We start from the raw sequence: 57671 nt of genomic DNA, 5'->3' as shown, positions 1-57671 counted from the left end.
ATGCAAATGCAATTTTCGATAATTATACTTCGATGAATTCTTTTTCGCTAATTCTGGGTGCCGTTTATTTTGCATTTCAAATTTATGGTGATTTTTCAGGATATTCAGATATCGCATTAGGGGTTTCAAAATTATTTGGTTTAGATTTATTGCGAAACTTTAATTATCCTTATTTTTCAAGAGACATAGCCGAGTTTTGGCGTCGTTGGCATATTTCACTTTCATCCTGGTTTCGTGATTACTTGTATATTCCGTTAGGTGGAAGCAAAGGAGGGACGTGGATGAAAATTAGAAATACTTTTATCATTTTTGTAGTCAGCGGATTTTGGCATGGAGCCAATTGGACTTATGTCATTTGGGGATTCATAAATGCTGTTTACTTTTTGCCGTTACTTTTGTCAAATAGTAACCGAAACAATATGAATGCAATTCAGCTCCAGTTTAATTTTAATTCGGTTAAAGTACTACTCAGTATTTTATACACGTTTGCATTGACTTGTATTGCCTGGGTGTTTTTTAGAGCAAAAACAATTACAGATGCTGTTTTGTATTTGAAACGAATTTTTGTCAATAAAGAATTCAAAGTTCAGTTTTTAGTCAATGACCGAAACAATTACGAATTGCTAATAATGATTCTGTTATTTGTTTTAATTGAATGGAATTGTCGTGAAAAGACAGAACCGCTTTCAGGAAAAAGAAGTTTGTTAAAATTAAGTTTTGCAATTGCTGCGATAATGGCTTTTGGGACTTTTTCAGATTATAAAGAATTTATCTATTTTCAATTCTAATGAAAAAGTTTTTAATACATACAGTCAAAATCCTTTTAATTACTGCTTTAGTCGCTATTGCTTTAGACGGACTTTATACGTATATTTTTTTTCAATCTAAAAATAGAGGCAAAATAGAAACGGTTTTTAATTCTCATGCACAAAAATATGATGTTGTAATTTTAGGTTCATCCCGGGCAAATAATCATTTTGTGTCGCAAATGTTTGAAGATAAAGGATTGAAAACGTTTAATTACGGAATGAGCGGCGGGCATTTATTTGAGGCATCTTTAATGTTGAAATTAATGATCGAAAGAAAATATGAAATTAAAAACATAATTCTGGAAGCCGATTTAAATCTTTCTAACGACAAAGAATCGGAAGGAGTTTCAGCTAAATTTTTGCCATACATTCACAATTCAGATGTTATAAAAAAGCAATTTGAATCGCAGGAAAATTTCAATGAATTATATTATATTCCGTTTTACAGATATATAAAGTATGATTCAAAAATTGGATTTCGCGAAACTTATAAGATTGTAAGAAAGGAAACCACTAATACTTTGGACAATTTAGGATATTACCCTTTGCAAAAGCATAAAAATGGCAATATGAAAAATAATATTGTCAATTTGAATCCGCTTCAGCATAACAAATATTACGAAGAAATTAAAAATATCTGCAAGGCCAATAACATTAATTTTATTGCTGTAATGACACCAATGTGTGAAAATGTAGTTGGAATGGATTATTTTGAAAAAGTAAAAAAAGCATATCCGGAAATTCATAATTATGAAAATGTTGTAGTTGAAAATAAATACTTTTCATCTTGTGGACATATGACAGATCAGGGAGCTAAAATTTTCACTGCCAGAATTATAAATGATTTTTTTAACTAGGCATATTAGAATTATCGTATGAAGGATTTCCTGTTTTTTATATTCAAGATTTGTCTAGTATTTTTATTAGTGGCAGTTTCATTGGACTTCTTATATACAGCAGTTTATTTGCAACCAAATAATAGACGAAAAGTTAGTTACTTATATACATCACCTCCTAAAAAAATGGATGTTGTGATATTAGGATCTTCAAGAGCCGAAAATCATTTAATCTCAAAAATGTTTGAAGAAAAAGGCTTAACTACATTTAATTTTGGAATGCAGGGATCAAGATTTTTTGAGTCAGACTTGATTCTAAAATTACTTCTTGAAAAAAAAAATAGTATAAAAAATGTTATAGTTGAGGTAGACTTAAACTTAAGATCTGAATTAAACAAATATTCAGAATCTAATTCTTTAAAGTTTATGCCTTATTTGTATGATTCAGAAAGTATTCAAAACCAATTTAAAAACTTGTCTGAATACAAATTCGAATACTATGTGCCTTTTTACAGATACATGAAATACGAAACAAAAATTGGCTTTAGAGAAGTTTTTTTGACAGTGCTTGGGAAAAGAGGAAATGAAATTGATAATGAAGGATTTCGCGCTTTGTCTGGAAATGCAAAAAAAATGAAAGCTAATCTTTCTAAATCGGTTCCGCGCAGAAATATTTATTATGAGGATATAAAAGAATTGTGCAAAAAAAATAATATAAATCTTATTGCAATAATGACTCCTATGTGTGAAAATACAAAAGGAATAGATTATTTTGAAAAGGTAAAAAAAATATATCCGGAAATTCATAATTATGAAAATGTTGTCAAAGAAGATAAATATTTTTACTCTTGCGGACATATGAACGGTGAAGGTGCAAAGAAATTTACTGCAACAATTTTAAAGGATTTCTTCGAAAAATAAAATATGAAAATAGCTTTTTTAACCCCAGAATATCCCCACGCTGAAACTGGCACTTCAGGCGGTCTTGGCACTAGTATTAAAAATCTGGCTATTGGTCTTTTGGAGCAAAATGTTCACGTTAGAGTATTAGTTTACGGGCAAAAAAAGGATGCTATTTTTTATGATAACGGAATCTTGGTTCAGCAAATTGAAAATGTCAAATTCAAAAGTTTGTCTTGGTGGTTAACCAGAAAAAAACTGGAACGCATAATAAATGAATTGCATTCTGAAAATGAAATTGATTTAATAGAAGCAGCAGACTGGACTGGAATTACTTCTTTCATAAAGCCTGATAAATGCCCTATTATAATACGCCTGCATGGATCAGATACTTATTTTTGTCACTTAGATAATCGTCCTGTAAAGTGGATTAATAAATTTCATGAAAAAAGAGCTTTGCAAAACGCAGACAGACTTTTATCTGTAAGTCAGTACACGGCTGATACAACCAATCATATTTTTGGTTTAAACAAAAAATTTGAAATTATTCCAAATCTCATTGATTCACAATTGTTTAAAAAAGAGGAATTACATAAAATTACCAATCAGGATATTTTATACTTTGGAAGTCTTATTCGAAAAAAAGGACTTTTAGAATTACCACTGATTTTTAATATCGTTGTAGAGCAAAATCCTGACGCAAAATTAATCTTAATTGGCAAGGATGTTTCCGATATTATAACAGGAAACCCTTCAACATGGAAAATCATGCAAGAACTTTTTACAGAGAAAGCATTAAAAAATGTTGAATATCTTGGAAGCGTACCTTATGAGGAAATAAAGCAAAAAATTGAGCAATCAAAAATATGTGTTTTTCCCTCTTTTGCTGAAGCTTTTCCTGTTTCCTGGTTAGAAGCTATGGCAATGGAAAAACCAATAGTAGCATCAAATATTGGCTGGGCAAATGAAATGATTGACGATGGGAAAAATGGCTTTTTAGTTAATCCAAAAGATCATACGTTATATGCATCTAGAATAACGGAGTTTTTGAAGGATGAGAATTTATGTTTAATAACAGGAAAAGAGGCAAGAAAAAAAGTTGAAACTTTTTTTGAAAAAGGAGTTTTGGCTAAAAGAAATATTGAATTTTATAAAACGATACTATCCTCACTATGATAATAATATATCATAATTATAATAAGGCCGTAAAAGTTGTTACGGAGATTAATGACGTTTTGCCTTTTAATGATAAAGGTACTATCGCATCGGTTTTGATTGATGTTGCCCTAAAAAATCCAGAGTCAAAAATAGTTTGGTGCGATCAAAATTTTGAAAAACTGTTGAATCTTGAAGGTTTAAATGAATCTCTTCATCATAAGAAAATAATGCTGAGCTACAATCCTGATGTTTCTGATTTTATCGGTAAGGGAATTGGTTATGTTGATGGGGCTGTATTTATTAAGGTGAATAAAAAAGAAACTTACCCAACATGGCAAATGAGTGGCACAGTTGGTGTTATTCAAGCTGAAATTTTATGTAAGATATCGGATAACATTAAACCGGATTCAAATTTTGATTATTTTTTAAATTCGATTGCCAAATTATATCAGCCATTAGGGCTTTTATGTTACTCTGAGCCTTCGCTGATAAAAAACAATTTGCAAACTGGAAAAACAAGCGCAAATAAGTTTTTATTGTTCAGATTTGTGAAACAACATTATAGAGCGCGTTGGACTGTTTTACTATTTTTTAATTTGATGTTTTATGAAAAACAAGTGGCTTTATTGCCATTTATTTTTAGCTTTTTTTATCGTAAAAGAAAAATAAAAACCAATTTAATTGAAAATATTGATGTTCAGTCAAGTAGAAAAGTGCTTGATACTGGAACAATCGACGTAATTATTCCAACTATTGGCAGAAAAGAGTATTTATTGAATGTTTTGAAAGACTTGTCAGTTCAGACTCATTTGCCTAAAAAGGTGATTATAGTCGAACAAAATCCATATCCAGATAGCTTTTCTGAGCTGGATTATTTAGCTGATAGAGAATGGCCTTTCTTTATCAAACACATTTTTACTCATCAGGCTGGCGCATGCAATGCGAGAAATTTGGCCTTGGCCGAAGTTGAAAGTGAATGGGTTTTTTTAAATGATGACGATAATGAGTTTAGCAAAGATCTGATAGAACATACACTTGCAAATTGTGTTAAATACGGAACTGTAGTTGCAAGTAACTCTTATTTAACATCAAATGATGTAAAAACAATGAATCATGTATATCAGGCTCCTTTCTTTGGTTCAGGAAATAGTTTCATAAAAAGTAAGTTACTTGAAAAAGTTTCTTTCAGAATGGGATTTGAGTTTGGTTATGGAGAAGATAATGATTTCGGAATGCAATTGCGTAATGCCGGATTTGATGTTCTATATTTTCCAAATCCCGAAATTTTGCATCTAAAAGCACCAATAGGAGGCTTCAGAACAAAACCAGATTTAATTTGGAACAAAGATGCTGTAAAACCAAAACCGTCACCAACAATATCGCTTTTTAAATTATTGCATGAAACAAAAGAGCAGCATAAAGGTTACAAGACTATTTTGTTCTTTAAAGCTTATCGAAAACAACCCGTTAAAAATCCGTTGAAATACTTTTTTAAGTTTCAAAGGGAATGGGAAAAAAGTATTTACTGGGCAGATAAATTAAAAAACAAATGATGACGTTTTCCTTAATTATTTGCACCTATATGCGTCCTGAACCATTGTTGAAATTATTGCAATCGGTACAAATTCAGCGTTTTTATCCAGATGAAATTTTAATTATTGATGGATCTTCAAATAATGAAACCAAAATTATTTTAGAAGAAAATCAATTCGAAAACTTAAAATATTTTTTAGTTGATGATGCCAATCGAGGTCTTACAAAACAAAGAAATTTTGGTATTAAAAATGTAAATGAAAACAGCGATATTATTTGTTTTTTAGATGATGATACTGTTTTAGAACCAAATTATTTTGAGAAAATAATAGAAACTTATAGCATGTTTCCGGAAGCTCTTGGAGTTGGAGGTTATATTTTCAATGAAGTGAAATGGGAAAAAACATCTGAAAATTATACTCCTAAAATTAATGAATTTTATTTTGATGGATGGAAACGCATCGATGGAAGCCGTTTTGTTCTTCGAAAAAAACTAAATTTAGACAGTGATTGCCCGCCCGGTTTTTCTCCAAATTTTTCACACGGAAGAAGCGTAGGGTTTTTACCTCCAAGCAATAAAATATACAAGGTTGAGCAATTAATGGGAGGAGTTTCTTCTTTTAGAAAATCAGTTTTTGATAAAATGGTCTTTTCAACTTATTTTGAAGGATATGGTTTATATGAAGATGCAGATTTTACGATAAGAGTTTCTAAAATTGGAGATTTATATTTAAATACAGAAGCAAAATTAGGTCATTATCATGCCTCTTCCGGACGTCCGAATCAGTATAAATATGGAAAAATGGTCGTAAGAAATGGCTGGTATGTATGGAGAGTAAAAAATCCGGATCCAAATTTTAATGATCGCTTAAAATGGAACGCCATAACTATTTTGTTAACCGTAATCAGATTTACTAATTCATTGACAAGCAACAATAAAAAAGAAGCTTTTACAGAAGCACTTGGGAGAACAGTAGGCTGGTGGAGTTTATTATTTGATAAACCAAAAACCGAAAATTGAAAACAAAACAATAATGCTATGAATGTATTTCAGTTAATAGTTTCAGATTATAAAAAGTATCGAAAATATGGCGGTCATTTTTTTAGCATCGTTTTTTTAACACAAGGTTTTTGGGCTATTTTCCAGTTTAGAATCGCAAATCTGATTCACAATAAAGTAAAATGGAAACTGTTTAGGTTTCCTTTATTGGTTTTAATTTTGCTATGGCAAAAAAGCATCGAAATTTGTACAGGTATTTCAATTCCTTACGCTGCAAAAATTGGACATTCTTTTTACATTGGACATTTTGGAGGAATTATTATAAATTCAAATGTGATAATTGGAGACAATTGCAATATTTCACAAGGAGTTACGATTGGAGTTTCTGGAATTAATGAAAATAGAGGAACCCCTGTTTTAGGAGATGAAGTATATATTGGGGCAAATTCGGTTATTGCAGGTAAAATTATTTTAGGAAATAATGTTGTTGTAGGAGCATGTTCAATGGTGAAAGATTCATTTCCTGATAATTCAATCGTCTTAGGAGTTCCGGCAGTATTAATTTCCCAAAAAGGTTCAAAAGGTTATATTTAATGAAATTATTAGTTGTTACAAACGCTCCCATTATTTACAAAAATGGAAAAGCATTCGCATATGGCCCTTATGTGAATGAATTAATAGTTTGGGCAAAATATGCTGAAGTCGTTTTTTGCTGTCCTGTTTGGGAGTCAGATAATGGACTTCTTATTTCAGAAATTCCTTTTAAGATTTCAGGTCATTATAAGTTGCGTGATAATAATCTTAAATCATTCAAAGAGATTGTAAAAACATTCTTTTTTAGTTTTGTGAATATGTTTATCCTTTTAAAGGCAATGTATAATGCAGATCATATTCATTTGCGTTGCCCTGGAAATATAGGTTTGCTAGGATGTATTATGCAGGTTTTTTTTCCAAATAAAAAGAAAACTGCAAAATATGCTGGCAATTGGGATCCGGAGAGTAAACAGCCATTGTCTTATCGTTTACAAAAATGGATTCTTAATAATTCTTTTCTAACTCGTAATATTCAAGTTTTGGTTTATGGAAGTTGGAAAAATCAATCCAAAAATATAAAATCATTTTTTACGGCAACTTATTCTGAAATCGAAAAACAAACCGTTATTAAGGATAATATAGATGAAGTAGCGAAATTTATTTTTGTAGGTAGTTTAGTTGTTGGGAAAAATCCGCTTTATGCTATTAAATTAGTACAAATGTTAAATGAAAGTGGGATAAAAGCAAATTTGGATTTGTATGGAAATGGCACTGAAAAAAATAATCTGGAAATTTATATCAAAGAAAATAAATTAGAAGAGTTTGTTTTTTTGCGTGGAAATCAAGAAAAAGATGTGGTTTCAAAAGCATATCAAAAAAGTCATTTTGTACTATTGGCATCAAAAAGTGAAGGCTGGCCAAAAGCAATCGCTGAAGGAATGTTCTGGGGTTGTGTTCCAGTTGCTACAAAAATATCTTGCGTTCCGTTTATGCTTGATGAGGGAAATCGCGGTGTTTTTCTTGAAATGAGTTTAGAAAAAGATTCGACTCAGCTAAAGGCAATTATTGCAAACAAAGATATTTTTGCAAAGAAGAGCAAACTGGCAGAGGATTGGTCCAGAACTTATACAACTGACTTTTTTGAAAAAGAAATTAAAAATTTACTTTAATGAGAATTGTTCAACTAATTGATTCTTTAGAAGCCGGCGGAGCGGAGCGCATGGCAGTCAATTATGCTAATGCATTGTCAAAAGAAATTGAATTTTCAGGTTTAATTACAACCCGAAAAGAAGGTTTGCTTATAAACCAAATTGATGAAAAAGTTACGTACTTATTTTTAAACAAGAAGAAAAAAATAGATTTAAAAGCAATTTTTGCAGCGAGATCATATATTAAAAAAAATGCAGTCGAGGTTATTCACGCACATAGCTCTTCATTTTTTTTAGCCGTTCTGGTTAAATGTATTTTTCCTAAAATCAAAATCGTTTGGCATGATCATTATGGCATTTCGCAGAATCTGGCTGAACGAAAAAACATAGGATTGAAAATAGGCTCATTCTTTTTTGAAGGAAGCATTGCGGTTAATTCGGCTTTAAAAAATTGGGCAGAATACTATTTAAAGATCAAAAATGTTGTCTATTTTCCTAATTTCATCGATGATATTATTAATTCACAAAAAGAGTTTTTACTAAAAGGAAAAGACAATAAAAGGATTATCTGTGTAGCTAATCTACGTCCGCAAAAAAATCATGAATTATTGATTAAAACGGCGCATTTAATTAAAGAAAAATATCCAGATTGGACTTTTCATTTTTTTGGAAAAGATTTTCAAGACAGCCATTCTGAAAAAATCAAGAATTTGATCAACGAATTAAAATTAGAAAAGTCTGTTTTTCTCTATGGAACAGTTGATAATGTAGCTTCTGTTTTAAAACAGTGTGAAATTGCAGTTTTGCCCTCTTTATCAGAGGGACTTCCACTCGCGATTTTGGAATACGGATTGCATAAAAAAGCAGTTGTAGCTACAAATGTTGGTCAGATTTCTGAAATTATTAATTCAGTGAAAGAAGGTCTTTTGGTCGATTCAAATAATCTAAGCCAATTTGAAGAGTCACTGCTGAGATTAATTGAGAATGAAGATGAGCGCTTTCAGATGGGGCAAGCTTTACATCATGTTGTTGAATCAAGATATTCTCAAAAATCAATTATCAAAGTTTATTTACAATGGTTAAATTCTTTAACTAATTTTACTCCTGAAATTCCAGCATAAATATTTTAATGAAAAACAAAACCATCACATATAATTATCTTATTTTATTTCATTTGCTTATTGCTCTGGCAGTTTTTGTTTTGCCGGCTCTTTCGAAACTTTATGCACTTGTAATACCAATAGTTGGAATTTATTTGGTGAATAAAACAAAAAACCGAAATAATGAAGTATTGCTGGTGTGTGCATATTTGGTGGGCGTAGAGGTTTTTTTGCGTATGACAGGTGGGAATTTTAATAATGAATATGTAAAATTTAATCTTGTTTTTTTCATGTTATTAGGCATGATTTATAGCAGTTTTTCACCATCCTCTTTTATTTATTGGTTTTTCTTGATTTTACTTATTCCTTGTATTTTGATTACAGCTTCAGTAGATCAAGTTAATATTGATGTTAAAAAGCTATTATTTTTTAATCTTTCGGGGCCAGTTTGTTTAGGAATTTGTTCTATATATATGTACTCTAGGCGGATTCAATTTTCTCAATTGCAGAATATTCTTTCTGTAATGGGATTGCCGATTTTGACTACGACAGCTTATTTATTTTTATACACACCGAGCGTGAGAGATGTAGTAACAAGCACAGGTTCTAATTTTGAAACATCGGGAGGATTTGGGCCAAATCAGGTATCGACAATTTTAGGTTTGGGAATTTTTATTTTTTTTACGCAGCTTGTGTTGTCCTCCAAATCAATAAAAGATATTATTTTGAATGGATGTATACTTGCCTTTATTAGTTATCGAGGAGTTGTAACTTTTTCTAGAGGAGGGATTATAACTGGAGTTGTCATGATTGTTTGTCTTCTATTTTTTTTGTATCAATTTTCAAATGCAAAAGGGAAGACAAAATTTGGTTTTGTACTTATTTTAACAAGTTTAATGGGTGTTGGCGTTTGGACTTATAGTTCTATTCAAACAAGAGGGCTAATTGATAAACGTTATGCAAATAAAGATGCTTTAGGCAGAGTGAAGAAAAGTGCATTGAGCGGACGAGAAGGAATTATGGATTCTGAAATAAACCTCTTTTTAGATAATCCTATATTGGGAGTTGGGGCCGGAATGGGGAAAGAACTTCGAAAAGAATCAGGTGATGAAGTTGCCTCACATAATGAAATTACCCGAATGTTGGCAGAACATGGTATGTTTGGTATTTTTGGACTTTTGATACTATTTATAACACCATTAATTCTATTTATAAATAACAGACAACATCTTTATTGTTTGTCGTTTTACCTCTTTTGGTTATTAACTATAAATCACGCCGCAATGAGAATCGCCGCACCAGCATTTGTTTATGCTTTGTCATTGCTTTCAGTACATATAATATCGCCTCAAAAAGCTGAAAAATCAGAGGGTTAAATTATAATTTTTATAATACATTTGCGTTGAAGAAAAAGTCCCCAACTTTAAAACTTACAACTTACTATGGCACGAAAAAAAATGCATTTCGAGATTTCGGAACGGAAAATATTATTGCGCTTTTTTGATGCTGCTTTTTTGATGACCGGTTTGTACCTACTACACTTTCTTTTTGACAACCGGTATTACATTTTGGATTTGGCTTATTTTTATAGACCAATTTTGCTGATTGCTTATATCTTTATTTTTGGAGTAATCTTTGAAATGTATAATCTTCAGGTCTCAAGCAATCAGGTTCAAATTGTTCGCAGTGTTGTTTTAACAGCAACAGCTTCAGTAATATTATACTTATTTACACCTGTTTTATCGCCAGAACTTCCAAAAAAACGTTTGGTGATTCTGGTTTTCTATTTTGTAATTCTTAGCATATTATTGGTATGGCGTTTTTTTTACGCTTTTTTTTTAGCCTCGCACCGTTTTTCTCAAAGTGTGGTTTTAATATGCGGTAAAGATCAGGTCGAAGGATTGGTTTCAGGTCTTGAAAATGTTGATCCTCATTATAATATAATTGGTTTTGTGAATTCTGATTCGGTTACAGAGCAAAGTAATGAGTTTAATTATGTCAAGGAAATCAAAAAACAGGATTTAGAGGATTTTGTGATGCATCACAATGTTTCTGAGATTGTCATCGCAGCCCAAAAAACGGATGGAATTACACCTGATCTGTACCAGCAGCTTCTTCATTTGTTAGAATCTGGAAATATCATAAAAGAATATACCCATGTATATGAAAGTAAAACACAGCGTATTCCTGTACACTACATAGAACGAGATTTTTATCGTTTTTTTCCATTTAGTCGCAGTAATAGCAACAAGTTGTATTTGATTTTAATTCGTTTAATAGAGTTTGCTCTTTCGGTTATTGGTTTAGTATTTTGCGTTCTGTTTATTCCTGTAATTTTTATTGGAAATTTAGTTGCCAATAAAGGGAGCTTGTTTTATACACAGGAGCGTGTAGGTAAAAATGGCGTTGTTTTTAAAATTTACAAGTTCAGAACAATGATTGAAAACACAGATGTCAATGGACCATTTGCTCAATTAAATGATAAAAGAATTACCCCATTTGGTAAATTCATGCGTAAATCAAGATTAGATGAATTACCGCAGTTTTTTAATATTTTGATTGGCGATATGGGTGTTATAGGACCTAGACCTGAACGTCCTTATTTTGTTGCTGAAATTGCTAAAATAATGCCTTTTTATGAAACACGTCACGTTATTAAGCCTGGTTTGACAGGATGGGCTCAGGTAAATTATTCATACGGTGAATCTATTGACGAGAGTTTGATAAAGCTTCAGTATGATTTATATTATATAAAACATCGAAGTGTTTTTCTGGATTTAAGCATTACTTTCAAAACCATTACAACCGTTTTATTCTATCGAGGACAATAGTTTTTAGATAATAATTGGAATGCGTTTTTTGTTTCTTAGAGCAACTCTAATCAAAACAAATCCGCTTGTAATAATCATTGGAAAAACAATAAAAAAGTGCGCTTTGTTGATTAAAAACAAAGTGTAAATCAGTAAAAACATCAGATGTAAAACGGCAAAACGATACGTCCATCTTTTGTTTTTTAGAATTGAGAAAACAATCAAAATCAACAATAGCGGACTAAATAAAAGCACATTGTAATTCATCGCCAATTCGTGGTGAAAAGAATAAAATCCAACGGCAACAAAAAAGACGCCCATTAAAGATAAAATCAAAAGGAAAATTTTGTCAATTATTTTATTTTTTGCCAAAATGACAAAGGCCAATATAATAAGATAAGTGTAAACATTATTCCACCATGATGTTGGTGTTTCTTTTTCAAAACTTAAAAGTGTTTGGCTTTCTTTTGCCAGAGGATGATTCTGAAAAGTAGTTTTAGCTAAACTGTTTTTTAATTCAAAAGGTAAAAATATTTTAGTTCCGAGTTGATCTACTTTGGTTCCAAAAATAATGCTGGTTCCTAATTTATCATAAAAATGCCCATCAAAATAGGGAAATAGAATAGAGCGGTACGTAATATCAGTATCGCCTTTTTTAGTGATTATATTTTGGTTTAATGATTTATTGATTACATCAACAACCATAGATGTACAGTTTTTATCAATAAATTTATAAGTATAATAGCGATCTTCTGATGACAAAGTAGTATTTAAGTTGTCAAAAAGCGTTTGTTTTAAGTTTTGTGGAATAATTAATTCTTGTTCAAAAACACTTCTTTTCTCATAATTGTATTCATTTATGAAATCAATAAAAGAATGAACAATGACGAAATACTGTAAATCTCCTTTTGCAAATTTGGCAACAAAATTCGGTGTTCTAAAATCAAAAGCGCCATAATTATAAACAACATCAATGTTGTTTACCGGATCGGCAACACGAATGGCGGTATGGCCAAAATAAGAATACGTTTCATTTCCTAAACCGCAGGTAATCACACTTATTCGGGCATCTTTTGATAAAGGCAAATTTTGACTGAAACCAATAAAACTCAATAATAATAGTAAACAAAAAAGTGTTTTTTTGAAAATGACATTTTTCATAATTTAAAATTTTTAAGAAGTTTAATGGTTTTGTAAATATTATCTAAAGATACCTAAATCTACTTTTAGAGAAAAAATATTAGAATATAGTGCAGCACTTTGGTTTCCTAGATCAGTCAAGGCATAATCAACCTGAATTCCTTTGTATTTGAAACCAAGCCCAATATTTGGTTGAAAATTTACTTTTTCAGTATTGTCCAATTGCATTACATTTTGAAAGTTTCCAGCTCCGGCTCTTAAGAAAACAAGATCAGTATAACCAAATTCAAAACCAATTGCTGGATCAATACTTACAGCTTTTGAAGAAATAATATCGTTTGTCTGCTCAAATCGCATATTCAAATTTACAGCAGTCAAAAGGCTGTAATCATTATGGAAATCAAATTTTCTTGAAACGCCTAATTGTGCTTTTGGCAAAGTAATTTCGGTACTTTCGGGCAATTCGTTGTTTTCTCCTGGAATTGCATTGGCGATTTTGGCATATTCTTCTTCGTCGATATTCCAAATATTGTAAGTGGTCGTAATGTCGCGAAGCATTAATCCGAATTTCCAATCGTTGCGTTCAAATTGTAAACCGACATCAAAACCAAAACCCCACGAATTGGCAAATTTCCCAATAATTCGTCGAATCACTTTTGCATTTACGCCATATTGAAAACCTTCTACAGGCAGTTTTCGGGCATATGAAAATGTGAAGCCATAATCAGCAGTCGAAAACAAGTTGATTCGGTTATAATCTATATTCCCTTCGCTGTCTATCAATTGGGTAGTGTCCATGATATCATCAACACCAAAACGAATCATCGAAATTCCCCAGGCACTTCGGTCATCAATCGGACTTGCGTATCCAATAAAATCGTACTGTGCAATATTGGCGAAATAATTCGCATGCATTAGTGAAATTTGATGATCTTCAAGATTGGTCAAACCTGCTGGATTCCAGTAAACGGCGTTGACATCGTTTGTTGAAGCAACAACGGCGCTCGACATTCCTAATGCCGCGGCGTCAACACCAATATTCATAAACTCGTTCGAATATTTCCGAACGGTTTGTGCATACTGTGCAGCAAAATTCCAAAATAATAAAAACGTAAAAAGTTTCTTCAACGGTTATTTATTTGCAGACTGAGACCTGTTTTTAATTTTCACCAAAAATAGAATATTTTACTCAGCTAATTTCTGTCCTTCTGATAAATATCGAAAAGATATAATTTCAAACTTTATTTTTAACGGACTTGTTTTCTTTTTGGTATAAGTAATTTGTAACAAATTGTGAAAATTATTTATGCAAATCATGTCGATGTCATTTTATTTTATCCGAAATTTGTTCCTTACCATTATCAAAATTTATAAAGATGAATATTAAAAAACACATTCCTAATTTAATCACCTTAATAAACCTTTTCTGTGGCTGCGTAGCCGTTGTTTTTATTTCTGAAGCTAAATATGAAATGGCTTTTTATATGGTTTGTCTAGGAATCTTTTTTGATTTTTTTGATGGTTTTTTTGCCAGATTATTTAAAGTTTCAAGTCCGCTTGGTCTACAGTTGGATTCTTTGGCAGATATGGTTACTAGCGGTGTTGCGCCAGGTTATGTAATGTACACGATGTTTGCCAATAGCGGCCATCAATTAGGAACAAACGAATTTATTCCTCTTTTGGGATTCATCATTACTTTGGGTTCTTGTTATCGTTTGGCTAATTTTAATATTGATACACGTCAGACCGATTCATTTATTGGATTGCCAACGCCTGCAAATGCACTTTTTATAATTAGTTTGAAAGTAGTTCTGGATATTTATGCAGGTTCATCACTTTTATTGCTGGAAATTTTAACCAATGAGTGGATTTTATTAGCAATTACTTTGTGTAGCGCTTATATTTTAAATGCTGAAATTCCGCTTTTTGCTTTAAAAATTAAAAAATTTACTTTTAAGGATAATGTATTGCAGATTGTATTTTTAGCAATTTCTCTGGTTTTACTTTTATTGCTTCAATTTGGTGCTATTCCTGTTATCATTGCTTTTTATGTATTGCTGTCAATCATAAACAATATGTTTCTGAAAAAGTAGTTGTATCCGAATGGCAAGAAAAACAACTTATCGTAAAACTTATGCAAGAAAACCGGCTGGAAGATCTTTTTTCAGTAAGTTAATCCGTTTTATCGTGTTTGCTTTTTTAGCAGTGCTTTTCATTGGCACAATTTACCATTATCGAGCCGGATTGGCTTATTATCTCGGATTCAGATCAGGTAAGGTTTTAGATGAAAATGAGGTAGATAAACATCTTTCTGATGTTCGAAATATTAGAGTTCTCGAAAATCACAAAGGAAAAGTTGTCGGATTTGATGTGTCTGAATTCCAAGGAAAAGTCGATTGGGAAGAAGTTGAAATTTTAGACGAAAAATATCCTGTCAAGTTTGTTTTTATACGTGCAACTGCTGGAAATGATTATGTGGACAGACAATTTAAAAGAAATTGGGAAGGAGCAAAAGAAAATAAAATCATGAGAGGCGCCTATCATTATTACCGTCCAAATGAAAATTCAATCGAACAAGCTAATCTTTTTATTAAAACCGTAAAATTGCAAAAAGGTGATCTCCCACCAGTTTTAGATATTGAAAAATTACCAAAAAATCAGCCTTTGGACAGTTTAAAAAAAGGTTTGAAACGTTGGCTAGCTAAAGTGGAGAAACATTATCAGGTTCGGCCAATAATTTATTCAGGTGAAAGATATTATTCAGATTTTCTAAAAGAGGAGTTTGGTGAATATTTATTCTGGATTGCCAATTACAATTTCTACAGAGAAAAAATTGAAGATGATTGGCTGTTTTGGCAGTTTACAGAAAAAGCTTCTTTGCCGGGAATCAAGCACAGAGTTGATGTTAATATTTACAACGGCGATTTAGAGCAATTACAGTTTATTACAGTAGAATAGTTTTTTCAAAACTTATATCTATTTCGATAGAACTAAAATTAAAATTATTACAAAAGGCAATAGAAGCATTACAGAATAAGGATTAGCAAAATTTATAGTAAGACCCATCCATTCGATCCTTTTTGGAGGCATTAACCGTTTGTCTTTCGGGTTATAATAAAAGCAGCCCAAATACCAATTTTTTGGATCTTTGTGCCAATTGTCGTAATCTTCCTGAGTTGGTTTTTCTGATTTCATTTGAGATTTTTATTAAAAAAAAATGGTAAAAAGTAATTAACATTTTACTTTTTACCATTCACATATAACTTTCTAAAATTCAAGTTTCTTTTTACGAAGTTCGAAGTTTTGTCCAAGATAAACACGGCGAACCATTTCATCTTCTACCAATTCTTCGGGAACTCCGGCTTTTAGAATTCCTCCTTCAAACATTAAGTATGTTTTATCAGTAATTGCTAAAGTTTCCTGAACGTTGTGATCGGTGATCAAAATTCCGATGTTTTTATTTTTTAATTGCGCTACAATTCGCTGAATGTCTTCAACCGCAACTGGGTCAACTCCAGCGAAAGGCTCATCCAATAAGATAAATTTAGGATCAGTTGCTAGTGCACGTGCAATTTCAGTACGACGACGTTCACCTCCAGAAAGTAAATCGCCTCGGTTGGTACGAATATGTTCTAAGCTGAATTCTTCAATTAAACTTTCCATTTTAGCAATTTGTGCTTCTTTAGAAAGTTTAGTCAATTGCAGTACGCTTAGAATATTATCTTCAATACTTAATTTTCTAAAAACAGAAGCTTCTTGTGCCAAATAACCAATTCCTTGCTGAGCACGTTTGTACATCGGATAATCGGTAATATTCAAATCATCAAGATAAATATTCCCTTGATTTGGTTTTACCAATCCAACAATCATATAGAAAGAAGTGGTTTTTCCAGCACCATTCGGACCTAAAAGTCCCACAATTTCTCCTTGATTTACTTCAACAGAAATTCCTTTTACAACACTTCGCCCTTTGTATGTTTTGATTAAATTATCGGCTCTTAGCTTCATTTTTTAATTAGATAATTAGATAATTTGAAAATGAGATAATTGAAAAACTAACTCAATTTTTAATTTTAAAATTTGTTTGAAGAGGCAAATTAAAAGCAAAATAATCAATCAGATAAATGAATTAACAAATTATTGCATTTTCAAAATCAGATATTTACGTTTTTAAGGTAATTATCTAATTATCTAATTGACACATTTTCTAATTATTTCCCCGCTTCTTCAAGTGCTTCCCAGAATTCGTAAGCTCTTCTTAAATGCGGAATTACAATTGTTCCCCCAACAAGAGTTGCGATTCCCATTGCTTCCATCATTTCTTCTTTAGAAATGCCTTCTTTGTAGCTGGTTTCTAAATGGTATTTTACGCAGTCGTCACAACGCAAAACGGCTGATGCAACTAAGCCTAAAAGCTCTTTTGTTTTTACGTCAAGTGCTCCTGGAGCGTATGCGTTTGTGTCAAGGTTAAAAATTCGCTTTACAATTTTGTTGTTGTCAGCTAGTAATTTTTCGTTCATTTTAGAACGATAGTCGTTAAATTCTTGTACGATATCAGACATTTTCTTTCATTTTATTTCTATAAACAATCTTTGAAATAAGGATACTCACTTCATAGATAATCAACATCGGAATTGCCACAATAGTTTGGCTTACTACATCCGGTGGTGTTACGATTGCGGCAATAATCAAAATGATTACTACTGCATATTTCCAGTATTTTCTTAAGAAAGTTGGGGTTACTAATCCTAACTTGGTTAAGAAATAAATTGCAATTGGAAGTTCAAAAAAGATTGCACTTCCGAGAATACTCGTTTTGACCATTCCCATATAAGATTCTAGTGTAAATTGGTTTTTTACAACATCACTCACCGAGAAAGTGGCAACGAAATTTACCGACATCGGAATTACCACAAAATACCCAAACAATACGCCTAAAAAGAAAAGTAACGACGAAACAAAAATGAAAACTTTTGCATTTTTTCTTTCTTTCTCATATAAAGCCGGACTGATAAATTTCCAGATTTCCCATAAAATATAAGGAAAACTCAATATGAAACCTGCCAGAAGACACATCCATACAAAGATATTTACTTGCCCTTCCATTTCGGTATTCTGAATAATGAAATTCAGTTCAGTGATACAAATGCTGTCTGCAAATCCCAATGAATGTGATAAGTCACAAAACCAAACATACGTAAAGAATGTTGGTCTAATTGGACCTAAAATAATTTGATCAAATAAATAATCACTAATAAAATAAGTAACAAATGCCATAATACATATTGCAATTGTACTTCTAACCAATAACCATCTAAGTTCTTCAAGATGATCTAAAAATGACATCTCGCCAAGGTTTTTCTTTGCCATTATACGATTCCTTCTTTTAAAATGTCATGTAAATGTAATACTCCTTTATATTCGCCATTGTCGGCAACGATTAGCTGTGTGATAGAAAAATCTTCTAGAATATTCAAAGCATCAACAGCCATTGTTTCTGATGAAACTAATTTTGGGTTTTTGGACATAATATCCCTTGCTGTTAAGTTTGCAATAGTATCTACGTCATTTAGCATTCTTCGGATGTCTCCATCTGTAATAATTCCGATAATTTTATTGTCTTCAATAACGGCAGTAACGCCTAATCTTTTCTCTGAAATTTCAAAAATAGCTTTTTTGATTGAGGTCTCAGGTGTAACCATTGGTTTTAATGAATGCTCAATCATGTCTTTTACCTTAAGCAATAATTTTTTGCCTAAAGCGCCTCCCGGATGATAAACTGCAAAATCTTCAGGTTTAAAATCACGCATTTCCATCAAACATACTGCTAATGCATCCCCCATAACAAGTTGAGCTGTAGTGCTGTTTGTTGGTGCAAGATTTATTGGGCAAGCTTCCATTTCAACGGTTGTGTTGAGAACAAAATCTGAACCTTTTGCCAGAAATGAAGTTATGTTTCCTGTTATTGCAATTAAAGTATTTCCGAAGCGTTTTAATAAAGGAACCAAGACCTTAATTTCAGGACTGTTTCCGCTTTTTGAAATACAGATTATAATATCGTCATTCTGAATCATTCCTAAGTCGCCATGAATGGCTTCTGAGGCATGCAAAAACATCGATGGAGTTCCGGTAGAGTTAAAAGTAGCAACCATTTTTTGCGCGATAATGGCGCTTTTTCCGATTCCTGTAACGATCAAACGGCCTTTGCATTCATAAATACGCTGTGCCGCTTCGTAGAAATTTTCGTCAAGAAAATCAATTAATTTTGTAATTGCCTCACTTTCAGATAGTATGGTTTTTTTGGCGATTGCCAATATATTTTCTTTTGAGATCAAAACAGAATATTTAAAATTTGTATGTATAAAAGAAAGTTGTATCTTTATGTGTTGCAAATTTATACAAAAATATCCATTAAAATAAAGAATGAATTCAAACGAAATTGAAATACACAAGGAATTAAAGAAGTATTTCGGCTTTAGCCAATTTAAGGGCTTGCAGGAGCAAGTCGTTACGAGTATTTTAGGTAAAGAGAATACTTTTGTAATTATGCCTACGGGCGGTGGAAAGTCTCTTTGTTATCAATTACCCGCTTTAATTCAGGACGGAACAGCAATTGTTGTTTCTCCTTTAATTGCTTTGATGAAAAACCAGGTTGATGCGATTCGAAGCCTTTCTTCAGAAAATGGAATTGCGCATGTGCTCAATTCTTCTCTCACAAAAACAGAAATTGCCCAAGTTAAAAAGGATATTAGTTCAGGCCTGACGAAGCTTTTGTATGTTGCGCCCGAATCTTTGACCAAAGAAGAATATGTTGCTTTTTTACAAAGTGTGCCAATTTCTTTTGTCGCAATTGATGAAGCGCATTGTATTTCAGAATGGGGACATGATTTTAGGCCGGAATACAGGAATCTTAGAAATATAATCAAACAATTAGGGAAAGTGCCAATTATTGGACTTACCGCAACTGCAACCCCAAAAGTTCAGGAAGATATTCTGAAAAACCTTGATATGTCTGATGCAAATACTTTTAAAGCATCATTCAACAGACCGAACTTATTTTATGAAGTTCGCACGAAAACGAAAAATATTGAGTCGGATATTATTCGATTTATCAAACAACATAAAGGCAAATCGGGAATTATTTACTGCTTAAGCCGTAAAAAAGTAGAATCGATTGCCGAAGTTTTACAAGTTAACGGAATCAGTGCAGTTCCCTATCACGCAGGTTTAGATGCAAAAACACGCGCCAAACATCAGGATATGTTTTTGATGGAAGATGTGGATGTCGTTGTAGCAACAATCGCCTTCGGAATGGGAATTGATAAGCCAGATGTTCGTTTTGTAATTCACCACGATATTCCAAAATCGCTTGAAAGTTACTACCAAGAAACCGGACGTGCGGGACGTGATGGAGGAGAAGGACATTGCCTTGCTTATTACTCTTATAAAGATGTAGAAAAGCTGGAGAAATTCATGTCTGGAAAACCAGTTGCTGAACAGGAAATTGGTTTTGCTCTTTTACAGGAAGTTGTGGCTTACGCCGAAACTTCAATGTCGCGCAGAAAGTTTCTTCTTCATTATTTCGGAGAAGAATTTGATAGCGAAACCGGAGAAGGCGCAGATATGGACGACAACGTTCGAAATCCAAAACATAAAGTTGAAGCCAAAGAGCAAGTCGTTAAATTACTTGAAATTGTTCGCGACACCAAACATATTTATAAGTCAAAGGAAATTGTGTTTACTTTAATTGGACGCATAAATGCAGTAATTAAAGCACATAAAACGGATGCGCAGACTTTCTTCGGTTCAGGCTCTGATCATGACGAAAAATATTGGATGGCGTTGCTGAGACAAGTTTTGGTTTCGGGATATTTATCAAAAGATATTGAAACTTATGGTGTTATAAAAATTACGAAAGCTGGTTTAGATTTTATCAAAAAACCAGTTTCATTTATGATGTCTGAAGATCATGAATATAGCGAGGCTGATGATGAAGCAATTGTAACAGCAGGAAAATCATCAGGAACAGCTGATGAAGTTTTGATGGGAATGCTTCGTGAACTTCGTAAAAAAGTAGCCAAAAAATTAGGTGTTCCTCCTTTTGTTGTTTTTCAAGATCCTTCTCTTGAGGATATGGCTTTAAAATATCCAATTTCCTTAACTGAATTGTATAATATTCATGGGGTTGGAGAAGGAAAAGCCAAAAAATATGGCGGAGAATTTGTAGCATTAATCAGCCGATATGTTGAGGATAATGATATTATTCGTCCGGACGATTTGGTTGTAAAATCGACAGGAGTTAACTCAGCTAACAAATTGTATATTATTCAGAATATTGATAGAAAGCTTCCTTTAAGTGATATTGCTTCTGCAAAAGGACTGACAATGGATGCTTTAATCAAAGAAATGGAGCAAATCGTATATTCTGGTACAAAACTGAATATTAAATATTGGGTTGATGATATGCTGGATGATGATCAACAGGAAGAAATTCATGATTACTTCATGGAATCAGAATCGGATAAAATCGAAGATGCACTAAAAGAATTTGACGGCGATTACGATATTGATGAATTGCGTTTAATGCGTATAAAGTTTATCAGCGAGGTCGCTAATTAAATTCCAATATTTTAAATTCCAAAAAGAATAGAATATTAAAAAATATAAATTCCAAATTCCAAGCAATCTAAAGCATTGGAATTTGGAATTTTTTTATTGGAATTTCAAAATTTGGAATTTTACTCAGAATAAACTTCCCCACGATGCGGTTTCAAAGCATCTCTTACCTTAATCATATTTTCATCGGTTACGACCATAAAAGCGATGGCGTACATATCATCGATGATTTTAAACCCTGTAATATTTAAAGGAAGCTTTTCAATAGCAATATATTCTTTTAAATGAATTTCATGATGTTCGGCAGTTTTTGCAGAAGCCGGGCCTCGGAAATCCCAAATCAATTTTATTTTTCTAGACATTTTTTTTAAGGTGCAAAGGTTCAGAGTTGCAAAGGTACAAAGTCTTTTTTAAAGGTTCTAAGGTTCTGAGATACTAAGGTTCTGAGTTTTTTTCTGTAGAGACGCACTGTAGTGCGTGTAACGTATTGTGTATACTCGTTGCGTAGACGCACTGCGGTGCGTCTCTACCATATGCTTTGTGATGAAAATCTACAAAATCAGTTTAGATCTGTGTCAATCTGCTTGCATATTTTGTGGTAAATATAAAATCTCATTTTAAAATGTTATTTTTGCATCTTCTTTTCATAGAAAGAAAAGCTAATAAATAAGATACAATGCCAAGAGAACTTTTACTTCAGGTAACTCCAGAAACTGCTGCAAACGAAGTGTTGCTTAAAGATTATTTGTCTAAACAAATTAAGGTTTCTCAAAACGAAATTCAGCATATTTCCATTTTAAAACGTTCGATTGATGCGCGACAAAAAGCGATTAAAATCAATTTAAAAGTTATTATATATTTAAAAGGAGAACCTTTTCAGGAAACTAAAATTGAGCTTCCTTCATATAAAGATGTTTCTTCTGCTCAAGAAGTTATTGTTGTGGGTGCAGGTCCAGCCGGACTTTTTGCAGCTTTGCAATTAATAGAATTAGGCTTAAAGCCAATAGTAATCGAACGAGGAAAAGACGTTCGAGGACGCCGACGCGATTTGAAAGCAATCAACCGTGAACATATCGTTAACGAAGATTCTAATTATTGTTTTGGAGAAGGCGGAGCCGGAACTTATTCTGACGGAAAATTATATACGCGTTCCAAAAAACGTGGTGATGTAACTAGAATTTTAGAACTTTTAGTTGCTTTTGGAGCTTCAGAAGATATTTTGGTTGAAGCGCATCCTCATATTGGAACTAATAAGTTGCCAAAAATTATTGAAGATATTCGAAATAAAATCATCGAATTTGGCGGTCAGGTTTTGTTTGATACCTGGGTTATTGATATTTTGGTGAAGAATAATGAAGTTGAAGGAATCGTAACTCAAAACGGAGATAAAATTCTGGCTAACAAATTGATTTTAGCAACCGGACATTCGGCGCGAGATATTTTTGAATTATTAGATAAGAAGAAGATTTTTATTGAAGCGAAACCTTTTGCTTTAGGAGTTCGTGCAGAACATTCGCAAGAGTTAATCGACAGCATTCAATATAGTTGTGATTATCGTGGTGATTATTTGCCACCAGCGCCATATTCGATTGTAAAGCAGGTTAATGGTCGTGGAATGTATTCGTTTTGTATGTGTCCCGGTGGTGTAATTGCACCTTGTGCTACAAGTCCGGGCGAGGTTGTTACCAATGGATGGTCACCGTCAAAACGAGATCAGGCAACCGCAAATTCCGGAATTGTAATAGAGTTGAAATTGGAAGATTTTAAACCTTTTGCAAAATTTGGTGCTTTAGCTGGAATGGAGTTTCAAAAAAGTATTGAACAAAAAGCATGGCATTTGGCTGGAGAAACTCAAAAAGTTCCGGCACAAAGAATGATCGATTTTACACAAAATAAAGTTTCAGCAGATATTCCAAAAACTTCCTATGTTCCTGGAACAACTTCGGTTGAAATGGGACAGGTTTTTCCTGGATTTTTGTCTCAGATTTTACGCGAAGGCTTTAAGGAATTTGGAAAATCAATGCGAGGTTATTTAACCAATGAAGCGATTTTGCACGCACCAGAAAGCCGAACTTCATCGCCAGTGAGAATTCCGAGAGATCCGATGACTTTAGAACATTTGCAGATAAAAGGATTATATCCGTGTGGAGAAGGTGCGGGTTATGCAGGTGGGATTATCTCTGCAGCAATTGATGGAGAAAAATGTGCTTTGATGATTGCTGAAGCTCTGAAATAAAAAGGTTAGTGTTATAAAAAATAATCGCCAAGAATTCACGAATTTCATTTTAAATAATTCGTGAATTCGTGGCGAAAAAAATTACGGAATCAAAATTATTTTTCCGGTACTTTTTCTGCTTTCCAGATAATCGTGTGCTAGTTTTCCTTCTGATAATTTAAAAGAAGTTGGTTCGGAAAGTTTGATTTTTCCTTCGGTAATCCAATTGAATAATTGAGTGGCGCGTTTAATTCTTTCTTCTTTAGAATTTAAATAGCTCCATAAATCGCCTCCGGTTAAAGTTTTTGAGCCATCCATTAACATTCTTGGGTCTACAAATTCGGGATCGCCACCTGCCATTCCGAAGAAAACAACTTGTCCGCATTCTTTTGTGACTTCGAAACTTTCTTTTAAAGTGCTTCCGATACTGTCATAAACGACATCAACACCTTTCGAAACAATTTCGAAAACCTGTGATTTCCAATCGTCATTATAAAGAAAAACATGATCTGCACCTTGCTCAAAACCAACTTTTGCTTTTTCTGCAGATGAAGTCAAGCCAATTACATTTGCTCCTAAAAGTTTGCTGATTTGGGTCAGAATTTGTCCAACTCCGCCGGCAACGGCATGAATTAATACCGTTTCGCTTTTTTGAGTTTTATGACTATCAGTTGCTAAATAATGCGCTGTTAAACCTTGTAATAAAACAGAAGCTGCGGTTTCAAAAGAAACGGCTTCGGGCAAAGGCAAAACGTGATTGATGTTTACTGCAACAAGTTCAGCATTTGCGAAAGGAGCATCGGCGAAAGCCACACGGTCGCCAACTTTATATTCAGGATGATTATTTGCATCAACAACAATTCCGGCGCCTTCGTAACCGGCAATAAAAGGCGGATTTCCTTTTAAGTGATAATTTCCTTTTCGTCTGTAAACATCGGCAAAATTTAATCCGATGGCTTTCATTTCGACTAAAATTTCATCGCTTTTTAGTTGTGGTGCAGGAATTTCGATATATTCTAAAACATCTGAATCTCCGAATTTAGAGAAGGTAAGTGCTTTCATTTTTAAAATAAATTTAGAAATACAAAGTAAGTGAAAATTGAAGCTTGTTTACGACGTTTGTTATTTTGATTTTAAGTGAAATTTAAAAGCATTTTTTTAACACAATAGCCACCATAAAGTAAGGTAGTTGAGTTTTCCGTCTTTAAAATAAAATAGAAAGCAATCGTCACTCTTATTATCTAAATAAAACCTAAATCGTACTTCGTTGGGGTAATCCGTTTTTTCCATTTCTGTATTTGGAAACTTACTCATAAATTCTTTTACTGTTGTGTCTTTGTTTAATGTAATATTGTGTGAAATAATTTTAAATGAATTATTGCCGACAAATCCAGTATCAAATAATACAATGTGATTATTGGTCGCAAACTGAATATTTTGGCTGAATATCGTTGTTATTTCTCCATTGAATGTATTAAATGTTCCCGATTTGTTATTCTTTTTACCATATGTTTTAATCATCCATTTTTCGTCTAACCATTCAAACGGACTGCCACATTCCCAAAGCTGTGTGGATATAGAATCAACTTGAGTATAAATTGATTCAAATTCATCTTTTGTTAATATTACTTTATGATCATTAATTAAGACGTTTTCTTTTCCAAGAAATTTCGAATCATAAATTGATTTATCTTTTAGTTTTTCTTTTGGTTCTATTGATGTATTGACTTCATGTTTGGTTTCAATAATTTTTTTGGACTCGTTTGCTTTTTCATTACGACTGTTACAGGCTATTAATATTGTAAAAAAGAATAAAAGTAAAAGGCTTTTAGTTTTCATTTATGGTGTCTTTTTGGATTTTTGCAATTTTGTTTCGGGTTGATAGATATCTGAAATACAACACAAGTAGTTCAAATTGTCTATAATGGTTTTTCTAAGCTAGTTTTTCCTCTTTTTGCAAGTAATTTCTTTTATCCTTGAAAATCGCCACAGTCGTGTTCCTCAAATTTATCCAGCATTTTTTGTGTGGTATAGAATTTTGAAATTCTCAGATTTTTAATTTTTATACTGTCGCCAGTGATTTTTAATTCGTAAACTGGGGCTTTGTCTATTTTCGTTAATATAAAATTATTTTGTTTTGTTTTAAATTCTATTAAATCATCAGACCCCGAAAATTCAGTAATTTCAAACTCCTGTGTTGTTTTGTCATCACAAACATTGGTTATTTTGAAGCGTTTTTCAGATATCGATACAATTGCCAAGTCGCACGCATAACAATTACCTGTAAATTCGATTCCATATTTTTTAAATACATCTTTACTTTTGGGATTCAGAATATCTATTGGAAAAAGTTGATCCAAATCTCCAGTATTCTTTTTTCTACTATCGACAACTGGTTCTGTAATAGTTTTTTTGGTTTTTGTGATGGTATCTTTTTCAGCAGCATTTTCAATTTTTTGATTAACGTTTTGATTGCATCCTGAAAAAATAAAGGCAAGTAAAATCAATTTTAAAAAGGTCTTCATGTTTTATTTTCTATTTTGAAAGTGTAGGTTTTAAAGTTTTGAATGTATTATCTGCCAGATTATATTTTAGGAAACTTCATCTCATTGAAAGTACTTTTTTGTTTGGCTAAAGCTTCAACATCTTGCCATTTTCTTGGAGATTCTGCTGAAAGATTTTCATATGAATCTTTTTTGATCAAAATATCATCTTCGATACGAACGCCAATATTCCACCATTTTTTATCACATTTGCTGTTTGCGGAAATGTAGATTCCCGGCTCAACAGTAAGAATCATATTTTCTTTTAAATTGCCCATATAATCTCCTTTGTCGTGAACATCTAAGCCAAGAAAATGTGAACAGCCATGCGGATAATATATTCTTGCGTCTTTTGGGTCGGTAATAATTCCTAGTTTGATTAATCCAGCAGCAACTATTTCTCTAGATTTTTTGTTTAAATCCTGAATTGGAGTTCCTTCTTTGCAAAGTTTAAAAACTTCTTCCTGTGCTTCATAAACAATTTGATAAATGGCTTTTTGTTCTTCAGTGAATTTTCCGTTTGCCGGAATTGTTCTGGTAACATCTGCTGAATAGCCGTGATATTCGGATCCAACATCCATTAATAATAATTGGTTATCAATTTTTGTTGAATTGTTTTCGCCATAATGCAAAATACATCCGTTTGCTCCAGCGCCCACAATTGGCGGATAACCTTCGTCTTCTGCACCGTATTTTCTGTGAACGTAAGCGTGAATTCCGTCAGCTTCATTTTCGCTCATGTCCGGACCAACTGCTTTCATTACTTCATTGTGTGCAATGCAGGAAAGTTTAACCGTTTTGCGCATTAAATCAAGTTCTTCTGGAGTTTTTATTTGGCGTAATGAATTTGTAATTGTGGTAAATAAATCGGTTGAAGCTTTATTTTCTTGTGTAATTGAAGCTTTGGATTTAAAAATCTGAATTAAGCCAAAAAGATCAAATCCGCTGTTGTCATTGTTTAAATCCGTTGGGATTTTATCGTAAATTATGTTGTTGAATTTTTCGAAATCAACTTTAAAAGCATTAAAATCTTTTCCGTTGTAAACGGTTGAAAATCCTAATTTTGATTTTGCTCCTTCAACTCCTAAACGTCTTCCTGTCCACATTTCGCGATTGGCGTTTCTTTCTCTCACAAAAAGAACTTCGTTGTATTTTTCAGTTCCTTGTGGTTCTTTAAAAATCAATAAAACACCATCAGCTTCTTTATAACCGGATAAGTAATACATATCGGGATTTGCGTGATAATTGTAATTGACGTCTTTTGAGAAAACTCTTTCCGGATATGAAAAAATTACGGCTACGGAATTAGCGGGCATTAGAGCTCTAAAAGCTTCGCGGCGTCCTTTGTGAAACTCTTTTGAAAGGTAATCCGTTGGAAGATTTTCCTGCGAATGAATTTGGCTGATTGTAAGTAAGAATACGAAGAATACGAATAATTGCTTCATTTTGTGGTTTTTTATTGATGATTTTTAGTTTTTTGATAACTGCAAATTACAAAAAAAATGTAATCACAAATTGTAATTTAAATGTTTGATTAATATTGTTTTAAACAAAATGATGTAACTTAGAGATTAGAAAATTACAGTTTGTCGGGAAATTTAAACTTTAATAAATCGTGTAACTGGGCACGAATATTGAGAAAGGAATTTATAGAATAATTTTAATCTTCAAAAAACAATTATATTAATCTTCAAAACACATTTTTTTATGAAAAAATACACACTCGTAGCCGTTTCAGTTTTAATGATATTGTTAACTTCCTGCAAGGCATCAAAAGACGCTTCAGGCGGAGGGAATTTATTTGATACAACTTGGGAATTAGAATATATATCTGGGCCAAGAATCGCTTTTGAAGGTTTGTATCCGAATAAAAAACCGCAGATTACTTTTGATCAAAAAGAAGCAAAAGTTTTTGGAAACAATGGATGTAACGGATACAGTGCGCCTTATACTTTAAGCGGAAAATCGTTGACTTTTGGAGAACCAGGACCAAGCACGTTAATGTTTTGTGATGGAGGAGGCGAACAGCAATTTTTACAGCAAATGAAAAAAATCACAAGCTATTCTATTGATAAAGATGGAAAATTAAACTTAATTCAAGGTGATGTACCAATGATGCGATTTAAAAAAGTGGCTAAATAAATTTAGTATTCTAGCTTAGATAAAAAAAGGGAAATGAATTAATCATTTCCCTTTTTTATTGTTATTTCTTTTTGAGTTTGTCTTTAAAGACTTTCTCGAACTTTTCTATTTTTGGCTGAATAACCATTTTACAGTACGGCTGATTTTTATTGTTTGCGTAATAGTTTTGATGGTAATCTTCAGCTTTATAAAATGCTTTAAAAGGCTCTACTTTTGTTACAATCGGATTGCTGTAGGCTTTTGCTTTGTTTAATTCGGCAATAATGCTTTGTGCGGCTTTTTTTTGCTCTTCGTTTTTATAAAAAATAACAGAACGATATTGTGTTCCGACATCTGCACCTTGGCGATTTAAAGTGGTTGGATCATGAACGGTAAAAAAGACTTTGAAGATTTCATTAATATCAGTTACGTTTTTATCGTACGTAATTTGAACCACTTCAGCGTGACCAGTTTCTCCAGTGCAAACTTCTTCATAAGTAGGATTTGGGACATTTCCACCCGAAAATCCGGAAACAACAGATTTTACTCCGTCCAAATTTTCATAAACAGCTTCAACGCACCAGTAACAGCCTCCGCCCAATGTAATTGTTTCTAAATTGGAGGATTTTTTATTTTGTGAAAATCCGTTTAGCGATAAAGCAAATAAACAGATTAAAAGTAAATTTTTCATAATTGGATTATTTGTTATCAGGAATAAAATCAAGAGCAATCGAATTCATGCAATAGCGTTTTCCGGTTGGTTCAGGGCCGTCGTCAAATAAATGTCCAAGATGTCCGCCACAACGTCCACAAAGCGCTTCGATTCTTTCCATTCCTAATGAATTGTCATTTTTATAAACCACGCTTGTTTTGTTGTCTTGTTCAAAAAAGCTTGGCCATCCGCAACTGCTCGAAAATTTAGCAGTCGATCTAAAAAGTTTGTTGCCACAGGAAGCACAGTAATAAGTGCCTTTTTCATCTGTATTCCAATATTTTCCTGTAAAAGGTCTTTCGGTGTCAGCTTCGCGCATTACGGCATAAACATCTTCAGGTAAAACCTTTTTCCATTCGGCATTGCTAACATTTAATTTTGTGGTATCTGTGTTTGAATAATAAGGATTTCCTGGTTTTTCAATTTTGTTTTCCATTGAAGTTATTTTTGCAGGTTGTTTTTTTGTGTTTTGTCCACATGCTTGAAGAATAAAAAGTGGCAGTACAAAGCAAAGGCTGAAAATTAAGTTTTTAGATTTCATAGTTTTTTGGTGCATTAATCTGATGTTCAAAGATACGGTGGGATTCTGTTTCGAAATGTCAGCTAGATTACAATTCAGTTTTTTTTAAGTATGTTTTAACTTTTCGTTATTTACGTAAAAACGACTGGAGCAGTTTTTGTATCTTATTTTTAAAGGATTTTTGTTTCGATAATGAATGTAGTATTTTGGTAGTCAGAATTTTATGAAAACATCAAAGTAGTTAAACTTTTCACAATGTCTGCTAGGATTTTATAGCCATTTCTTTTTTCGTATTTTTGTTAATTCAATACGCCATATGACAGAAGAAAACGTAATATTAGTTAACCAAAACGACGAGCAGATTGGCTTGATGCCAAAATTAGAAGCACATGAAAAAGCGCTTTTGCACCGAGCATTTTCAGTTTTTATATTAAATAATAAAAATGAAATTATGCTGCAGCAAAGAGCATATCATAAATACCATTCCCCTTTACTTTGGACGAATACGTGTTGCAGCCACCAGCGTGAAGGTGAGAGTAACATTGAAGCGGGAAGCAGAAGGTTGTATGAAGAAATGGGATTTAAAGCCGAATTAAAAGAGCTTTTTCATTTTATTTATAAAGCGCCTTTTGATAATGGCTTGACAGAACATGAGTTAGATCATGTAATGATTGGCTATTATGATGATGAACCGAACATTAATCCAGAAGAAGTTGAAGCATGGAAATGGATGAGTATTGAAGATGTTAAAGCTGATATTGAAAAACAGCCCGAAATTTATACTGTTTGGTTTAAGATAATTTTTGATGAATTTGACCATTATCTTGAAGACCATAAATTATAACCAAAACTAACCAAAAGCCTAAATGAGAGTAACCATATCAAGAAAAGCACATTTTAATGCTGCACATCGATTATACAGGAAAGATTGGACATCGGAAAAAAACAATGCTGTTTTTGGAAAATGCAATAATCCCAATTTTCATGGTCACAATTATGGTTTGACGGTTAGTGTTACAGGAAAAATTGACCCGGAAACTGGTTTTGTTTTAGATGTGAAAGTATTAGCGGATATTATACTTGAAGAAGTTGAAATTCCGTTTGATCACAAAAACCTGAATCTGGATGTCCCGGAATTTCAGGATTTGAATCCAACTGCTGAAAACATTGCAGTTGTGATATGGAATAAAATTAGAAAAAGAATTCAGCCTGATTTCGACTTGGAAATCGTTCTGAATGAAACGGACCGCAATTTTGTAACTTATAAAGGAGAATAATACATGTCATTAAAAATAGGAGATATAGTTCCGAATTTTACTGCAAAAGATAGTCACGGAGAACTTTTTGAAAGCCAGAGCGTTTTAGGAAGAAAGCCACTCGTGATTTATTTTTACCCTAAAGATAATACGCCGGGCTGCACTACTGAAGCTTGCAGTTTCCGCGATCAATACGAAGATTTTAAGGATTTAGGAGCCGAAGTTATTGGTATAAGTAGTGATAGTGTAAAATCGCATCACAAATTTGCAAATAAACATAAGTTGCCTTTTATTTTACTTTCAGATCAGGATAAAAGATTAAGACAACTGTTTGGTGTTCGCAATAATTTATTTGGCCTTCTTCCGGGAAGAGTCACTTATATTGTGGACAAAAATGGTGTTATTATTTTGATTTTTGATAGTATGAATGCTGCGAAACATATTCCGAAAGCATTGGAAACTATTAAAGAATTAGTATTATAAATTAAGAAAATAGTATTAGATCAATATCTAAATAATAAAGATATTGGCCTCGAAAAAAAATATATGAGTACAGAATTATATCCATTACAATTTGAGCCCATTTTAAAAGAAAGAATTTGGGGTGGGGAAAAACTGAAAACAGTTTTAAATAAACCTATTGTTTCTAAAATTACAGGCGAAAGTTGGGAATTGTCAACTGTTCAGGGAGATGTTAGTGTAGTTTCAAATGGTGAGTTGAAAGGAAAATCATTAATGGAACTTATTGATGAAACTCCAAATGAAATTTTAGGAAGCAAAGTTTATAATCGTTTTGGAAAACAGTTTCCATTGCTTTTTAAATATTTAGATGCGCGTGAAGATCTTTCAATTCAGGTTCATCCGAATGATAAATTGGCAAAAGAACGTCATAATTCTTTTGGAAAAACAGAAATGTGGTATGTAATGCAGGCCGATTCTGATTCAAGAATTATCGTTGGTTTCAAAGAAGATTCTAGTAAAGAAGAATATTTGAAACATTTGCATGATAATACACTAGTTTCGATTTTAGATGATGTAAAAGCAAAACCTGGAGATGTTTTCTTTTTAGAAACAGGAACAGTTCATGCAATTGGAGCCGGATTGGTTGTTGCTGAAATTCAGCAAACATCTGACATCACATATCGTTTGTATGATTTTGACCGTATAGATGCGCAGGGAAATAAACGAGAACTTCACGTGGATTTGGCTCTAGATGCAATCAATTACAATAAAGTTGATACACAAAAGAAATATGAAACAAAGTCAAATACTTCAAATACAGTTGTTGATTGTCCTTACTTTACAACTAATTTTATTCCGTTAGATAATAAAATCGAGGTTTCTAAATCTGGTGAAACTTTTACAGTTTATATGTGTATCGAAGGAAGTTTTGAAATTGAATATAATGGCTTTAAACATACTTATAAAAAAGGAGATACTGTTTTAGTTCCCGCTGCGATAAATGCATTTATTTTGAGTGGAAAAGCTTCAATTTTAGAAATTTACATTTCATAGCACTTAATCTAAAGATTATGTGTACTTTTGCAAACGCAAATTAAAATTATAATAAAAATGGCAAACGTTAAAAATTTAAAGAAAGACATCAATTTCGTATTAGGAGATATTATTGAGGCAGTTTACTTGTTTGAGATGTCAACAACAGGAAATCCTACTCCAGAAACGAATGCTTTAGTTGATGAAGCTATCGCTGCATTTGATACTTTGATCACAAAAGTGAACGCAAAGAACGTTGAAAATAAAAAAGCGCATTTCAAGCAAATAAATGTAGAATTGGAACAAGTTGCTAATCAATTGATTGCTAAAATCAACGAATTGTAAGCAAAAAAAAGTATAAAAAAGGGCAAATTTATTTTGGAAAAACGAAAAACCGCTTTATATTTGCACCCGTAATGAGGCCGATGTAGCTCAGCTGGCTAGAGCAGCTGATTTGTAATCAGCAGGTCGTGGGTTCGAGTCCCTCTATCGGCTCAACGAAAAACCATCACAGAAATGTGATGGTTTTTTTAAATTATAGAGAGAGGTGTGAAATTATTTTTGGAAATTAAAAAAACAATTTTATCTTTGCACCCGTTAAAAAGGCCGATGTAGCTCAGCTGGCTAGAGCAGCTGATTTGTAATCAGCAGGTCGTGGGTTCGAGTCCCTCTATCGGCTCAAAAACCATCACAGAAATGTGGTGGTTTTTTTTTGCCCGAATTCTAAGTTTTCAAGTTTTAGGTTGGATTTTTTTAAACAATATTTTTCTTATGTTTGTTTCTTAACCAAAAACCTAATCATAATGGAAGAAACCTCAGTATTTGAAAAATTCGAGCTGCATCTCGATCAATCTGCAAAAGATTTTTTAAAAGAAATAGCAAAGTGGGCTTACTTTTTGTCAATTCTTGGATTTATAGGAGTTGTACTTTTTGTTGTAATTGCAATTTTTGCCGGCGCCATTTTTGCTTCTATGGGAAGTACAATGGCAGGAGTTGGAATTTTTGCAGGTTCTTTTGGGGCTATTATGAGCTTCTTTTATTTATTAATAGCGGGAGTTTATTTCTTTCCAGTTTATTATTTGTTCAGATTTGGTTCGAATGCAAAAAGAGCTTTTAGAGAAAATGATTCTGAAGCATTGACATCTTCTTTGGGATATTTAAAATCGCATTATAAATTTATTGGTATTTTGATGGTTTCGATGTTGGTCTTGTATGCATTGATTTTTATGTTTGCTATTTTAGGGTCTTTGTTAGGGAGATAATTTTAAATAGCATTATTTTTAAAACACCGAGTTATTAGTATAAAAAAACGTCCTGAATTTCAGGACGTTTTTTTATTTTTTATTCTGCAGCTACCGGAGCTTTTTGTTCTTGCTTTTTTATATTAGCAACATATTTAGTTAACTTCTTTCCGTAAAGTGACTGCGCTACTTTTGGTGTCATCGATTTCTGAATCGTATCTAAGAATTTTACATTGATATCATAAATCTCTGCTAAAGCAATATAAGGCGCAATTTCGTGATCTTTGTTGTTAAGAGCGAAGTTTGTAGCGAAAAGATATTTTCTTTTAGTATTTGAGTCTTCTTTTGTGTTAATGCTGTCTAATGCTTTTTGGTCGTTTCTTTTCATTGCTTTAAATCTTGGTTCTACCAAAGCCAGACTTTCATCATTGAAACGATCGTTTATTTTTTTATACTCTTCATATAATTCTTGATTTTTAGATCCTGTGATTTTAGCATTATAAATGAAATTATCCAAGTTGGTATCAATGTTTATATTTCCAGGTTCTGCAAAAAACAAAATATTATTGTCCATTGAATTCGTTACACCTCTATCTAAAAACAAATAAAGCATTTCTGGAGATTCTAATTTGATATCACGCTCAAAAGCCGAATTTCCATCGATTTTAATGCTATCGATTGCAACTAGCGAAGTGTCAACAATTCTTTGAATATATAAAGTTCCTTTTTTTAATCCTTTAATGTTTCCTGTGATGTGCAGGTTGTCAGGAGATTCATTTTTTTTGCTACATGATGCTAATAGGGCAATTGCAGCAAAGGCAATAATAGATTTTTTCATTGGTTTTTTAGATTTTGGTGCAAAATAAAGAAAATAGTTTGAATGTGGTTATGGTGGTTTAAATTTTAATAAAAAATAAATCCCAACTTATTTCTAACTTGGGATTTGTGTATTTTTATAAAAATGAGATTCTTACATTGATAATGTATAGATTGCTCCGCTCTCGTGAGTATAAGTAAATTTGCTGTCGCAGTCATTGTTTCCGTAGTCAATAACTCCTTTTAGTAATCCGCCTTCGATTTTTAATTTTCCTTTTGAGATATATTGGCAAGAATATTTTTTAATCAAAGTTTCCTGAACAGTAAAAGTTAAAGTTGTGCCTTTTTCAGTTGTAACAGTGTGCGTTCCTTCAGTCATTTCATATACGTTGTCTTCAAGAACAAATGGAGTATCAACACCTGCAGTTTGTTTTACGGTATATGATCCAGAATTAGTGTAAACTCTTCCTAATAAATCAGTAAATTTTCCATTTGTTACTTTTCTAGTAAATTGTGGTACAGTAGCAACTGTTGTAGTATTTGTATATTCGATTGTTCCTTCAAGTTTAATTCCATTGATTGAATAGTCGATTCTTTCAATTGTCAATTTGCTTCCTGTAGTAGTTACTGGTCCAGTAAGAGTAAGTTTTAGTTTTCCTTTTCTTGTAAGTCCGTTATCTGTGCATCCTGCAGTTCCATAATCTACCGTATATACTTTTGGATAAGATCCTGTGGAAACCGTAATTGTTGCGCAAACTGCCGCTGCAGGTTTTGATGTAGCTGAGCTGTTCGTTACAGATAATCCTGTATTGACATCCATTTCGTTTGCGGCATCAATTGAGATCGAAGCGCCAACAGCTGTTGTATCGGTTTGAGTTGCAATATCGTCATTGCTTGAACATGAAATATAGGTTAATGCTGTTGCACAAATTGTTGTGACTAAAAGAAAGATTTTTTTCATAGTAGTTTTTTGTTAAGTTAGATTTTAAAGGTCTTCAAATGTAACAAAAAAAATGAATCGCAATAAAAAAATCCCGTAAGCTGAACTTACGGGATTTTTGAAAATTATTTTATGAGATAAAAATCTTATTTAATCATCTCAAAACTTCTTTTTACAAAAGCTGTTAAAGCTTCACCTTTCAATAGGTTTTGCGATAATTTAGCTAAGTCTAAAGCTTGTTTTACCAAATGTTCCTGATGCGTTTTATCTTCGGTATTTAAAATGCTTGAAGCTAAATCAGAATTTGTGTTTACCACCAAATTGTACATTTCTGGCATATTTCCCATTCCGAACATTCCGCCTCCGCCAGTTTGGCTCATTTCTTTCATTCTTCGCATAAATTCTGGCTGCGTAATAATGAACGGTGCTGCCTGAGAATCCATAGCTTCTAATTGTACGCTGTATGCTTTTGGGATATAGGCTTCTAAAGAAGTTTTTAAAGCTGCTTTTTCATCATCAGATAATTTAGAAATCGTGTTTTCATCTTTTTTGATCAAATTATCAATATGATCAGAGTCAACACGTACAAAAGTTAATCCGCTGTTGTCACCTTCAATTTTTTGAATTAAATGTGAAATAATCGGAGAATCTAAAAGTAAAACTTCATAACCTTTTTCTTTTGCTGCTTCAATATAGGAGTGTTGCGCATCTTTGTTTCCAGCATAAAGAACTACAAGTTTACCATCTTTATCAGTTTGGTTTTCTTTTAGTTTTTCTTTTAATTCTTCTAAAGTGAAATAAGTATCATCTACAGTTGGATACAATACAAATGCACCTGCTTTTTCGTAGAATTTATCTTCAGAAAGCATTCCGTATTCTAAAACGATTTTAATATCGTTCCATTTTGCTTCAAAATCAGCACGATTTTCGTTGAATAAAGATTTTAATTTATCAGCAACTTTACGTGTGATGTAGTTTGAGATTTTCTTAACCGCTCCGTCTGCCTGTAAACCTGAACGAGAAACGTTCAATGGGATATCTGGAGAATCAATTATACCTTTTAACATTGTCAAAAATTCAGGAACAATTCCTTCTACGTTATCAGTAACGTAAACTTGGTTTTGGTACAACTGAATTTTATCTTTCTGGATTTGCATGTCGTTTCCTAATTTCGGGAAATACAAAATTCCAGTTAAGTTGAAAGGATAATCAACATTTAAGTGAATGTTGAATAACGGATCTTCAAATTGCATTGGATACAATTCTCTGTAGAAGTTTTTGTAATCTTCATCAGATAATTCAGAAGGCTGTTTTGTCCAGGCTGGATTTGGGTTGTTGATGATGTTGTCAACTTCAATTGTTTCGTTTACGAAATCTTCCGGAGCGTCTTCTGGTTTTGGAAGCGTTTCTGTTCTTGTTCCAAATTTAATTGGAATAGGCATAAACTTATTGTATTTACTCAATAAACCACTGATTTTAGAATCTTCTAAGAATTCTAAAGAATCTTCAGCGATATGAAGAATGATTTCAGTTCCGCGTGAAGTTTTGTCAGCAGGTTCTAAAGTGAATTCAGGACTTCCGTCACATGTCCAATGTGCAGCTGGCTCATCTTTATATGATTTTGTGATGATTTCAACTTTTTCGGCAACCATAAAAGCAGAATAGAAACCAAGACCAAAATGGCCTATAATTCCAGAATCTTTAGCAGAATCTTTGTATTTGTCCAAAAACTCTTCAGCTCCTGAAAAAGCTACCTGATTAATGTATTTTTCTACTTCATCAGCTGTCATACCTAAACCTTGGTCGATGATATGGATTTTTTTACCTTCTTTATCTACTTTAATTTCGATAACCGGATTTCCATATTCAACTTTAGCTTCACCAATACTGATTAGGTGTTTTAACTTTAAAGTAGCGTCTGTTCCGTTTGAAACCAGCTCACGTAAAAAGATTTCGTGATCGCTGTATAAGAACTTTTTGATTAAGGGAAAGATGTTTTCTACCGAAACATTAATTTTACCTGTTGTCATATTTTTTTAATTTTTGAGTTTAACGTGATGGTTTTCATTTGTTCAAATAGAATACCAATTGTTTTTTGGGTGACAAAATGTCGGAAGTGTTAATTTTGAAAGAAAATAAATAGATTTTGGAACAGAAATTATCTCAACGAATCGTATATTTGTGGTATAATAATTGTTAAACGCGTAAGTATTAACTTAAATAATGTATAAAATGAAGAAAATTATTTTCATTTGCATGATCGCCACGATGTTTTTTGCGTGTAAATCGGCTTCGTCTACAACTGCTTCAACAGAAGCGCCAACACTTTCTACTAAACTTGACAAATCTACTCAAGTAGCAATTAAAGGAAATTGGGTTTTAACCAATGTGTCTTATCCTGGTTCTGATTACATTAAGGTAAATTCATTTGATCTAGCAGATTCAAAATGTTTTATTGGCAGTACTTGGAATTTTATTTCTAATAATAACAAAGGCACTATGACCCTGAACGCGCCAAGCTGTACAGCATTTACTTCGCCAATTGTTTGGAGTATCAATAATCAGGGACTTTTTGTTCTTAAAATTGTTAATCCTGGAACCAAATCGAAAAATGTAAAAGAAGGTTATTTGCTTAAAGTTGCAGGACTGAGTGATAATTCTTTCCAATTAATTGACAACATCAACGTTGGCGGACAAGTTAAGGACGTAACGTACCAATTTCAAAGAGCTAATTAAAAAAGGCTAATAATATTAAAATATATACACATGAGAAAGATAAAAGTTTTAGGGTTGAGTAGTTTACTTATATTGACTAGTTTTTTTGCAAGCTGTGATTCAATAAAAAATGCTAACAATACGCAAAAAGGAGCTGGAATTGGAGTTGTTGCCGGAGGACTTATTGGTGGTATTCTAGGAAACAATTTAGGTAAAGGTGGAAATGCTGCCTTAGGAGCTGCAATTGGAGCTGCTGTTGGTGGTGGAACTGGTGCCTTAATTGGAAATAAAATGGATAAACAGGCTCGTGAAATTGATCAGGCGCTTCCAGGTGCAGATGTTGAAAGAGTAGGTGAAGGTATTCACTTGACTTTGAATGAAAATGCTGTTCGTTTTGATACTAACAAATCAACTTTGACTTCAACTGCAAAAGCAAATTTAGATAAGTTAGTTCCTGTGTTTAATGATTACGGAGATACTAATATTGAAATTTTTGGTTATACTGATAATACAGGTAAACCAGAATATAACTTGACACTTTCAGGACAAAGAGCTGCTTCTGTTCAGGCTTATTTAGTTTCAAAAGGATTAAAATCAAGTCGTTTCAAAACTTCAGGTTTAGGAATTGCTGATCCTATTGCTACTAATGATACTCCAGAAGGAAGAAGCCAAAACCGTCGTGTAGAGTTTGCAATTACTGCAAATGACAAAATGGTAAACGATGCTAAAGCCGAAGCTGGAAAATAGTTTTAAAAGGCAATAAAATTTATTAAAAGCTGTTTCTTAAATGAAGCAGCTTTTTTTTGACTTTAGAAATTAAACATTGTAAATTTGAACTTTCAAATTCAACTCATGCTCGATATTCAAAATATTTCTTTTTCGTACATTGATACGCCCGTTATAAAAAACGTTTCGTTTACTATAAATAAAGGTGAAAATATCGCCATTATTGGTGAAAGCGGCTGCGGAAAAAGTACACTGCTAAAACTAATTTATGGTTTATACGATTTAGACGAAGGCAAGATTTTTTATAACGAAAAACCAGTTTTAGGACCAAAATACAATTTGATTCCGGGAATGCCGTATATGAAATATCTGGCTCAGGATTTTGATTTGTCTCCTTATGAAACAGTGGCTGAGAATGTTGGGAAATTCCTTTCGAACGGCTTTGCCAACATGAAAAAACTGCGTGTTCAGGAATTATTGGAAATGGTTGAAATGGAAAATTTTTCCAATGTAAAAACTAAATTTTTAAGTGGAGGCCAACAACAGAGAGTAGCTTTGGTTAGAGTTTTAGCTTTAGAACCAGAAGTAATTTTGCTTGATGAACCTTTTAGTCAGATTGATGCTTTTAGGAAAAATGCTTTGCGCCGAAATTTATTTAGATATCTAAAGCAAAAAGGAATTACCTGTATTATTGCTACTCACGACAGCACAGATGCATTATCGTTTGCTGATGAAGCCATTGTGATGCGTAATGGAGAAGTGATTGTAAAAGATAATCCAACAAAAATATACGAAGATCCTCAAACTAAATATGTTGCTTCGCTTTTTGGTGAAGTGAATGAAGTTGCAACTCATTTATTGCTGGATTATGAAGATGAAACTCATAAAACATTGGTATACCCGCATCAATTTAAAATGGTTGCCGATTCAAAATTGCAAGTGAAAATCAGAAGAACATATTTTAGAGGGAATCATTATTTAATCGAAACTGTTTTTAAAAGACAATTGATCTTTTTTGAAAGTGAAATTGATTTACCTCTTGAACAGGAAATATTTCTTGGCTTAAATTATCTTTAATTAGAAAATGTGCCAATTTGATAATTAGATAATTTTGAATACTTAAAAAAGAAAACCCGACAGTTTCAAATCTGTCGGGTTTTGCTTTATAGAATTAGTGTCTAAATTAGTTTTTTAAATACTTTTCTAAAAACTGATCTTGTTCCCAAAGCAAGTGTAAAATGTTTTCCTTGGCTACATAACTGTGTGCTTCTTTTGGAAGAATTACCATTCTTGCATTAGCCCCCAAACCTTTTAAAGCTTGGAAATAACGCTCTGTCTGTAAAGTAAAAGTTCCAGGATTATTGTCGGCTTCACCGTGAACTAATAAAATTGGCGTTTTCATTTTATCAGCATTCATAAAAGGCGACATTGTATTGTAAACTTGAGGAACTTCCCAGTAATTACGTTGTTCAGTTTGGAATCCAAAAGGAGTCAATGTTCTGTTATACGCACCACTTCGTGCAATTCCGCAAGCGAAAAGATTAGAATGTGTCAATAAATTTGCCGTCATAAAAGCTCCGTACGAGTGTCCGCCAACAGCCACTTTTTTACGGTTGATATATCCCAAAGCATCAACTGCATTGATTGCAGCTTCAGCATTGTCAACTAATTGTGAAATGAAGTTGTCATTTGGCTCTGTTGTGCCTTCTCCAATAATTGGGAAAGCAGCATCATCAAGAACAGCATATCCTTTTGTTACCCAATATACAAACGAGCCGTAATAAGGAACTGTAAACTCATTTGAATTTTGAGTCACTTGTCCAGCGCTATTTTTGTCTTTGTATTCTGCAGGATAAGCCCAGATTAATAAAGGTAATTTCTCTTTTTTAACTTTATCATATCCAGCAGGTAAATATAAAGTTCCAGAAAGCTCAACGCCGTCTTTACGTTTGTATTTGATTACTTCTTTGCTTACATCTTTTATACTTTCAAAAGGATTTTTAAAAGCTGTAATTGGAGTCAGGCTGTTTTGTTTTTTAATATTTCTGAAATAATAATTCGGATATTCACTTTTAGACTGAATCTGAACTAAAACTTTACCTGATTTAAAATCTTCAATTTCTAATAAATCTTCTTTTTTATCTTTATAAGAAGAAGTGTAAACGCGTTTTGATTTTAATGTTTTCAAATTGAATTCGTCAATAAAAGGGAATTGACCCGCTTTAGTAAATCCATCCCCAATACGATATGCATTATCATTTTCAATAGCTAAAACATATTTATTGTATTCATTTTTCTTTGTTTCAAAAGCACCCGGATCAGAATAGACATCTTGTGAATTTCTGTCTGTAATTAGTTTTGGCTGTTCACTTGGATTTGAAGGATTGATTAAATACGTTTTTGTATTACGCGTATCATACCATTCATCAGAAATAACAGCAACATTGTCATTCCCCCAAATAATATCGCTAAAACGCTGAGGTGTTTTTGCTAATGAAGTTGGGTTATTTGTAAAAGGCGCATCCCAAAGAAAAACTTCATCTCTGAATTCTACTTTGTTTGCAGGATCTCCTTCATCTAAAGCAGTAACAAATGCTAATGTTGCAGGTTTATCATTTCTCCAAGCCATTTCACGTTTTCCTTTTCTAACGGCCATAAAACCTTTTGGCATTATTTCGCTTAATGGAACTTCGTTTACTGTTTTGATTTCTTTTCCTCTTGCATCATAAACAATCGTTCTTGAAGGGAATCTGTATAATGGAACTACATATGAAAATGGCTTTTGAATTGTAGTCAGCATAATGTAATTTCCATCTGGCGAAATTCTTTCTCCAAAATACATTGCGGCATCTTTAAATAAAACAGCGTCACCTTTTAGGTTTACTTTATACAATTCAGAAGTAACAATATTTTCAAAATTTGCTTCATCATTTTTGTTTTTCAACATATCAGGATACGTTCTGTTTTGAGATTTTTCTCCAGAAGTATTTGAGATAATTGGTCCGGTTGGCAAATCTTTTTTAGCATCTAATAATGCCGGTCTGTTTTTAGGAAGCATTTTTACTAAAATCGTTTCATTGTCTGAAAACCAGCTAAACGGATTACCAAGATTTGCGTTTACAGTAGCATCGGTAAGTTTTGTCGCGCTTGCAGTCGCAACATCGATAACCCAAAGTTCAACTCCTGTTGCAGCAGTATGCGAAAACAATATTTTTTTGTTATTTGGTGACCAAAGAATATTGCTGATTTTTGGATTGTTAGGCAAACCTGTGACTTGTATTTCGTCCTTACCGCTGATTTTACGTACTTTTAAATTGTTTAAATACGTTACTGTACTTGAAATGTTAGTGATTGGGTTGATTCTTAATCCACCCAAACGAAGTTCTTCTTGGTTTAAGTCGTCTAATGTTTTATAAGTTGGCCTGTACATTAGTAACATATATTCCTTTTTAGTATCCATTGATACTGTTGGAGCGCGTTCGTAATCGGCTAAATCTAAAATAGATTTTGATGGTTTTTGGTACGTTAAGTTTTCTTGGGCAAAAGCAATAAAACCAATGTTTAGAAATAAGAGTAATGTAACCTTTAATTTCATAATTTGAATTTTAGGGGTTTAAAAAATGGTATTCGTAATGTTTGACTAAAGTACTTCAATCTTGTTACATTTTAAAGCATAATTTAAATACTTTTCATTGTTTTTAACAAAACACTGATTTTTTTCAAAAGAAATGGTTTTAATAAACTTTAGAATTAAAGTATATTAAATTGCTAATAACGAAAAAAATAGTAATTTGGGTGCTTATGTTTTAAACTATACGTAAATTTGCAATCCAATTTTTTAACAAACAATAAAAAGAATATGTATCATTCAAAAATAGCGGGCTTAGGATATTATGTTCCTTCAAATGTTGTGACCAACGATGATTTGTCTAAGATTATGGATACCAATGACGAATGGATTCAGGAAAGAACCGGAATTCAGGAGCGCAGACATATTATTCGTGGGGAAGATACCACAACTTCAATGGGCGTAAAAGCAGCTAAAATTGCAATAGAACGTTCTGGCGTTGCCAAAGAAGATATTGATTTTGTAGTTTTTGCTACATTAAGTCCGGATTACTATTTTCCAGGACCTGGAGTTTTGGTTCAGAGAGATTTAGGATTAAGAACTGTTGGAGCTTTAGATGTAAGAAATCAATGTTCTGGTTTTGTTTATGCGATTTCAGTTGCTGACCAATATATTAAAACCGGAATGTATAAAAACATTTTGGTAATTGGTTCTGAAGTCCACTCTACAGGATTAGACATGACAACACGCGGGCGTGGTGTTTCGGTAATTTTTGGAGATGGAGCAGGAGCAGCTGTTTTGAGCCGTGAAGAAGATTTGACAAAAGGAATTTTGTCAACGCACTTACATTCAGAAGGTCAGCATGCTGAAGAATTGGCATTGCAGGCACCGGGAATGGGCGCGCGTTGGGTAACCGATATTCTTGCAGATAATGATCCAAATGACGAAAGTTATTATCCATACATGAACGGACAATTTGTGTTTAAAAATGCAGTAGTTCGTTTCGCTGAAGTTATCAATGAAGGTTTAGAGGCAAACGGTTTACAAGTTTCAGATATTGATATGCTGATTCCGCATCAGGCGAATTTGAGAATTTCACAGTTCATTCAGAATAAATTCAAATTGTCTGATGACCAAGTACACAACAATATTCAGAAATACGGTAATACAACTGCGGCATCTATTCCAATTGCTTTGACAGAAGCTTGGGAACAAGGAAAAATAAAATCTGGAGATACAGTAGTTTTAGCAGCTTTTGGAAGTGGATTCACTTGGGCGAGCGCAATTATTAAATGGTAAAATAATCATCTTACATTATATTTTTTTAAAACCTGCTTCATTTTTGGAGCAGGTTTTTTACTTTTGATATCCCAAATCTTGTGATTTCATTCGAAATGACAAAAAAATAATCAAATGAAAAAAAATCAGCTCGAAATAGCGTGTTTCAATTATGAGTCGGCAATAATTGCTCAGGAAAGCGGTGCGGACAGAATTGAACTGTGTGAAAATATGGAATTAGGAGGAACAACTCCAAATTCTATTTTAGTAGTGAAAGTCCGCGAAAGCGTAAAAATAAAGATGCATGTCATTATAAGACCTCGTGGCGGCGATTTTGTCTATTCTGATGAAGAACTTACAGAAATGAAACAAGATATCAAACACTATAAAAAGTTAGGCGTTGACGGTTTTGTTTTCGGAATTTTGAAACCAAACGGAAAAGTGAATAAAAGGCAAAACAAAGAATTGGTGCATTTAGCGCATCCGCTATCATGCACTTTTCATCGTGCTTTTGACGTTGTAGATTCTATTGAAAAAGGACTTGAGGATGTAATTGAATGTGGTTTTCAAACTATTTTGACTTCAGGAACAGGAAAAAATGTTGAAGAAGGAATTTTTGATTTAGAACAAATTCAAAAATTAGCCAAAGACCGAATCGAAATTATGCCAGGAGGAGGCTTAAGATCTTCAAATATAAAATTACTGCAAGATAAGTTGACTCCAACTTTTTATCATTCATCAGCAATTACAGATAAGTCCGAAATTGCAAATCCAGAAGAAATTAAAGAATTGCGAAATTTTTTATAATCTAAAATAAAAAAGCCTGGAGTTGGCATACTCCAGGCTTTTCTTTTCTACAAGAACTATTAAAATCTACTAATCAAAGTGGGATTAAAACATTCCGCCACCACCTTTATTAGTGTTATCTTCTCTTTGTTTACGTTGTAAGTTTTTGATTTTTCCTCCTCCAAAGTTGTAAGTCAAACCTAAATAAACTGTTCTGCTTTCCCAAGAAAACTGACCTGTTTGTGGATAAGGATAAATTCCATCAAAAGCATATTTCATTGTTTTGAAAACATCATTAAAACGTACGCTAATGTTCATTTTGTTGTCTAACAATGTATAACGTGAACCAATATCCATTTTGTACATTTCGTGTCTGTTTTGCTGAACATCTTCAACTGGTCCTCTGTAAAAACCGAACAACAAGAAACTTAAACGTTTTGTAGGTTTGAAGTTTGAGTTCATACGTGCGTTAAATGCCGTAGTTGTTACGCTACGCTCAAGAGGCGCACTTGTGCTTGTTGCAGGATCAAATTCAAATACAACACCTTGTTGCTTGATACTTGAGAAATCAATAGATGGTTGAATGTCCCACCATTTTGTAAGCTTGTAATTCAACGAAACATCAAAACCATAAGCGCTGTTGTGGTCATAGTTCGTATAGCTTAAAATTTGTTTGTATCCAGATGGATCATTTGGATCCGGACTCAAAGTTCTGCTGATTTGATCGTTGATGCTTCTTACGAAAACACCAGCTGTAATGCTTCCTTTGTTAAGAGTTTTAGTATAGTTTACTTCAACAGAATTTGTAAACTGAGGTCTTAATTCAGGATTTCCGTATGAAGTTACTAATGGTGTAGAAAACTCACGAATAGGTTTTGTTTGCTCAATACTCGGACGGTCAACACGACGGCTGTAGCTAAATTGCAAAACATTTTTCTCGTTTAAATTATACGTTAAATATGCCGATGGATATAATGTAATATAGTCATCATTAAATTTATCCTTACCATGATTTAAATTCGCTTCTACTTTGTAGCTTTCAAAGCGAGTTCCTAATTGGTAACTGAATTTTTTGAATTTTTGGCCAAAAGTCACATAAGCTGAATAAATATCAGTATCGTAAGTATAGTTTGAAACTCTTTCGTCAACAGGAACTAACGGATTACCAGTGTTGTAATCATTATTTGTTCTTGTGATTCTTGCTTCAGCACCAGCTTCAAGCGTAGTTTTGTCGTTTAACGGATTTACATAATCAACGTTTAACGTGCTTAATTTTCTTTGGTCACCAATTTTATCACCATAAACGACATTGTTTACTGAATTATCAGGTCTTGTTGTTTGTGTGTCAAAATTTGCGTTTTGACTTACTTTAGTATCACTATAGTTTCCTTCAAAATCTAAAGTATGTCCTTCTTTTTTGAAAATATGTTTGTACGCTAAATTATAAGTTCCAGTTTTGCTTGGACCTTTATAAGTTGAATTTTGGTAAATATTGAAAATATTTGGATCAGCGTTATTGTAATCAATGTCTGTAATTACATTTCCGTTTCCAGTTGATTTGTTTTGATTTGTATAGAACGACAAAGTATTTTTGTCATTGATTAAATAATCCATTCCTAACTTGTACAAGTAATTGTCATTTTCGTTAGAAATTTTCAAATTTTGCTCAACATCCTGATCTAATCTTTGGATTCTTCCTTTGTTGTAGTAAGTTCCAAAGTTTTGTCCTCCATTTCCAAAGAAATTTACTTTTCCGGTTTTGTAGTTCAAATCAAGAGATTGATTGTATTTTGCAGTTTCTCCAAAAGTAATACCACCACTGTAACTTCCGTTAAAACCAGTATTTGCATTTTTGTGTAAAACGATGTTGATGATTCCAGACATTCCTTCTGGATTGTATTTAGCACTTGGATTTGTAATCAACTCAATTTTTTTGATTGAAGTTGAAGGAATTTGTTTCAATAATTGAGCAGGATCAATATTAGATGGACGCCCGTCAATTAATACACGTACATTGTCATTTCCGCGAAGCGAAAGTTTTCCATCCTGATCTACGTTTACAGATGGAATATTGCTCATAATGTCAGATGCAGAAGCTCCGGCAGTAGTCAAATCTTTCCCAACATTAATTACCTTACGGTCAATTTTTTGTTCAATAGTTGAGCGTTCAGCCACAACATTTACACCTTTCAATTGTGTTGCTTCTTCTTCAAGAGAAACATTTACTGTTGCGGTTTTTCTGTTTTCGCTTAAAATCAAAGAACCAACATATTTTTTGAAACCAATATATTGAACTTCGATAGTGTAACTTTTTAATGCTAAATTTTTGATTGTAAAATCACCATTGTCATCAGTGTTAACGCCTGATATAACTTTTCCGTTTTCTTTTACAGAGACAGTTGCATACGAAATTGGTGCGTTATTCGATTTCTCGATAATTTTTCCCGAGACTGTCCCGGAATTCTGGGCCTGAGCTGTTGCAATTAAACTAAATAATGCGAACAGAAAAAATTTTAATTTCATAATTAATAATTGATTATTTTGATTTGATTGATGATGATTGTTTTTTTGTTTTTGTTAGATTTTTTTTGCTTTAAATGATTTCAAAGTCTCTATTAAGACTCTTTTATGATTGATATGTTACAAGAAAAACTTAATTTTTTTTCAATCTAATCCGAGATGTTCTGTTTAGTAGGAGATTAGCGTTTTAATTTTTTGATAATTTTAACATTCTTCTGAAAGGCTTTTTTAAGAAATTCTAAACGTTTTGTTCGATTTTATATGTTTTTCATTTTCTGTAATTGATGAATAAGCTGTATCTTTGCTCACTTTAAAATAAGTTACATGTCATTATCACAAATTCTTACACCTTCTATACAAAAAGCAATTCAGGCATTATTTGATGTTTCAGTTGATAAAATCGAATTTCAGACTACCAGAAAAGAGTTTGAAGGCGATATTACAATGGTAATTTTTCCGTTGTTGAAAGTCATTAAAAGTAATCCTGTTGAATTAGGAAATAAAATTGGAAACTACCTGGTTGAAAATGTTTCTGAAGTAGCACGCTTTAATGTAGTGTCTGGGTTTTTGAATATTGTTATTTCAGATAGTTATTATCTGAATTTCTTCAATGAAATTAAAGACAATAGTAAATTTGGTTACGTAACTCCAAATCCAGAGGACAAAGCAGTTATGGTCGAATATTCTTCGCCAAATACAAATAAACCTTTGCACTTGGGGCACGTTCGTAACAATTTGTTGGGATATTCAGTTGCTGAAATTTTAAAAGCTTCTGGAAAAAAAGTATACAAAACGCAAATTATCAACGATCGTGGAATTCATATCTGCAAGTCGATGTTGGCTTGGGAGAAATTTGGAAACGGAGAAACTCCGGAAAGTTCAGGTTTAAAAGGCGACAAATTAGTTGGTAAATATTATGTTGAGTTTGATAAAGCTTATAAAGCTGAAATCAATCAATTAATAGAAGCTGGAAAAACAGAAGAAGAAGCAAAAAAACAAGCTCCAATTATTGTTGAAGCGCAAGATATGCTTAAAAAATGGGAAGCTGGCGATGAAAAAGTAATTGAGCTTTGGAAAATGATGAACGAATGGGTTTATGAAGGTTTTGCAACTACTTACAATAATCTTGGAGTTAACTTCGATAAATATTACTACGAAAGCAATACTTATTTATTAGGAAAAGATGTTGTTAAGGTTGGTCTGGATAAAGGCGTTTTCGAAAAAGATCCAGACGGTTCAGTTTGGATTGATTTGACAGATGAAGGTTTGGATCGCAAAATTGTTTTACGTTCTGACGGAACTGCAGTTTACATGACGCAGGATATTGGAACAGCAATTCAGCGTGTAAAAGATATGCCAGATGTTGGTGGAATGGTTTATACCGTTGGTAACGAACAGGATTATCACTTTAAAGTATTGTTCCTAATCTTGAAAAAACTTGGTTTTGACTGGGCTTCAAGTTTATATCACTTATCATACGGAATGGTTGATTTGCCTTCAGGAAAAATGAAAAGCCGTGAAGGAACTGTTGTAGATGCCGATGATTTGATGCAAGATATGACTGCTACAGCAAAACAAATTTCAGAAGATTTAGGAAAATTAGACAGTTATTCTACAGAGGAAAAAGCGAAATTGTACAAAACAATTGGTTTAGGCGCCTTGAAATATTACATTTTAAAAGTTGATCCAAAGAAACGTATTTTGTTTAATCCGGAAGAATCTGTTGATTTTGCTGGAAATACAGGTCCGTTTATTCAATATACTTATGCGAGAAGTCAATCGATAATCCGTAAAGCTGATTTTGATTTTTCTGCCAAAACAAATATTGAAGAGCTTCACGAAAAAGAAAAAGAACTGATAAAACAAATCGAGCTTTTCCCAGAAGTAATTCAAAACGCTGCTCAAAATCACAGTCCGGCGTTAATTGCAAATTATACATATGATTTGGTAAAAGAATATAATTCATTCTATCAATCTGTTCATATTTTAGGCGAAGTTGATTTGACTAAAAAGATTTTCAGGGTACAGCTTTCTCAAAAAGTAGCAGAAGTTATTAAATCTGCATTTAATTTATTGGGAATCGAAGTTCCTGAGAGAATGTAACAATAAAAAAATAAAGATATTTTAAAGCCGATAGTTATGACTGTCGGCTTTTTTGTTTTCCAAAAAAAAGCCGGCAATCTAGAAATTACCGGCTTTATTTATTTAACTAACAATTTTTCTTATTTCTTAACGAACTTTTCGATGATAGCATCAGATTCTGCTTTTGTTGCTTCTGGTTTTAAATCAAATAAAAGAGAATATAAAGCTTTACGATCTACTTTTGCTTCTAAGTTTAAATCTTGATGTCTGTCAAAAAGAGTTTGCCATTTATCACGAACGTTTTTCCAAAGCACTTTGTTTGTTCCCCACCATTTTTGAGCAGCAGCACATTTAGAATCTGGAACTTTAGTGTAAACATCAAAACCTTTTTCTTGTGCTAACAAAACATCTTTTCCAGCGTCATCACGAACCAATTTGTCATTATCTTGCTCATGATTCCATCCAGTAGAAGTGATTTCGTGGATGTTTCTTCTTTTTAAAACATTATAATCATTACGTTTTGTTTGCTCTCTTCTAGGAAGCGGCGCATCGGCTACGTTTGCCCAGTAATCTTGTCCGTCAACATGTACCCAAGTTGATGATCCTTCGTAACGCGGACTATCATCTACTTGATATACTTTTTGAGTCCATTGACCTTTAACAGCCTTTTTATCTAACTTTTTATATTTCCAAGAAGTTCCTTTGTCAAAAGAATATAAGTCTGTGTTTTCATAAAGCCAGTCTTGTCTCCAGTGTTTGATAATCATATCATCGCTTACAATCAATAAATGCTGCATTACGATTTTATTAGGCGTATCTTCTAATAATTCAACCCATTCTAAAGCCGATTCGTGCTTAGTTTCAGATGGTTTATAAGTAAGAGAATCTTTAGGATATGAAAATGTTTCGGTAAAATTGAATTTCACTTCATAACAACCACACATTGATTTTATTGATTTAATGTCTTGTTGTTTTTTGTCCTGAGCGAAACCAAGACCACAAGTCAAAGCCATTACGGCCGATAAATAGAGGCTTTTTGTAATCATAACTTATTATTTTGTTTTTAATTTTTGCAAATATATATAATTTATTTAGAACAAATAAAAATAGTTTATATATTTGCGTCATTATTAAGACTGAATAAAAATAATGAAAATTAAAATTACCCTTCTTGCTGGACTTCTATTTTGTGCCTATTCTTTTGCTCAGCAAAAAGATAGTATTGTATCTCAGGAAAAACTTTCTGAGGTTGTTGTAACAGGACAGTTTGAGCCTCAATCCATAAAAAAATCTGTTTTTAACGTTCGTGTGATTTCAAATCAGGATATTCAAAATCTGGCAGCTAATAATTTAGCCGATATTTTAAATCAGTACTTAAATATTACTGTTAGTCCAAGTGGAACAAGTGGTCGTTCTACAGTTTCTTTATTCGGTTTAGATGCACAATATTTTAAAATATTGGTTGATAATGTTCCTCTTGTTAATGAAGCTGGTTTAGGAAATAATATCGATTTATCGCAAATTAATCTTAATGATGTTGATCATGTTGAAATTGTAGAAGGTTCAATGGGAGTTACTTACGGAGCTAATGCTGTAAGTGGTGTTTTGAATATCATCACTAAAAAATCTTCCAAATATAAATGGGGCATAAATGCATCAGTTCAAGAGGAAACGGTCAATAATGAATATTCTCTTTTTGATGAAGGACGTCACATTCAGTCTCTTAGAGTTTCTCATACTTTTGATAAAAATTGGTTTGTTTCAGCGGGAATAAATCGCAATGATTTTCAAGGATATTTGAATGACAAAAACGGAGAAAATTATGCTGAAAATGATGGAACACGTGGTTACAGCTGGCTTCCAAAAGATCAATTAAACGGTACGGCAACGATTTCATATCACAAAGACAATTTTCGTTTTTACTACAAATTTGAGTTTTTAGATGAAAATGTAGATTATTATAATAGTACGGTTCAATCTGGATATAACACCACTTTAGGTTCATATCGTTATGCAGATGATAAAAGATATTTTACAGACCGATATTTTCATAATTTAAATGCGACAGGAAGATTATTGTCGCAATTAAATTATAATGTTTCGCTTTCGCATCAAAAACAAGAGCGTGATGTTGAAAGTTTTAGATATAATATAGGAAGTAAGACAGAAAGCAATAATACGACTGTAAAAGATCAGGCGATGGAAGTGCTTTATTCGACAGGAACGTTAAATAATTTCTTTACAGATAAAACAGTAGATCTTCAATTAGGATATGAATTTGTCAATAATAAGGGTTTTGCATTAGTTCAGGAAGCAAATAATATTTTTACTCCAGTTCAGAAAACACTTGAGAATTATGATTTTTTTGCTTCGTCAGAAATTATGGCAACGCATAAATTTTCAATTCGACCAGGAATCCGATTTTCTGCTCAGTCTCAATTTAAAAATCAATATGCTTCCTCATTAGGTTTAAGATATTTATTTGAAAAAGGAATTGAACTTCGCGGCTCATATGGTAACTCTTTTAGAACGCCAACTTTTGATGAATTATATTCAAAACAAATATTCGACGGACACTTCTTTACAGGAAACGAAAACCTGATTCCTGAAACGAGTACATCTTACGAAACCAGTCTTAAGAAAATGACTTTATTTTCATCAGGATTGCAACTTTCTAACACTTTTGCAGGAAGTTATTTAAATGTAAATGATAGAATTGACATGGCATTGGTAAGGTTTAATCCAGATACTGGGAATCCAGAGTATCAATATATCAATATCAGCAAATACAGAATGTGGAATTTCTCAACTATGAATCAATTGAGAAAAGACAACTTCACATTCAATTTTGGTGCTGCATTAATTGGTATTTCTCAGAAAATAGACAATCAGGTATTTACTTCTGATGATCAATTTCTTTATTCTTTCAATTTAAATACAAGTTTTTCGTATACCGTTCCAAAATGGAAAACAATTGTTTCAGGATATTATAAATACAACGGTAAAACACGACAATATATTCAAGGTTCTTCTTCTTATGTTTTATCTGAAGTTGATCCAAGTAATTGGCTCGATCTTACTGCTCGACAAAATTTCTTCAAAGATCATTTTGAAGTTACAGTGGGAGCAAGAAATGTTCTTGATGTGACCAATGTAAGACAAACAGGTACCGCAAGTGCTGCTGGACATGCAGGACCAGGTGAGGTAATGCTTGCGTACGGACGTTCTTACTTTTTAAAATTAGCATATAACCTTAATCTTTAATATAAATATAGAATACAATGAAAAAGTTATTATTTTTATCAATCGCGTTACTATCACTAGCATCATGTTCTAATGATGACGACAATAAAGTTGAGATTCCAACTGTGGGAGAAACTTTGAAGACTTCTGTTGGTGGGCCAAACCAACCAAATCAACTTTATCTTGATTTAAGTGCTGCAGAAATTAAATCAGTAAACAGAGCGTCTTGGGATTTAGGATTTTCTTCTGGTTCAGAATTTAGAGTAATCATTAATGGTTCTCTTAAAATGGCTGTAAAAAAATTAGCGACTTCAGATATTACTTTGTCTCAGGTGGCTGATGCAAATGTTTCAGTTGGAGCAGGTGAAACCCTTGCATCTAATGGTTATGTTGATAACCCAACTGGAGTTTTAGCTGGTGCTGGAGCAGGTATCGGAACAGCAATTGCTGAAATTTCTGCTACTGATGCTGATAATAAAGTGTACTTGGTAAATCTAGGATTTGCAGTTTCTACTACTACACCAGGCGTTGGTTCAGTAAGTGTTGATGGAGAAGCTAGAGGATGGAAAAAAGTTAGAATATTAAGAAGTGGAAATGGATATAAAATTCAATATGCTGACTTAACTTCTACAACTTTTACAGAAAAAACTATCTCAAAAGATACAGACTTTAATTTTTCATTTTTTAGTTTAGTTTCAGGTAATACAGTTTCAGTAGAACCTGCAAAAGCGAAATGGGATTTAAATTTCACAACTTTTACAAATTACTTAAACATGGGAAGTGGCGAGGTAACATACGGTTATGCTGATTTCATCACTACAAACTCAAAAGGAGGAACACAAGTTTACCAAGTATTAACTTCTGTTAAAACTTATGAGGCTTTTGCAAAAGCAGATGTAGTTGAAGCAAACTTTACTGTTTCTGCAACAGATCAAAGAGTAATTGGAGCTAGCTGGAGAAATGGTGGTGGACCAACTTCATTGCCAAGTATTAGAACAGATCGTTTTTATGTTGTAAAAGATGCAGCTGGAAACTACTATAAAGTTAAATTCCTAGCTATGACAAATGATGCAGGTTTAAGAGGGAATACTACTTTGGAGTATGCTATCTTAAAATAATTCTTAAAATGAAAATCTAAAAATCATAAAGATTATTTCATTTTAACTTATGATGCTTCGGCATCGATGTTTAGTTAATCATTAGCTTTGTTTTTTTTATTTTTTTTGATAAAGAGGCCAGATTCGTCTGGTCTCTTTTTTGTTTTTTACTTTATTGATAAAAACAATTAATAATTAAGCTTTAATCTTATCTTTGCACATATTTTTTCATAAAGAATTAGCAGAAATTTCGCATAATTAATTTTTGCAATTCATCCTTCAAAACTTAAAATTACAAGTGAATACAAAGTCATATTTTTTTCAGTCTTTTGCCATTGTTGCATTAGCATTGGTCGCTTTTATTGGATTCAAGCAAATTTTGCCAGATAAGATTTTTTCTGAAAGCAAAATGAATTCAAAAAACGTGCTTATTGACAGCTTGCTTCTGGAAGCTGTTGCAAAAGATTCATTGGGTACAAACGACAGCCTCGATGCAATTGAAGATCAGGAAGGAAAAGAAGAAATTGTTTATGAAAATATCGAAGGAATTGAATTTCCATCTGAAACTTTTGATAATTATAAAGGATATCAATATCTGATTTCGTTTTATGAAAAATTATATCAATTAGAGAAGCATCCTGAATCGAATGTCAGAATTGCGTATTACGGCGATTCAATGACCGATGGGGATTTGATTGTGCAAGATGTAAGAACTAATTATCAGGAACGTTTTGGAGGAAACGGAGTTGGTTTTGTTTCCATAACTTCTGAATCGGCGGCTTCGCGTGGTTCGGTGAAATCTACTTATTCTAAAAACTGGAAAACACAGTCTTATTTGAATGTGAAAAAGCCATCAAGCCCTTTTGGTGTAAACGGACACGTATTTTTTGCTAATGATAAAGCAAATCTAACTTGGGTACAATATGAAGCAGGAACCAATAAATATTCAACAACTTTAGATAATCCGACTTTATTTTACGGAAGAGCTTCGAGAAATGGAAAAGTGAATTTCATTATCGGAAAAGATACTTTGAAGAAAAATTTGGCCCCAAATAATTTGATTAATACTTTAAAAGTAAGTTCAGGACATTTGAAAGCTTTCAAAGCTAATTTCATAAATGCAGATTCTATTCCAATTTACGGCTTCAATTTTGACAACGGAAGCGGCGTTCACGTAGATAACTTTTCACAAAGAGGAAACTCGGGATTGCCAATTTCGATGTTTAATGCTAGTGTAATGCAAGGTTTTAATAAAAGTTTGAAATACGATTTGATTATTTTGCATTATGGAACAAACGTATTGAATTACGGAACCAAAAATTATAATTGGTACGAAAGAGGAATGACAAAAACCGTTAATAAAATAAAAGAATCGTTTCCGGGAGTTTCAATTTTAATTGTCTCAACAGCAGATAAATCGACTAAATATGATTTAGAAATGAAAACCGATTCGGCTGTTGTACCTTTGATGAAAGCGCAAAAAAGATATGCGCTTGATACTGAATCTGGTTTTGTAAATTTATATACTTTGATGGGTGGCGACGGATCGATGGTAAAATGGGTTGATGAAACTCCGGCCAAAGCCAATAAAGATTACACGCACTTTAATCAGCGTGGAGCAAAAGCGATTGGAAATTTATTATACACTCAATTAAATAAAGGTTACGAAGAATATAAAATATTGCGTGAAAAACGTGAAGCTGTTGCGAATCAGCAAAGAGCAGCTCGAAAAACCAAAACAGATTCTACTTCTGTGAAAAATGATAGTGTAAATGAATAAACTGATTATTTTTTTCTGTTGTCTTTTTTTCTCTTCGAATGACAAGGCCCCAAAAACAGATTCACTTCCAACAACAAAAAATATGATTCACAAAGTCGATTCAATAGTGGCTGATCCTGTTTCTGATGATCAAATTTATAATGCGAAAGTACTAAAAGATTTTTTCGAAAAATTAAAGGAAAATGAAAGTCAGAACAATCAGAAAATAAATATTGTTCATATTGGAGATTCTCATATTCAGGGAGATTTGATGACCAATGAAGTGAGAAAAAAACTGCAGCATCAATTTGGAAATGGAGGTCGCGGTTTGGTTTTTCCATATCAGCTGGCAAAAACAAATGGTTCTTATAACGAACGTTTTTATTCGAACAGAAGCTGGGAAAGTTATAGAAATATTCTTCCTGCAAAAAATGCACCTATTGGTTTAAGTGGAATTGGACTTTGGCGTGATAATGGAGGTTTTGCTGTTGAATTGCGAGTGAAAGACATGGCATATAAATTCAATACCATTAAAATCATTACGCCTCAAAATCAAAATATGTTTGATTTGGCGACTTCTTCTCAAGTGAATTTGATTCAGTCAACAGAGAAAAAAGTAATTACGCATAAAATCAAAAAAGGAGAAGCAATTTCAACAATTGCCGACAAATACAATATTTCGGTTACGGATATTAAAAAAGCGAATGGTTTAAAATCGAATAATATTAGAGCGGGAAGAACCTTGAAAATTCCGACTAATGAAACCAAACAGAAAACGATTAAAAGCTCTGAATTTGTTCCGTTGAATGTAGAATCAGATTCTTTTTGTCATTATTACAACTCCGATAAAGCATTAGAAAAAATTTATTTGATTCCGAATAAAGAAGCTTCTAAATATGAATTAAACGGAATTGTTTTAGAAAAAGATGCGCCAGGAATATTGTATAGCGGTATTGGCGTAAACGGAGCCAAATATTCAGATTACAATAAATATCCTTTGTTTTTTGAGCAGCTAAAAGCAGTGCATCCAGATTTGCTTGTTTTTTCGCTCGGAACAAATGAAAGTTATGACAAACTTGAAGTTGAAGGTTATATTAGACATTTGAGAGAGTTTATAAGCAATATCAAAGCTCAAAATATAAATGTTCCTATAATCGTGATGACGCCGCCGCCATCTTTGCTTAGAAGAAAGCCTAATACTTATATTAGAGATTACACTAAAGAAATCTTGGAAATCGCGCAAAAAGACGGTTTTGCCGTTTGGGATTTATACGATGAATTTGGAGGTATGGACGGAATCCGAAAATTAAAAACTCAAGGATTAATTGGTCCAGATTGGGTTCATTATTCTAAAAAAGGATATGAAAAACAAGGGAACTTGTTCGCACAGGCAGTTTTAAAAGCATACGATAATTTTAAATCAAAGAATTAAATTGATAACAATAGATAGCATTAATGATTGGTTCATTCAAAATTTTGGTGCAATTACAATAGAACAAGTTAAAAGCTGGTTTGTTTACAATCCAGACGAAAAACTATTATTTAACACTGGGTTATTCTTAGGATTATTTCTGGTTTTTTATTTTGTGTATGCCTTTTTACGCAAAACATTTTATTTGAGATTAACGTATGTTATTCTCTTCTCGCTTTTCTTTTACTATAAGTCAAGTGGTGTTTACTTTTTACTTTTACTACTTTCCTCAGTTGTAGATTATGGATTGAGCCAGATTATTTATAGAGCAACAAAAGAAAGTTCTAAGAAAATATATCTTGTAATAAGTGTAATCTTGAATTTGGGATTATTAGGGTACTTCAAGTACATGAATTTCATGATTGTGACATTCAATGATATGTTTCATGGCAATTATCAGCTTCATGATATTTTTCTTCCTGTGGGAATTTCATTCTATACTTTCCAGTCGATGAGTTATATTATTGAAATTTATCGTGAAGAAATTAAGCCAACTAAAAACTACATCGAATATTTATTTTTCGTTTCGTTTTTCCCGCAGTTAGTTGCTGGTCCAATCGTGCGTGCGAAAGATTTTCTTCCACAGATTTATCAAAAATTAAATCTTTCGAGACAAGATGTAAATAACGCTTTGTTTTTGATTATTGGTGGATTGATTAAGAAAACGGTAATCTCAAATTATATTTCTGTAAATTTTGTTGATCGAGTTTTTGATACACCGTTGAGTTATACTTCTTTCGAGAATTTAATGGCTTCTTATGGATATGCGATCCAAATATATTGTGACTTTTCAGGATATTCAGATATGGCAATCGGAATCGCTTTATTGTTGGGATTCAAATTGCCAGTCAACTTTAGAACACCTTATAAATCAACTTCGATTACAGATTTTTGGAGAAGATGGCATATTTCGCTTTCAACTTGGTTAAAAGACTTTTTATACATTTCGATGGGAGGAAACCGAGAAGGTTCTTTCGCTGGATA

Annotated in this window: 53 protein-coding genes and 2 tRNA genes (2 of these 55 running past the window's edge); 35 read left to right on the top strand and 20 right to left on the bottom strand. The window is 32.7% G+C overall.

All coding sequences use genetic code 11. From position 1 onward, the window contains the following. From GQ47_RS15660 to GQ47_RS15610, 11 genes are all read left to right on the top strand, one after another. Nucleotides 1-788: the 3' portion of an MBOAT family O-acyltransferase gene (locus GQ47_RS15660; protein ID WP_035650311.1), read on the top strand. The gene continues 646 nt to the left of window position 1, outside the view; only the last 788 of its 1434 coding nucleotides appear in the window; its start codon lies beyond the left edge, outside the window; it ends in the stop codon at nt 786-788. Then, entirely contained in the window at nt 788-1666 is an 879-nt protein-coding gene (locus GQ47_RS15655; protein ID WP_035650309.1) for a hypothetical protein, read from the top strand. Before GQ47_RS15660 ends, GQ47_RS15655 begins: the two co-directional genes overlap by 1 nt. Before the next feature lie 165 nt (nt 1667-1831). Then, nucleotides 1832-2566 (top strand): hypothetical protein, encoded by a 735-nt coding sequence (locus GQ47_RS15650; RefSeq protein WP_371199640.1) that lies wholly within the window; start codon nt 1832-1834, stop codon nt 2564-2566. A gap of 3 nt (nt 2567-2569) precedes the next feature. Beyond that, nucleotides 2570-3721, top strand: a complete 1152-nt coding sequence (locus GQ47_RS15645; protein ID WP_035650306.1) for a glycosyltransferase family 4 protein — start codon at nt 2570-2572, stop codon at nt 3719-3721. Next, a complete protein-coding gene (locus tag GQ47_RS15640) occupies nt 3718-5256 on the top strand; it encodes a glycosyltransferase family 2 protein (RefSeq protein WP_035650304.1) in 1539 nt (512 codons plus the stop codon). Before GQ47_RS15645 ends, GQ47_RS15640 begins: the two co-directional genes overlap by 4 nt. Continuing rightward, on the top strand, nt 5256-6257 hold the full coding sequence (locus tag GQ47_RS15635) for a glycosyltransferase family 2 protein (RefSeq protein WP_035650303.1): 1002 nt from the start codon (nt 5256-5258) through the stop codon (nt 6255-6257). The genes GQ47_RS15640 and GQ47_RS15635 overlap by 1 nt, the downstream gene beginning before the upstream one ends. Before the next feature lie 18 nt (nt 6258-6275). Further along, complete coding sequence (locus GQ47_RS15630) at nt 6276-6830, top strand: serine O-acetyltransferase (protein WP_035650301.1); 555 nt, start codon at nt 6276-6278, stop codon at nt 6828-6830. Further along, nucleotides 6830-7939, top strand: a complete 1110-nt coding sequence (locus GQ47_RS15625; protein WP_035650299.1) for a glycosyltransferase — start codon at nt 6830-6832, stop codon at nt 7937-7939. Before GQ47_RS15630 ends, GQ47_RS15625 begins: the two co-directional genes overlap by 1 nt. Next, nucleotides 7939-9039, top strand: a complete 1101-nt coding sequence (locus GQ47_RS15620; protein ID WP_035650296.1) for a glycosyltransferase — start codon at nt 7939-7941, stop codon at nt 9037-9039. Before GQ47_RS15625 ends, GQ47_RS15620 begins: the two co-directional genes overlap by 1 nt. Before the next feature lie 8 nt (nt 9040-9047). Continuing rightward, nucleotides 9048-10394, top strand: coding sequence for an O-antigen ligase family protein (locus tag GQ47_RS15615; protein ID WP_035650293.1), 1347 nt, complete (start codon nt 9048-9050; stop codon nt 10392-10394). Between the two features lie 66 nt (nt 10395-10460). Continuing rightward, nucleotides 10461-11849 carry an exopolysaccharide biosynthesis polyprenyl glycosylphosphotransferase gene (locus GQ47_RS15610; protein ID WP_035650291.1) on the top strand — a complete coding sequence of 463 codons (1389 nt, stop codon included), beginning with the start codon at nt 10461-10463 and terminating at the stop codon, nt 11847-11849. 3 nt (nt 11850-11852) lie between these two features. Here GQ47_RS15610 and GQ47_RS15605 read toward each other — a convergent pair whose 3' ends face one another. Further along, nucleotides 11853-12989 (bottom strand): lipoprotein N-acyltransferase Lnb domain-containing protein, encoded by a 1137-nt coding sequence (locus GQ47_RS15605; protein ID WP_035650288.1) that lies wholly within the window; start codon nt 12987-12989, stop codon nt 11853-11855. A 39-nt stretch (nt 12990-13028) separates the two neighbouring features. Beyond that, nucleotides 13029-14096 carry a putative type IX sorting system protein PorV2 gene (locus GQ47_RS15600; RefSeq protein WP_256380880.1) on the bottom strand — a complete coding sequence of 356 codons (1068 nt, stop codon included), beginning with the start codon at nt 14094-14096 and terminating at the stop codon, nt 13029-13031. Nucleotides 14097-14344: 248 nt separating this feature from the next. Here GQ47_RS15600 and GQ47_RS15595 point away from each other — a divergent pair, with 248 nt between their 5' ends. Both GQ47_RS15595 and GQ47_RS15590 read left to right on the top strand, forming a co-directional pair. Beyond that, nucleotides 14345-15061 (top strand): CDP-alcohol phosphatidyltransferase family protein, encoded by a 717-nt coding sequence (locus GQ47_RS15595; RefSeq protein WP_035650284.1) that lies wholly within the window; start codon nt 14345-14347, stop codon nt 15059-15061. Nucleotides 15062-15071: 10 nt separating this feature from the next. After that, a complete protein-coding gene (locus GQ47_RS15590; protein ID WP_035650281.1) occupies nt 15072-15926 on the top strand; it encodes a glycoside hydrolase family 25 protein in 855 nt (284 codons plus the stop codon). An 18-nt stretch (nt 15927-15944) separates the two neighbouring features. Here GQ47_RS15590 and GQ47_RS15585 read toward each other — a convergent pair whose 3' ends face one another. From GQ47_RS15585 to GQ47_RS15565, 5 genes are all read right to left on the bottom strand, one after another. Then, nucleotides 15945-16163, bottom strand: coding sequence for a DUF5808 domain-containing protein (locus tag GQ47_RS15585; RefSeq protein WP_035650278.1), 219 nt, complete (start codon nt 16161-16163; stop codon nt 15945-15947). A 72-nt stretch (nt 16164-16235) separates the two neighbouring features. After that, nucleotides 16236-16976: an LPS export ABC transporter ATP-binding protein gene (gene lptB, locus GQ47_RS15580; RefSeq protein ID WP_012022391.1), complete on the bottom strand. Its 741-nt coding sequence runs from the start codon at nt 16974-16976 to the stop codon at nt 16236-16238. A gap of 203 nt (nt 16977-17179) precedes the next feature. Beyond that, entirely contained in the window at nt 17180-17530 is a 351-nt protein-coding gene (locus GQ47_RS15575; protein WP_035650271.1) for a carboxymuconolactone decarboxylase family protein, read from the bottom strand. Beyond that, entirely contained in the window at nt 17523-18338 is an 816-nt protein-coding gene (tatC, locus tag GQ47_RS15570) for a twin-arginine translocase subunit TatC (RefSeq protein WP_035650268.1), read from the bottom strand. Before tatC ends, GQ47_RS15575 begins: the two co-directional genes overlap by 8 nt. Continuing rightward, nucleotides 18338-19303: a KpsF/GutQ family sugar-phosphate isomerase gene (locus GQ47_RS15565; protein ID WP_035650266.1), complete on the bottom strand. Its 966-nt coding sequence runs from the start codon at nt 19301-19303 to the stop codon at nt 18338-18340. The genes tatC and GQ47_RS15565 overlap by 1 nt, the downstream gene beginning before the upstream one ends. 88 nt (nt 19304-19391) lie before the next feature. Between GQ47_RS15565 and recQ the strand changes: the two genes are divergently transcribed. Next, nucleotides 19392-21587, top strand: coding sequence for a DNA helicase RecQ (gene recQ / locus GQ47_RS15560; RefSeq protein ID WP_035650263.1), 2196 nt, complete (start codon nt 19392-19394; stop codon nt 21585-21587). 119 nt (nt 21588-21706) lie between these two features. On the opposite strand, the gene GQ47_RS15555 is transcribed toward recQ, so the two are convergent. Beyond that, nucleotides 21707-21946 (bottom strand): hypothetical protein, encoded by a 240-nt coding sequence (locus tag GQ47_RS15555; RefSeq protein WP_035650260.1) that lies wholly within the window; start codon nt 21944-21946, stop codon nt 21707-21709. Between the two features lie 314 nt (nt 21947-22260). Between GQ47_RS15555 and GQ47_RS15550 the strand changes: the two genes are divergently transcribed. Next, the gene (locus tag GQ47_RS15550; protein WP_035650258.1) at nt 22261-23820 is read left to right on the top strand and encodes an NAD(P)/FAD-dependent oxidoreductase; all 1560 of its coding nucleotides are present in this window, start codon (nt 22261-22263) and stop codon (nt 23818-23820) included. 81 nt (nt 23821-23901) lie between these two features. Here GQ47_RS15550 and GQ47_RS15545 read toward each other — a convergent pair whose 3' ends face one another. The 4 genes from GQ47_RS15545 to GQ47_RS15530 all read right to left on the bottom strand — a co-directional run bounded on the left by GQ47_RS15545 (nt 23902) and on the right by GQ47_RS15530 (nt 27787). After that, nucleotides 23902-24861, bottom strand: a complete 960-nt coding sequence (locus tag GQ47_RS15545) for a quinone oxidoreductase family protein (protein WP_035650255.1) — start codon at nt 24859-24861, stop codon at nt 23902-23904. A gap of 96 nt (nt 24862-24957) precedes the next feature. Continuing rightward, the gene (locus tag GQ47_RS15540) at nt 24958-25638 is read right to left on the bottom strand and encodes a hypothetical protein (RefSeq protein ID WP_035650253.1); all 681 of its coding nucleotides are present in this window, start codon (nt 25636-25638) and stop codon (nt 24958-24960) included. 131 nt (nt 25639-25769) lie between these two features. After that, a complete protein-coding gene (locus tag GQ47_RS15535; protein ID WP_035650250.1) occupies nt 25770-26324 on the bottom strand; it encodes a hypothetical protein in 555 nt (184 codons plus the stop codon). Between the two features lie 59 nt (nt 26325-26383). Next, nucleotides 26384-27787 carry an aminopeptidase P N-terminal domain-containing protein gene (locus GQ47_RS15530; protein ID WP_035650247.1) on the bottom strand — a complete coding sequence of 468 codons (1404 nt, stop codon included), beginning with the start codon at nt 27785-27787 and terminating at the stop codon, nt 26384-26386. 262 nt (nt 27788-28049) lie between these two features. Here GQ47_RS15530 and GQ47_RS15525 point away from each other — a divergent pair, with 262 nt between their 5' ends. After that, entirely contained in the window at nt 28050-28484 is a 435-nt protein-coding gene (locus GQ47_RS15525; protein ID WP_035650245.1) for an META domain-containing protein, read from the top strand. A gap of 61 nt (nt 28485-28545) precedes the next feature. Here GQ47_RS15525 and msrA read toward each other — a convergent pair whose 3' ends face one another. Together msrA and msrB are read right to left on the bottom strand one after the other, a co-directional pair. Continuing rightward, on the bottom strand, nt 28546-29154 hold the full coding sequence (msrA, locus tag GQ47_RS15520) for a peptide-methionine (S)-S-oxide reductase MsrA (RefSeq protein WP_035650712.1): 609 nt from the start codon (nt 29152-29154) through the stop codon (nt 28546-28548). Nucleotides 29155-29161: 7 nt separating this feature from the next. Further along, nucleotides 29162-29716: a peptide-methionine (R)-S-oxide reductase MsrB gene (msrB, locus tag GQ47_RS15515; protein WP_035650242.1), complete on the bottom strand. Its 555-nt coding sequence runs from the start codon at nt 29714-29716 to the stop codon at nt 29162-29164. A gap of 295 nt (nt 29717-30011) precedes the next feature. Here msrB and idi point away from each other — a divergent pair, with 295 nt between their 5' ends. From idi to GQ47_RS15475, 8 genes are all read left to right on the top strand, one after another. Then, nucleotides 30012-30539 (top strand): isopentenyl-diphosphate Delta-isomerase, encoded by a 528-nt coding sequence (gene idi, locus GQ47_RS15510; RefSeq protein WP_035650239.1) that lies wholly within the window; start codon nt 30012-30014, stop codon nt 30537-30539. A gap of 22 nt (nt 30540-30561) precedes the next feature. After that, a complete protein-coding gene (locus GQ47_RS15505; protein ID WP_035650236.1) occupies nt 30562-30972 on the top strand; it encodes a 6-carboxytetrahydropterin synthase in 411 nt (136 codons plus the stop codon). 3 nt (nt 30973-30975) lie between these two features. Beyond that, the gene (locus tag GQ47_RS15500) at nt 30976-31434 is read left to right on the top strand and encodes a peroxiredoxin (protein WP_035650235.1); all 459 of its coding nucleotides are present in this window, start codon (nt 30976-30978) and stop codon (nt 31432-31434) included. A gap of 63 nt (nt 31435-31497) precedes the next feature. Beyond that, nucleotides 31498-32466: a type I phosphomannose isomerase catalytic subunit gene (locus tag GQ47_RS15495; RefSeq protein ID WP_035650234.1), complete on the top strand. Its 969-nt coding sequence runs from the start codon at nt 31498-31500 to the stop codon at nt 32464-32466. A gap of 57 nt (nt 32467-32523) precedes the next feature. Beyond that, nucleotides 32524-32790: a hypothetical protein gene (locus tag GQ47_RS15490; RefSeq protein WP_035650232.1), complete on the top strand. Its 267-nt coding sequence runs from the start codon at nt 32524-32526 to the stop codon at nt 32788-32790. A 76-nt stretch (nt 32791-32866) separates the two neighbouring features. Next, nucleotides 32867-32940, top strand: a tRNA-Thr gene (locus tag GQ47_RS15485). A gap of 110 nt (nt 32941-33050) precedes the next feature. Continuing rightward, a tRNA-Thr gene (locus tag GQ47_RS15480) sits at nt 33051-33124 on the top strand. A 124-nt stretch (nt 33125-33248) separates the two neighbouring features. Further along, nucleotides 33249-33707 (top strand): DUF5362 family protein, encoded by a 459-nt coding sequence (locus GQ47_RS15475; protein ID WP_035650231.1) that lies wholly within the window; start codon nt 33249-33251, stop codon nt 33705-33707. A 79-nt stretch (nt 33708-33786) separates the two neighbouring features. Here the strand turns inward: GQ47_RS15475 and GQ47_RS15470 are convergent, their stop codons facing one another. The 3 genes from GQ47_RS15470 to htpG form a co-directional block, all read right to left on the bottom strand. Continuing rightward, on the bottom strand, nt 33787-34524 hold the full coding sequence (locus GQ47_RS15470) for a DUF4369 domain-containing protein (protein WP_035650230.1): 738 nt from the start codon (nt 34522-34524) through the stop codon (nt 33787-33789). 132 nt (nt 34525-34656) lie between these two features. Then, nucleotides 34657-35463 (bottom strand): hypothetical protein, encoded by an 807-nt coding sequence (locus tag GQ47_RS15465; RefSeq protein WP_035650229.1) that lies wholly within the window; start codon nt 35461-35463, stop codon nt 34657-34659. Nucleotides 35464-35588: 125 nt separating this feature from the next. Beyond that, entirely contained in the window at nt 35589-37472 is a 1884-nt protein-coding gene (gene htpG / locus GQ47_RS15460) for a molecular chaperone HtpG (RefSeq protein ID WP_035650227.1), read from the bottom strand. Nucleotides 37473-37674: 202 nt separating this feature from the next. On the opposite strand from htpG, the gene GQ47_RS15455 reads away from it, so the two are divergent. The 3 genes from GQ47_RS15455 to GQ47_RS15445 all read left to right on the top strand — a co-directional run bounded on the left by GQ47_RS15455 (nt 37675) and on the right by GQ47_RS15445 (nt 39960). Then, nucleotides 37675-38178, top strand: a complete 504-nt coding sequence (locus tag GQ47_RS15455) for a lipocalin family protein (RefSeq protein ID WP_035650710.1) — start codon at nt 37675-37677, stop codon at nt 38176-38178. 30 nt (nt 38179-38208) lie between these two features. After that, a complete protein-coding gene (locus tag GQ47_RS15450; RefSeq protein ID WP_035650224.1) occupies nt 38209-38904 on the top strand; it encodes a YiaD family glycine zipper/OmpA-like lipoprotein in 696 nt (231 codons plus the stop codon). A 105-nt stretch (nt 38905-39009) separates the two neighbouring features. Further along, nucleotides 39010-39960 carry an ABC transporter ATP-binding protein gene (locus tag GQ47_RS15445; protein WP_035650221.1) on the top strand — a complete coding sequence of 317 codons (951 nt, stop codon included), beginning with the start codon at nt 39010-39012 and terminating at the stop codon, nt 39958-39960. 106 nt (nt 39961-40066) lie between these two features. Here the strand turns inward: GQ47_RS15445 and GQ47_RS15440 are convergent, their stop codons facing one another. Beyond that, a complete protein-coding gene (locus GQ47_RS15440) occupies nt 40067-42478 on the bottom strand; it encodes a S9 family peptidase (RefSeq protein WP_035650219.1) in 2412 nt (803 codons plus the stop codon). A 264-nt stretch (nt 42479-42742) separates the two neighbouring features. Between GQ47_RS15440 and GQ47_RS15435 the strand changes: the two genes are divergently transcribed. Then, nucleotides 42743-43750, top strand: a complete 1008-nt coding sequence (locus tag GQ47_RS15435; protein ID WP_035650216.1) for a 3-oxoacyl-ACP synthase III family protein — start codon at nt 42743-42745, stop codon at nt 43748-43750. A gap of 114 nt (nt 43751-43864) precedes the next feature. Continuing rightward, nucleotides 43865-44536 carry a copper homeostasis protein CutC gene (locus GQ47_RS15430; RefSeq protein ID WP_035650214.1) on the top strand — a complete coding sequence of 224 codons (672 nt, stop codon included), beginning with the start codon at nt 43865-43867 and terminating at the stop codon, nt 44534-44536. Between the two features lie 84 nt (nt 44537-44620). On the opposite strand, the gene GQ47_RS15425 is transcribed toward GQ47_RS15430, so the two are convergent. Continuing rightward, entirely contained in the window at nt 44621-47038 is a 2418-nt protein-coding gene (locus GQ47_RS15425; protein ID WP_035650211.1) for a TonB-dependent receptor, read from the bottom strand. Nucleotides 47039-47359: 321 nt separating this feature from the next. Between GQ47_RS15425 and argS the strand changes: the two genes are divergently transcribed. Further along, on the top strand, nt 47360-49138 hold the full coding sequence (gene argS, locus GQ47_RS15420; protein WP_035650209.1) for an arginine--tRNA ligase: 1779 nt from the start codon (nt 47360-47362) through the stop codon (nt 49136-49138). Between the two features lie 119 nt (nt 49139-49257). On the opposite strand, the gene GQ47_RS15415 is transcribed toward argS, so the two are convergent. Continuing rightward, complete coding sequence (locus tag GQ47_RS15415) at nt 49258-50163, bottom strand: DUF6607 family protein (RefSeq protein ID WP_035650207.1); 906 nt, start codon at nt 50161-50163, stop codon at nt 49258-49260. 103 nt (nt 50164-50266) lie between these two features. Here GQ47_RS15415 and GQ47_RS15410 point away from each other — a divergent pair, with 103 nt between their 5' ends. From GQ47_RS15410 to GQ47_RS15390, 5 genes are all read left to right on the top strand, one after another. Further along, entirely contained in the window at nt 50267-52381 is a 2115-nt protein-coding gene (locus GQ47_RS15410) for a TonB-dependent receptor plug domain-containing protein (RefSeq protein ID WP_035650203.1), read from the top strand. A 17-nt stretch (nt 52382-52398) separates the two neighbouring features. Then, nucleotides 52399-53478, top strand: a complete 1080-nt coding sequence (locus GQ47_RS15405) for an HmuY family protein (RefSeq protein ID WP_035650199.1) — start codon at nt 52399-52401, stop codon at nt 53476-53478. 277 nt (nt 53479-53755) lie between these two features. Next, nucleotides 53756-55237: an SGNH/GDSL hydrolase family protein gene (locus tag GQ47_RS15400; protein ID WP_035650196.1), complete on the top strand. Its 1482-nt coding sequence runs from the start codon at nt 53756-53758 to the stop codon at nt 55235-55237. Between the two features lie 82 nt (nt 55238-55319). Further along, nucleotides 55320-56648, top strand: a complete 1329-nt coding sequence (locus GQ47_RS15395; protein WP_238567999.1) for a GDSL-type esterase/lipase family protein — start codon at nt 55320-55322, stop codon at nt 56646-56648. 1 nt (nt 56649) lies between these two features. Next, a protein-coding gene (locus GQ47_RS15390) for an MBOAT family O-acyltransferase (protein WP_051951577.1) crosses the window boundary here: on the top strand, nt 56650-57671 show its 5' portion. It continues 661 nt past the right edge of the window; 1022 of the gene's 1683 nt are visible here — the first part of the coding sequence; its start codon is at nt 56650-56652; its stop codon lies beyond the right edge, outside the window.

The organism is Flavobacterium sp. ASV13, from assembly GCF_000745775.1.
Taxonomy (GTDB): Bacteria; Bacteroidota; Bacteroidia; order Flavobacteriales; family Flavobacteriaceae; genus Flavobacterium.
This window is presented reverse-complemented; position numbering and strand designations above follow the sequence as displayed.

Bases quoted from the DNA above. Each gene is read 5' to 3' on its own strand.
- GQ47_RS15415 (WP_035650207.1), bottom strand. From the start codon at position 50,163: ATGATTACAAAAAGCCTCTATTTATCGGCCGTAATGGCTTTGACTTGT.
- GQ47_RS15525 (WP_035650245.1), top strand. From the start codon at position 28,050: ATGAAAAAATACACACTCGTAGCCGTTTCAGTTTTAATGATATTGTTA.
- GQ47_RS15405 (WP_035650199.1), top strand. From the start codon at position 52,399: ATGAAAAAGTTATTATTTTTATCAATCGCGTTACTATCACTAGCATCA.
- lptB (WP_012022391.1), bottom strand. From the start codon at position 16,976: ATGAAGCTAAGAGCCGATAATTTAATCAAAACATACAAAGGGCGAAGT.
- GQ47_RS15605 (WP_035650288.1), bottom strand. From the start codon at position 12,989: ATGAAAAATGTCATTTTCAAAAAAACACTTTTTTGTTTACTATTATTA.
- GQ47_RS15490 (WP_035650232.1), top strand. From the start codon at position 32,524: ATGGCAAACGTTAAAAATTTAAAGAAAGACATCAATTTCGTATTAGGA.
- GQ47_RS15450 (WP_035650224.1), top strand. From the start codon at position 38,209: ATGAGAAAGATAAAAGTTTTAGGGTTGAGTAGTTTACTTATATTGACT.
- recQ (WP_035650263.1), top strand. From the start codon at position 19,392: ATGAATTCAAACGAAATTGAAATACACAAGGAATTAAAGAAGTATTTC.
- GQ47_RS15590 (WP_035650281.1), top strand. From the start codon at position 15,072: ATGGCAAGAAAAACAACTTATCGTAAAACTTATGCAAGAAAACCGGCT.
- GQ47_RS15650 (WP_371199640.1), top strand. From the start codon at position 1,832: ATGGATGTTGTGATATTAGGATCTTCAAGAGCCGAAAATCATTTAATC.
- GQ47_RS15610 (WP_035650291.1), top strand. From the start codon at position 10,461: ATGGCACGAAAAAAAATGCATTTCGAGATTTCGGAACGGAAAATATTA.
- GQ47_RS15620 (WP_035650296.1), top strand. From the start codon at position 7,939: ATGAGAATTGTTCAACTAATTGATTCTTTAGAAGCCGGCGGAGCGGAG.
- GQ47_RS15475 (WP_035650231.1), top strand. From the start codon at position 33,249: ATGGAAGAAACCTCAGTATTTGAAAAATTCGAGCTGCATCTCGATCAA.
- GQ47_RS15445 (WP_035650221.1), top strand. From the start codon at position 39,010: ATGCTCGATATTCAAAATATTTCTTTTTCGTACATTGATACGCCCGTT.
- msrB (WP_035650242.1), bottom strand. From the start codon at position 29,716: ATGAAATCTAAAAACTTAATTTTCAGCCTTTGCTTTGTACTGCCACTT.
- GQ47_RS15500 (WP_035650235.1), top strand. From the start codon at position 30,976: ATGTCATTAAAAATAGGAGATATAGTTCCGAATTTTACTGCAAAAGAT.
- tatC (WP_035650268.1), bottom strand. From the start codon at position 18,338: ATGGCAAAGAAAAACCTTGGCGAGATGTCATTTTTAGATCATCTTGAA.
- GQ47_RS15630 (WP_035650301.1), top strand. From the start codon at position 6,276: ATGAATGTATTTCAGTTAATAGTTTCAGATTATAAAAAGTATCGAAAA.
- htpG (WP_035650227.1), bottom strand. From the start codon at position 37,472: ATGACAACAGGTAAAATTAATGTTTCGGTAGAAAACATCTTTCCCTTA.
- argS (WP_035650209.1), top strand. From the start codon at position 47,360: ATGTCATTATCACAAATTCTTACACCTTCTATACAAAAAGCAATTCAG.
- GQ47_RS15645 (WP_035650306.1), top strand. From the start codon at position 2,570: ATGAAAATAGCTTTTTTAACCCCAGAATATCCCCACGCTGAAACTGGC.
- GQ47_RS15625 (WP_035650299.1), top strand. From the start codon at position 6,830: ATGAAATTATTAGTTGTTACAAACGCTCCCATTATTTACAAAAATGGA.
- GQ47_RS15505 (WP_035650236.1), top strand. From the start codon at position 30,562: ATGAGAGTAACCATATCAAGAAAAGCACATTTTAATGCTGCACATCGA.
- GQ47_RS15595 (WP_035650284.1), top strand. From the start codon at position 14,345: ATGAATATTAAAAAACACATTCCTAATTTAATCACCTTAATAAACCTT.
- GQ47_RS15470 (WP_035650230.1), bottom strand. From the start codon at position 34,524: ATGAAAAAATCTATTATTGCCTTTGCTGCAATTGCCCTATTAGCATCA.
- GQ47_RS15640 (WP_035650304.1), top strand. From the start codon at position 3,718: ATGATAATAATATATCATAATTATAATAAGGCCGTAAAAGTTGTTACG.
- GQ47_RS15555 (WP_035650260.1), bottom strand. From the start codon at position 21,946: ATGTCTAGAAAAATAAAATTGATTTGGGATTTCCGAGGCCCGGCTTCT.
- GQ47_RS15530 (WP_035650247.1), bottom strand. From the start codon at position 27,787: ATGAAGCAATTATTCGTATTCTTCGTATTCTTACTTACAATCAGCCAA.
- GQ47_RS15655 (WP_035650309.1), top strand. From the start codon at position 788: ATGAAAAAGTTTTTAATACATACAGTCAAAATCCTTTTAATTACTGCT.
- GQ47_RS15465 (WP_035650229.1), bottom strand. From the start codon at position 35,463: ATGAAAAAAATCTTTCTTTTAGTCACAACAATTTGTGCAACAGCATTA.
- GQ47_RS15540 (WP_035650253.1), bottom strand. From the start codon at position 25,638: ATGAAAACTAAAAGCCTTTTACTTTTATTCTTTTTTACAATATTAATA.
- GQ47_RS15545 (WP_035650255.1), bottom strand. From the start codon at position 24,861: ATGAAAGCACTTACCTTCTCTAAATTCGGAGATTCAGATGTTTTAGAA.
- GQ47_RS15435 (WP_035650216.1), top strand. From the start codon at position 42,743: ATGTATCATTCAAAAATAGCGGGCTTAGGATATTATGTTCCTTCAAAT.
- GQ47_RS15615 (WP_035650293.1), top strand. From the start codon at position 9,048: ATGAAAAACAAAACCATCACATATAATTATCTTATTTTATTTCATTTG.
- GQ47_RS15575 (WP_035650271.1), bottom strand. From the start codon at position 17,530: ATGTCTGATATCGTACAAGAATTTAACGACTATCGTTCTAAAATGAAC.
- GQ47_RS15535 (WP_035650250.1), bottom strand. From the start codon at position 26,324: ATGAAGACCTTTTTAAAATTGATTTTACTTGCCTTTATTTTTTCAGGA.
- GQ47_RS15425 (WP_035650211.1), bottom strand. From the start codon at position 47,038: ATGAAATTAAAATTTTTTCTGTTCGCATTATTTAGTTTAATTGCAACA.
- GQ47_RS15550 (WP_035650258.1), top strand. From the start codon at position 22,261: ATGCCAAGAGAACTTTTACTTCAGGTAACTCCAGAAACTGCTGCAAAC.
- GQ47_RS15395 (WP_238567999.1), top strand. From the start codon at position 55,320: ATGATTCACAAAGTCGATTCAATAGTGGCTGATCCTGTTTCTGATGAT.
- GQ47_RS15440 (WP_035650219.1), bottom strand. From the start codon at position 42,478: ATGAAATTAAAGGTTACATTACTCTTATTTCTAAACATTGGTTTTATT.
- msrA (WP_035650712.1), bottom strand. From the start codon at position 29,154: ATGAAAAATTTACTTTTAATCTGTTTATTTGCTTTATCGCTAAACGGA.
- GQ47_RS15455 (WP_035650710.1), top strand. From the start codon at position 37,675: ATGAAGAAAATTATTTTCATTTGCATGATCGCCACGATGTTTTTTGCG.
- idi (WP_035650239.1), top strand. From the start codon at position 30,012: ATGACAGAAGAAAACGTAATATTAGTTAACCAAAACGACGAGCAGATT.
- GQ47_RS15495 (WP_035650234.1), top strand. From the start codon at position 31,498: ATGAGTACAGAATTATATCCATTACAATTTGAGCCCATTTTAAAAGAA.
- GQ47_RS15430 (WP_035650214.1), top strand. From the start codon at position 43,865: ATGAAAAAAAATCAGCTCGAAATAGCGTGTTTCAATTATGAGTCGGCA.
- GQ47_RS15410 (WP_035650203.1), top strand. From the start codon at position 50,267: ATGAAAATTAAAATTACCCTTCTTGCTGGACTTCTATTTTGTGCCTAT.
- GQ47_RS15585 (WP_035650278.1), bottom strand. From the start codon at position 16,163: ATGAAATCAGAAAAACCAACTCAGGAAGATTACGACAATTGGCACAAA.
- GQ47_RS15635 (WP_035650303.1), top strand. From the start codon at position 5,256: ATGACGTTTTCCTTAATTATTTGCACCTATATGCGTCCTGAACCATTG.